Source organism: Streptomyces sp. CNZ287 (assembly GCF_007827615.1).
Genome location: NZ_VISV01000030.1, coordinates 1 through 56,115 on the forward strand (window position 1 = coordinate 1; position 56,115 = coordinate 56,115).

The window sequence follows — 56,115 nt, forward strand, 5'->3', positions numbered from 1 at the left end:
GCCGCTGTGCTTCTCCTGCGGCACGAAGATGCAGCGGGCGGGTAGCTGCTACATCTGCGAGGGCTGCGGCTCGACCAGAGGCTGCGGCTGACGGGGTGTCAGGTCGGCTGGTGAGGGTTCTGGCGTGGGGGTTGCGGCTACGCCTTCAGGCCCGCTGTCGCGGGCCGAGCTGGCTGTTGGGGTGCGGGTCGCTCGTTCGTGTGGGTTCCAGTGTAGTGGGTGCATCATGTTGATGCACCATGTACCGTTGGCGGAAACGTAAGACATCCCCAACCACCCGGGCGGGGCGAGGGAAGCGAGGATTCATTGAATTCCCTGGGCTTCGAAAGGCGCTTTGAGACGCGGAAGGAAATTCAACGTGAGGTTACCGGAATGGCGGCGGGGCAGATTCACGAACTCTGGGTGGCCGCTGGCGGCCTGGAGGACGGGGAGGACCGCCGCCAGCCGTTCAGCACAGAGGACCGGCTTGCGGCGGTTCGGCGGAACGAGCTGAAGCGCATCTGGAACCTGATGACCGAGGACGGGCGGCAGACCTACTCCCCTGAGAGCGACCCGGACGTACACCGCTGGCGCCAGGCGCAGCAGGAGCGTCAGACGCGCGAGAGCAGTGCGGCCGCGGGGCCGGACCCGGAGCTGGTCCGCTATCGGATCGTTGCTGAGCGGACCGACCCGGAGCACCCGGGTGCTGCGCTGCTGACGAACTACGCGTACGGGGGGTCGGTCGCGCAAAGGTCCGGGAGGCGCTGGAGAAGCCGGGCGGTCTGTACGGGGATCAGGGCCTGTACCGCGTGGTGGAGGTGGTGGAGGAGAGCTGGTCCAGCGGGCTCCGGCAGCAGGAGGAGGCACGCCGGCGGTACCTGGCCACCATCCTGGAGAACGCCACCGCCGCCGTACGCGGCCGCGAGCCGCAGGACCCGGACGCGGACCTGGTCAGCCGCCTGGACGACTTCTTCACCCGTGCCGTCGTCTTCCCGGATCCGCGCACCCCCGGCGTACGCCCCCGGCCCCACCAGGCCACGTTCGGCTGGACCAGCGAACAGCCCTACATCGAGCACTCCAGCGACCCCGGCCGCGCTCTGGCCCTGTTCCTCCTGGCCTACCTGGATCACTACGGCCTGAGCCTGGAGGCGGCCGTCCGCACCGGTGACCTGTCCGTTCCGCTGCCGGTGGCCGAAGGCCGGCCTTCGGCGCGCGAAGCGGAGGGGGACGAGGCGCCGCCGGAACTTGTCGAGCGCGTCCTGGACGTCTGCGGGCAGCACTACGCGGCCGTGACCGGCACCAGCTCCGACCAGTGGGACCAGGAGTCGTCCCGGGAGATCGTGGACATCGCCCTGCGGGCCGTGGGCCTGGCGGACCGCGAGACGTACCCGCAGGCACTCGACGAATATCTGGTCGCGAACCGGGCGCGGCTGGAGCAGTTGTGGCGTGTCTATGGGCCCGCCGGCGTCTTCCCGCAGGGTGTCTACCACCTGGTCGAGCTGCCCGGGTCGTTCATGCTGTGCGAGCGGCTCAAGACCGCCCCGATGTGGATCCAGGGGGTCTGGGGCAGGGAATGCGAATCAGACACCCCGCTCGACAGGCTCCGGGAAGCCTGGCTGCACGGCACCGACAAGGACGGCGGGCGATGAGCAGAATTCCCCTGAAGGAACACCAGGTCGTCCAGAAAGCAGCGTTCCGTAAATGGGTGGGATTCCCTGCAAGATCAGCGGTGCCTGCCCGGGGGGCGCGGGGCACGATCGTGTCCGCGACCGGGACCGGGAAGACGATCATGGCGGCTGCGAGCGCGCTGGAGTGCTTCCCGGGCGGCCGGATCCTTGTGACCGTGCCGACCCTGGACCTGCTCGTGCAGACCGCCGGGGCGTGGCGGCTGGTGGGTCACCGGGCACCGATGGTCGCCGTGTGCTCGCTGGACAACGACCCCGTACTGAACAGGCTGGGAGTGCGGACCACCACCAACCCGATCCAGCTCGCCCTGTGGGCCGGGAAGGGGCCGGTGGTGGTGCTGGCCACGTACGCCTCCCTCGTGCAGCGGCCCGACCCTGACCAGCCGGACGCGCCGGCCGGTGCGCAGCAGGACGCGGCGGAGGAGTTCCTGCGCCGGATGGAGGCGCTGTCTCCGGCGGAGACGGAGGAGTACGAGCGGCAGGCGGCCCAGTGGCTGCCGGAGGGCGTCACGCTCCAGGACGTCAAGGATCTGGCAGGTCCGCGCCGTAAGGTTCCCGGGCCGCTGGAGGCGGCGCTGGCGGGTGGAGAGCGGCTGTACGGGCAGCAGTTGTCCGGGTTCGACCTCGCGATCGTGGACGAAGCGCACTCAACCGCGGGTGATCTTGGCAGGCCGTGGGCGGCGATCCACGACAACGAGCGGATTCCCGCCGACTTCCGGCTCTACCTCACCGCGACTCCGCGCATGCTCGCCGCTCCCCGGCCCCGCAGGGGCGCCGGGGTTCAGGACGTGGAGATCGCGAGCATGGCCGACGACCCGGACGGCACGTACGGGGCGTGGCTGCCGGGGGCGGAGCTCGGGCTGTCGGAGGCGATCGAACGGGGGATCCTCGCGGGCTTCGAGATCGACGTTCTGGAGATCCGGGACCCCTCGCCGGTTCTCGTGCTGTCGGAGGAGGCGCAGCGGGGTCGGCGGATGGCGCTGCTGCAGGCCGCGCTGCTGGAGCACGCTGCCCGGTGGAACCTCCGTACGGTGATGACTTTCCACCAGCGGGTCGAGGAAGCCCGTGCGTTCGCCGAGAAGCTCCCGGTCACCGCCGGAGAGCTCTACGACGAGGAGCCCACCGGCGACGACCTGGCTGCCGCGGAGGAGTTGCCGGAGTCGTCGATCGACGCGCGGTTCTACGAGCTGGAAACGCGCCGGCACGTGCCGCCCGACCGGGTGTGGTCGCAGTGGCTGTGCGGGGACCACCTCGTCACCGAACGCCGCGAGACGCTGCGGCAGTTCGCGAACGGCATCGACGCCTCCGGCCGGCGTGTGCACCGGGCGTTCCTTGCGAGCTGCCGCGTCCTCGGCGAGGGCGTTGACATCACCGGGGAGCGGGGCGTGGAAGCGATCTGCTTTGCCGACACCCGCGGCTCGCAGGTCGAGATCATGCAGAACATCGGCCGGGCGCTTCGCCCGAATCGCGACGGCAGCACCAAGACCGCCAGGGTCATCGTGCCGGTGTTCCTGGAGCCCGGCGAGGACCCGACCGACATGACCGCCTCCGCCAGCTACCGGCCCCTCGCAGCCGTGCTCCAGGGCCTGCGCTCGCATGACGAGCGGCTCGTCGAGCAGCTCGCCTCGCGCGCCCTGACCCGCGGACCGCGCACCGTCCACCTCCGGCGCGACGAGCACGGCCGGATCATCAGCACCGGTCAGGCCGACAGCGACAGCAGCGAGGGGGACGGCGACGGCCAGGAACGCGCCGACGCCGCGGCCGAGTCGGCCCTGCTGCACTTCTCGTCGCCGAGGGACGCGGCCACCATCGCGGCGTTCCTCCGCGCCCGCATCTACCGGCCGGAGTCGCTGGTGTGGCTGGAGGGCTACCAAGCCCGGCTGCGCTGGCGGGCCGAGAACGGCATCACCGGCCCGCACACCACCCCCTACGACACCGAGATCAAGCTCGGTATCACGATGTTCCCGGTGGGGCGGTGGGAGCACCAGCAGCGGCGCGCCTACCGCACCGGCGACCTCGACGCCCACCGCATCGAACTCCTCGAAGAATCCGGGATGGTCTGGGAGCCCGGCGAAGAAGCCTGGGAGCGGAAGCTCGGCGTGCTGCGCTCCTTCCACCGCGCCCACGGCCACCTCGCCCCCCGGCAGGACGCCGTATGGGCCGACGTCGACGGCAAGCCCGTCAACGTCGGCCAGCTCGCCGCCAACCTCCGCCGGCCGAACGGGCTGGGCAAGAACCCCGACCGCGCCGCCGTACGCGCCGAGCAGCTCACCGCGATCGACGAGGACTGGAACTGCCCCTGGCCACTGGACTGGCAACGCCACCACCGCCACCTCACCGCCATCGCCGCCGACGAACACCACGGACTCGTACCCGACATCGCCCCCGGCGTGACGATCGACGACGACGACATCGGCACATGGCTCCAGCGGCAGACCCAGCCGGCCACCTGGGCGCAGCTCCTGCCCGAACAGCGACGCCGGCTGACCAGCCTGGGCATCACACCCGCTGAGTCCCCGTCTCCCGCCCCCGCGGCCGCTCGTACTGGCAAGGGGCCGACCAAGGCGCAGCAGGCGTTCCAGCGGGGCGTGACAGCCTTCGCCCAGTGGATCGAGCGTGAAGGCGTGGACCGGCCGATCCCCCGCAGCCACATCGAACGGATCACGGTCGACGGGGAGACGGTGGAGGTCCGGCTCGGCGTATGGAAATCAAATACCCGATCGAGGATTGGCAAGCTCACCGCCGAGCAGCGACAAGCCCTGCGGGAACTCGGCGCCCACTGGGCGTGAACAAGGCGCCCGGATCGGGGCCTTGGGACACTCGGCGCATGCTGCTGATCCGTGACCTCACCCGGGCCGACTGCCCGATGGTGGGGGAACTGCTGGACTCGAACGGCCTGGGAACCGGCGGGGCTTACGACGCCGAGGGCCTGGACGTCATCGTGGCCGAGTTCCACGGAGCCGTCGTCGGGGCCGCCGAGTTCCAGCTCGACTGCGACTTCGGCCGCGACGAAGGCCGGCCGGCCCACCCCGGCCCGCAGGCATGGATCCTGACGATGGCCGTCGCAGAACCCCACCGCGGCCAGGGGGTCGGCCGCGCCCTGGTGACCGAGGTCGCCCGCCGGGCCCGGGACGCCGGCCGCACGTTCCTGGCCCTCGTCCCCCAGGACGGCGACGACATGGCCGGCCGCGAGACGTTCTTCCACGCCGTGGGGCTCGCACCGATCGAACCCGACAGACCAGGCGCGGCCTGGGGCAGCCCGGTTACGCGGATCCTCGACAAGGGCGCTTAACCACGCCGGACCCCCACAGATTCATCCGCTCTCGGAAGTTTTTTCAGATGGTGCGTCACGTTCGCCAACATCCCCTGCACATAAGCCCGTACAACAAGCGCCCTGCTTCGCAAGGGCCCGCGCTCGGGCGTTGGCAGAAGCAGGATATGACGAGGGGTGTTTTGTCATGAATGTGGGATCGGAGCTCGTCGAGACCGTTGAGGCGGTGCTGGACGGGGACCGCGGAGCACGAATCGCGCGGGACGCCGCACGCATCGAGGAGCTGGCCCACACGGGGTTCACGGGGCCTCTCTACGAGGTATTCGAGATCGAGCTGTACCTGGAGGCCCAGCCGATCCTGCTCGGCATGCTCCGCAAGGGCACGCTTGCCCAGCTCGCCCTGAAGCAGTGCCGGAACGCGGGCCTGCCGTTCTTCGTCCACGACGACGACATGCGCCTGCTGCGCAGCAGCAGCAGCGAGCGGGACACCATCCTGGTCGACGTACTCGCGGACGCGATGCGGAAGATCGGCCGTGACCTGCGGGGCGGGGAGGGCTGGACACCGGACTACAAGGGGAAGCGCGGCGCCTGCTGCCTGATGACCTACTTCATCGGCCAGTGCGCATGGGGGTTCCGGCGCGCCTACGTGAAGTGGGCCAAGGAGCGGGTCAACTGGGCGCGGCTGCACACCATGTACGACTTCACGGAGGACGCCGCGAACGGGGCCGGGATCGCTGGGCTGCTCCAGGCCACCAGCTACGAGATCGAATCGGAAGTATTCCCCACCAACTTCGAGGACATCCTCAAGGAGCAGGCGCCGGAGACACAGGCAGTCGTACGACTGACAGTCATGGGCTTCCCGGACACCGAGATCGCGGCGCGGCTGAATCTCACCCACACGACCGTCCGCAAGCGCCGGTCGCGGTTCCGGACAGCCCTGTACCAGGCCGCCCGCGAACGCCGGATCTGGATCCCGGAGCAACTGCACACCGGGACCGCCCCCCACCGACAGAACCAGCGGGGTGCGGCGTGAGCACACAGGGCCTCGCGCTCCTGCTCCTGGCCCTGGCCGTCTGCACGGCCCTCTCCGCTACTGCAGGACTGATCGGCTACAACATCGCCCGTGAGGGGGGCTTGCCGGTCTTCAAGGCCATCGGCTGCGGCAGCTTCGTGTTCTTCTGCGTCATGACGCTGTGCCTCGCGCTGCTGGCCGTGCTGGTCACGGCCGTGACGTAAGTTGGCTGTGTACTGCCTCTCTCCTTGTCTGGGACAGGGAGAGAGGCACGTCTGGCTTTCAGTGGGCGCCTTGGGTTTCCAGCAGGGCCGGGGCGGCTGACGAACCGGCTGCGGCGCGCGCAGAGGGGGCACCCGCGTGGCGTGCCGGCCCCACCGGCCAAGTCGGCGCTACGCTGCCGGGTGCGGCCGGATGCGCACGCCGCGAACCTGGTGCTCGGCTCCCCACGCCGGCATGTCGCAGGTGAAGGACACCGGGGGCTCTGCCCGCGGGGTGGTCCCGCACTTCATGTCGTCGTATCCGTGCACGTCTCGGCTCTGCGGGGTGGTGGGGGCCCTGGAGCGGAGTGCGATGATGACGAAGTCCGGAGCAAGCGGGCCCAAGGCACGCGCCCGGAAGGCGCAGCAGGCCACCGGCGCCAAGTACACCAACGCCCGAGCTGGCCGCGCGCCGCGTCAACGCCGCGGCCGCGTCGTGCAGTTCCTCACCGGGGCCCACCACGACCTCGGGGGGCTCGGGGGGCTGTCGTTGCAGATCGCCGCGTCCTGGGCTCGAAACGGGCTTCGTGTCCTCATCCTCCACGAGTACGAGGGGCCGCCGGTGGACCTGCGCCTGTACTCGCGCCGGGTGCGGGAACGCCGTGCTGCCGAAGCCCGGGTGGAGGCGTGGCCGGGGCACCGCAGCACACTGCTGTGGCAGCCGGCCTCACCCCGGGAGCACGACGGCGAGCTCGTCGAACAGCACACGCCGTGGTACCTGCCCAGTGACAAGCCGGGCCGTCTACAGCGCGACGAATCCCCGCTCGGTGACGCGTTGACGTCCGCCCGGGCCCACTTCGACGCCGTGGTGCTGATGGGCGGCACCTCGTGGGCGAGGACAGAGCACGTCGACGACTTCGTCCTCCTCGCGTCTTTGAGGGACGGCATCCCCGTCAGCCAGCGCATCGCCCGCAAGGCCGGCCGGAAGGAAGAGGTGGTGGAGCACCCGCTGACGCCGCAGCAGAGCGCAGCCCTGCTCCGTGACCGTCACCTGCAGTCTTTCGACCACAGGTCGCCCGTTCCTTTCCTCGGCATGGCCGGCGTGCTCACGCCTCGCCGAAGGCGGACGATGCCGTCCGTAGAGTCTGGGTTTCGTGCCGGCCTCGAAGACGACATGCGGCGCGCCGGCCTTCCCTTGCTGGGCTTCATCACCACGATGGATCACTGGCAGGACGCCGACGAGCCTTCCGCGGTCCTGGCCTCCCCGCCCGACCACGGCGTCGATGACGTCGCCGCCGCGATCCGCGCCGCCTGGTAGAGGAGGGCGCAGCGCAGCCAGGAATAGGGCGTCGCCTCGATCAGCGAGGCGACGGCCTGACCTGGCTCCGGTGCGAGCTCTCTGCAGCGTCCGAGGCTTTCAGTACGCGCGAGGCGAGCTGCTGGGTCCCGGGGGCGCCGGGTTGGTGCCGTCTACAGATCGAACAGTGCGCGCAGTCCCACCTCGACGGCTTCCATGACCAGCTCGTCTACCAGGCCGAGGTCGTCTTCGAAGCGGTCGGCGGACAGGGTGCGCAGCTCGGTCAGGGCGATGGTGCCGGTGGAGGGGGTGGTGACCGGGACGTCGGCGACGGTGGACTCGCGGATCTCCTGCGGGTAGATCAGCACGCAGGTCGCCGCCTTGTACACGTCGTTGAACACGTCGGAGGAGACGACGAGCACGTGGGCGGGCCCGCCGGCGAAGTGGATCGCGTAGACGTGGCCGCGCTTCACCGGCCGGCCACCCGGCCCCACCGGGCCAGCGCCTCGTCCTCGCTCTCGCCGAGCACGGCCGTGGTGGTCATGATCCCGGCCTCCCGCCGCAGCCGCGCGGAGCGCTCCAGCTCGGTCTTGAGCATTTCCCGCCGCAGCAGTCTCGCGGTGTAGGCGGAGACGTTCGGGGCGTGGCCCTTGACCCAGTTCGCCACGTCATCCGGCAGCGACACCGTCATATTCACCGTCATGCCGTCATCATATCCACCGTCATGCCCGGGGGTGAAGGCCGCCAGCACCTGACAGCCGAACCCTGCCCGGCCGCGTCCGGGCCACACCCGGCGGATGACCAGGTCCGCACCCTCACCGCATACCGTTTCCGCCCGATCGCGTGGTTTTGTCTCCCGGCTCCCTCGCAAGCGCTGCAGTGGCCCTTTGAATATGGCCATGAACCAGCTCCGACGCGGTCTGATGGCCGCTGTGCTGACCCTGCCCCTGCTGACCGCCGCGGCTCCCTCCTCGCCGGCCGCGGCACCGGCGGCGATCGACTGCCCCGACGGCTACGTGTGCATCTACCCCGAGATCGACTTCGGCGGCCAGCCCTGGGTGAAACGGGCCGTCGACGGCAGCGTGAACGACCTGCCCTCCGCCATCCGCGACCGCGGCAGCTCCGTACGCAACAACTCCGACCGCACCGCACGCGTCTACGAAAAGCGCGACTACTCCGGCCGGTGGGTATGCGTCACCAAGAGCGGCGGCTCCATCCACGACCTGCGCAGCTACAACCTCAACGACCAGACCCGCTCCCTGCGCATCAACCGCAACGACTGCGGCTGAACCCCCGCCGACGACGCAGGGCTTCCCGCCCGGGGAACGCGGTCCGCACCGACACGGCGGCCCGCCCGCGAGGCATGTGAGCGGGCTGCCCCGCTGACGGGCCGAGAACGGCATCGTCAGCCCCCACACCGCCCCCTATGACCGGTCGAATGGGCATTGCCGCGCCCGCCCGCAGCGCGGCACCGTACCGCGGCAGCGGCATCCGAACCTCCTGGCGTGGTTGGTCCTGGACCACGACGCGCTCTTCGAGGACCTCGGGGAGCCCTCCATGGGGGTGCGGAACCTCAACGAGCTCGCGGCCCTGGCGCCGCCGGAGACCGAGTTCGCGACGGCCACGGCCGTACGCCGCGTCGCTGCAGGAGAAACGGGACTCACCCGCGCACTGGAGGACCTGGCGCTGCCGGACTGCGTCCACGCCATCGCGATCTGCACCGCGGTCATGCTGCTGGAAGCCCACGGCCCCACCGGCGCCCTGAAGCACCTCGACGAACAGGCAGCCGCGCACGAGCGCGAAGGCCGCCCCCGACCCCACACCACCACCTGACACGGTCACCGCCACGGCCGGGGAGCAGAAGACCGACCGGCAGGGCCGCCGGGGACGGGCCGGCTCTTCCACCGGGGCACGCTGCGGCCAATCCTCTGTGTGCGCCGGCGAACTTCCAGGGCCTTGGCCCCGGAGTCGGCGAGCTGCCGGATGTCGGCGATCTCGCCGGTATCGGCGTCGTACAACTGCCGACGAGCGGCGGACAGCGCGCGCTCGCCGCCTCCCGCCGACCGGGGCTACGACACCCAGCCGCGCCACCGCCCCGTACGCCCGGGGACCGTAGATGCTCCCTCTTCCTGGATGGCTGGCGGGTGAGCGCTAGCTCTTCCGTGCGACTGCGCAGAAGGCGTTGACCTCGTCCGGAAGCCTCCAGCGAGTCTCTTCGGGCCGCCAGCGGGATACAGACACCAGCCCGGGGTCCAGCACCTGAAGGCCGGTGAGGAACCGGGTCATCTGCTCGCGGTCACGCAACCGATACGGGTCCCCGCCCTCGGCCCTCGTCTTCTCGGCGGCGTCCGCAGCCTCGCGGTTGATCGCATTGGTGCCGTCCTCGAAGACGAGGTAGCTGCCCGGCGCCAGCGCCTCGACCAACCGGTCACGGATGGCGTACGCCTCCTGGTCGTCCCAGATGCTGCCCAGGATGCCCAGCATCATCAGCCCGACAGGGCGCGTGAAGTCCAGCGTGCGGGAGGCCGCGGCGAGGATCGCCTCCGGATCACGGGCGTCGCAGTCGACGTACGCGCACGCGCCTTCGGGTGTGGAGGCGAGCAGGGCGCGGGCGTGCGCGAGGACGAGGGGGTCGTTGTCGACGTAGACGATCCGGCACGCCGGCTCGATGCTCTGGGCGACCTCGTGGGTGTTGTTCGCGGTGGGCAGGCCGGTGCCTATGTCGAGGAACTGCCGTAACCCCGCCTCCCGCACCAGCAGCCGCACCGCCCGGCCGAGGAAGAACCGGGAGTGCCGGGCCGCGTCGACGATCGCCGGGTAGACCTCACGGACCTGATCACCAACAACGCGGTCCGCCTCGTAGTTGTCCTTGCCGCCCAGCCAGTAGTTCCACATCCGGGCCGAATGCGCCACCGTCGGATCGATCTTCATCACAGCATCACCACGGTCTTCCACAAGAGCCTCCTGGTACGCGGGAACGTGTCAGCCGACAACGTAGCCGCAGTCGACGAGCGCGTTTCCGCCAGGTTGAGCAGCCGCCCTCGGCGTGGCGGGCGATCAAGAGCACCGAGTCCGTCAGAGTAGGCGGATGCGCTGGGACATGATCGGGAGCGCCGCCGCGGTGGCCGTCCTCGCCACGGGCTGTATGTCGGTGTCGGGCTCCCCGAACTCGGGCGCGCAGCGCGAGCGGGCGGCCGGGACCGTGAGTACCTGTTCCTGATCCCCGCCTTGATGACCCGGCGCCTGGCCCGCGAAGGCGCCACCCCCAGATGGCGGCCGAGGAGATCGGCGTGATTCGACTGGTATCCCTGACGTCATCATGCCGTCAGGGATACCCTGACGGCATGACCAATCAGTTTGAACCGCCGGCCTCTGCCTTGTCGCCGGACCCTGCCTTGCTTCGCGTCTTCTTCGCGGCGAAGTCGAAGGATTCGACCCAGCAGGCCCCGCTGACGCCTCTGGACGAGGCGTACGTTGCCCACGCCGATGCTCTGCTCCGTCTTGCCCACCGGGCACTCGCTGATTTCCCTCTCAAGCCACGCATTGCCCACGAAAATGGCGGTAACCTCCGCGACGCGCTGGAGCTGCGTCGCATGGCCGACGACGTAGTGGCCAAGGCCGTCGTCGTCGAACGGGAACGGGGAGCCAGTTGGACCGAGATCGGCCAGGCTGCGGAGATCAGCAAGCAGAGCGCACACGAACGATGGAACCACGCTGTCTATGCGTGGACCGTCCTCGACCGGCAACACAGCAGCATGCACGGCTCCACCGTTGCAGCCCGTGGCATGGACGCTTGGTATGCGGATCTGAACGCGGTGTACGGCCGCGAGCAGCATGCAATCACCGCCGGGCTCGCCTCAAACGACCCCCGCAACATCGTGGAGCAGCAGGCCGCTGACACGAACCGAACCGCTGCCCGCAATCTGCACCAGCGTGAGGAGGAACTGCGTCGGAAGAACACCGACGCCTATGAAGAGGCATTCGTAGCCATCGGCACGGACAGCCACGCCATCGCCCGGCAGCACTGGGCCGACACTCATGTGGAGCGGGCAGATGTCTACGACCAACTTGCCGAAGCTGAACCCACCATGGCTGACGAACACCGTAGAGCCGCAGCCAAGCAACGCGCCATTGCCGACGAAATCCTCAGGCCCACGAAAAGACGTGACGCGGAGGAAGAGGGAGAGGAGCAGTAAGGAAGGCGGTCAGCCGTCGGTCGGCGCTTGTTTCCTCGGCCAGCTCAGGAATCGAATGCCGCCTGATGGTGCAGGTTTGCCGGGCTCGGCGGTCGGCTGGGGAGTGATGGGGCTGGCGGGCTCGTGCCGGTGGTGGAAGGATCGGTCCGAGCCGGTCCCTCGGGGGTCCCTGGGAGGGGTTGGTGACCGCCAACTCCTCTGCGGTCAGTCCCGGTTGGCCTCGCGGGAGTCCGGCTGTCCGCTGCGTCGTGAGGACCGGCGGGTGATGCGCCTGGTCATGAGGGTGATCGCGGCCCAGGTGATCAGGGATTCCGAGTGCTGGATGAGCCGTTCGTAGTCTCGCGCGTGTCGGCGGGCGTGCATGATCCAGGCCAGGGACCGCTCGACGACCCAGCGGCGGGGCAGGATGACGAATCCCGGGGTGTTCTTCGGCCGGCTGACGGTCTTCAGGGTGAGTCCGAGGTTCTTCTTCGCCCAGGTCACGAGCTGTCCTGCGTAGCCGGAGTCGGCCCAGGCGATGGTGATTTCGGGGTGCATCAGCCGGAGCCGGAAGAGGACTTCCTTGGCCGCGTCGCGGTCGGTCATGTCGGCCGGGGTGACCATGACGAACAGCGGCAGGCCCTTGGTGTCCACGACCAGGTGCCGCTTGCGGCCGTTGATTTTCTTCGCGCCGTCGTAGCCGCGGGAGTCGCGGCCGACGGTCTCGGCGGCCTTGACTGACTGGGAGTCGATCACGGTGGCGACCGCGCCGGGTGCCCGGCCCATCTCGCGCCGGATGCGTTTGCGGAGCTGGTCGCGGATCTGGCCGACAACGCCAGCGGCTGCCCAGCGGGCCATGAAGTTGTAGCAGGTCTCAACCCCAGGACACGGGGGGCACGGTTAGCCACCGCTTCACCAGGACCGCCGGCACCGCGACCGGCTCGTACGGTGCGAGGGCTGCGGCGATGGCCTCCGCCAGGCCGTCGACGTCGTGCACGACATGCGACGGCGGGGTGATCCAGATACGTGGTTCGGCGTCCGGCCCGTCCTGATTGGCGATCAACTGTGCGTACAGATGCGTCTGGCCGCTCGGGTCGCTCTCGTAGCCCCAGGTGCTGTACTTTTCCCAGCCCGGCGCCCAGTACGGATGCGGACCTCCCCGGGACAGGTCGGGCTCCGCCGGGCGCGGCTTCGGCGCCCGGGTGTACGACGGCCCATACACGATCTCCCAGATACCATCGGCGTGTTCGAGCACGTCCATCCGGACATGCTGCTTCAACTGGCGCAACTGCTCACGGAACCCCTCCGCATGGAGCCCGGCCTCCTGGGCGAGCGCCGGGATGTCCGCGTCCCGCAACTCCAGGCCCATGATGATGGGGGCCTCTTCCGGCGCGTAGGGAGGCGGGGACGCATCGGTGCGCGCTGCCAGCAGCAGGAAGACTCGCCGCGCCGTCTCATCGGCGATGTCCAGACTGCGTACGTATGCCAGAGCATGCTTGTTCACCGCGAGCCCTCCCAGATGCGATCGCGTGACCCGACCGTACGACGAACAGGCGCCCCTGGGTGAGGCACTGGGACGTCCATTCCCAGTGCCTCGCGCGTAGGTACGCGCTCAATTGCGTCTGGCCTCCCCCTCGGGGAATGCCGCGTCCGACCGGACGGCGTACAGCCGGGCGCCGGGCTGAAGCCCCGGCCGCCCGGGAGCGCCCGGCGCCGACCGGGCAGCGGGGTGCCCCCGCGGCGTCTTGCCGTACGGCACAGCCGACCTCAAGCCCCCGGGCACCGCCCTGTGGCTCCTCGTGTTCCCAGGGAGATTCGGAAATCACCGGATGTTCCTCGTCAGCTTCGGGTTGGGCGTACGGCGCGTACAGGTGACTCCGCCCGCGAACCGGGGGTGCCCGCGGGCCGGGGAGGCTATGCAGAGCGGGTGAAGACGATGCTGATGCGCGCCGCGCTCGCCCTGGCCGCCCTGCCCACTCTGCTCGCGGTGTCGGCCTTGCCCGCCTACGCCGCTCCCGGCGACGAGGTCACCGCGCCCCTGGCCGAGCTGATCTCGGATCTTCCCGTCCAGCCGGAGGGTTCCAGGGACGGCTACTCGCGCGACCGGTTCAGGCACTGGGTCGACGAAGATCGCGATGGATGCGATACCCGCCGGGAGGTTCTCCTCCAGGAGGCGATCAGGCCGCCGGAGGTCACCGGGCGGTGCGCCCTCGTGGCCGGTACCGGCCAGTGGTACTCCTGGTACGACGAGGAGACCTGGGGCGACCCGGCGGACCTCGACATCGACCACATCGTGCCCCTCGCGGAGGCGTGGGACAGCGGGGCGGCGGCATGGACGGCCGCCGAGCGGCGGGGCTACGCCAACGATCTCGGCGACGAGCGCAGCCTGGCTGCGGTCACCGACAACGTCAACCAGGCCAAGGGCGACAAGGACGTGGCTGAGTGGACCCCGCCGGCGGCGTCGGCCGTCTGCCGCCACACCACCGATTCGGTCGTAGTCCGGACGCGGTGGGGCCTGAGCACGGACAAGGCGGAACTGGACGCCATCAACCGGATCATGACGGGCTGCCCCGACGAGACCATCACCGTGACCCTCGCCCGCTGAAACCCGCGTGGAGAACCAGACCAGGCCGCCCTCGGGCCCGCGGGCCTCGCCCCCGGCGGGCGGCGCCCGCCGGGTTGGCCTGCCGGGGGCGGCCGGCCGCGATGAGTTGCTGGCCCGGCGTATCGGCATAGCGCAGTGCCATAGTGGGGCTCGTGAGCTACAGCATCTTCGTCCAGCGGTTCGTCCACGGAGAAGAGGAAGCAGTGGACACCACCGTGTTCCGGAACATGATCGCCCCGTACGTCGTCGGGGATGCTGCGTACGGCTGCTACAACGTCCGCGCCGGCGACGGCAGCAGCGCGGAGATTCACGTATCCGACGAGCCGGGCATGACCGGGTTCATCGTCACCCGCTTCACCAGTGGTGCCGTGATGGATCTCGTCACCGAGATTGCCCGTGCCCTGGGAGCCTGCATCCTGCTCCAGGAGGGCGTGGCGGTCGTGGCCGACCCGATGGGCCGTGAGCAACTGCCTCCGGAGTTCCGGGAGTCGGCCGTGATCGGCCTCACGAGCGCGGGCATCGACCTCGCGCTGACCCGGGCGTGAGCGTCAGCAGCTCGACCCGCCCGTAGAAGTCGTCCCGGGTATCGACAGCGCAGAACGTCACCGCCGTCCCGGCCGGTGAGCCGGCCCGTACGGGCCCCGCAGCCCGCGAGGGCCCGTACGGGGGGCGTCGCCGTGAAGCTACCGGGGGTCCGGGATGGTCACCCGGGCCTCCGCCAGGACGATGCCGGTCACCGGGTCGCGGTGCACGGGGACGTACAGGCCCCACACGGCCTGACCGCCGGCCGTGACCAGCCTCCGACCCACCCGGCGTCAGCGGTCTCCATCACGCGACCGGCGAGCGGAGCACCCACAAAACGGACTATCACTGCATTACCTCCAATTGGCGGGACGCTCCCGCCTCGCCCCTTCCCCGAGGCTCGGCACCGCCCGAACAGCAACAGGACGCCGACGTATCCCTGCTGGACCAAGGCCGCGGCGCTCTCTTCCGACGTCAGTCGCTGGGCGGTCGCCCGATCCCGACGACGGTGCCCGGAATGTCAGTGCTGCCAGGCATCCTGAGGTCCAGAACCGAAACGACTCCGAGACGGGATGACCGATGACGCAGACCACGCACGAAGCGCCGAGCGCCGAGGAGTTGCCGGAGGCGCTGGGCGCGCGGCGGATCGCCGGTCTGCTCGCCGAGCGTCTCGGGGAGCCGGTTGCCGCCGACGACGTGGAGGAGTTGGTGGCGCAGGAGGTGCTGGTCTCCTCAGGTTCGTACAAGGGCTGGCCGCTGTACGCGACGGCCGACGCGCTCGCCCTCGATGAGGGGTTAGTGCGCCGGCTGGTCGCCGAGCGGGTGGCGTGGGAGGCGGCGAGCCTGCCCCTGGATGAGGCTGCGGAGCGGATCGGCTGGCACCGGCGCGACCTCCAGCGCATGGGCGGTGAAGGGCGCATCACGACCGGCCGCGGCGGCCGCTACCTCATCGAGGACGTCGACCGGCTGGCCGCCGAAGCTGACGGCGAGCAGTACATCACCGCGGCCGCGGCCGCCGACGTGCTGGAGATCCGCCACCCCACCGACTGGCAGTACATCGAGGCAGCCGGCTGGATCGAGCCCGCCGCCACCCACGAGATGCCCGTGGGCGCCTCCGGCCGACGCTCGGTCACCGTGGCGCTGTTCCGGCTCGCCGACGTCCGCGCAGTGCGGGAGATGCCCGGCGTCGACTGGGAAGCGGTCCGCGGTCTGGGCAAGGGCGCCGGCTCGCCGCTGCGCGAGTACGCCGCGCTCGCCCCCACCCGCGCCAAGAGCGTCAAGGGCTTCGCGCAGGCCCTGGCCGACCGGCACCGCGTCACGGTGTGGGCCTGGCACAGCCCGTACTCCGGCGGCTGGGAAATGGACTGGGAACGCCACGACGACGCCACCCCCACCATGGCCCAGGTGCAGGAGGAACTCGCGGCCGACCCCGAGACGGCCCCGTACGCCGGCGAGATCACCCTGTGCCCGTGGTGGGGCGGCATCACCCGCGAAGCACGCGCCCTGCTGCAGCCCGGCGCCGCGGTCATCCTGGACACCGAGACCACCGACCGGGACGGGCAGACCGTCGAGATCGCCGTCATCGACGCCGCCACCGGCAAGACGCTGCTGGACACGCTGGTCAAACCCGAAGCCGCGATCACCCCGGGGGCGTACTGGATGCACGGCATCACCGACGCCCACGTGGCCGGGGCCCGCCCGTGGGAGAAGATCCTGCCGAAGGTCAGGCAGGTCACCAAGGGCCGGACCATCTGCGCGTACAACGCCGACTTCGACCAGAGCGTGGTCCTCGCCGACACCCACCGCACCGGGAAGAAACCGCTCCACCTGGCCTCCGACACCAACTGGTACTGCCTGATGCAGGCATACGCCGACTGGCTCGGCTCGAACCGCTGGCTCCCCCTCGGCGGCAGCCACCGCGCCGCCGGCGACTGCCACGCCGCCCGCCAGATCCTCCAGGAGATCGCCAACGGCCGCGGCACCGCCTTCACCCCGCGCAAGCCCGAACCCAGCACCACCGCTCCCTGAACACCCGCGCACCCCAGAAGCAACCAGATTCGGCCGGGCCGCGTCGTCGTCGGCATGACCGCCACCCACCCGCCTGCCTCACCCGACAACCCGCACTGCGGTCGCGGTGCCGACCCCAGCAGTGAGGACCCGGTGGGGTGCCGGGGGCGTCGCGTACGGCGCCCGGCGCCCGACGCGGGCGGGGACGAGCCCGAGTCGTACGACGCGTGCCTGGCCCACCTCACTGACACCGACCGCGACGCCTACCTGATCACCCTCCGTCCCGGAAGCGAACTCCACCACCCCGGCACAACCTTCGACACCGCCCTCCTGGGCCGCCTGCTGAATGCCGTACGCGACCCCGCCACCGGCCAACCGCGGCTTGGCGCGGTTGACTTCCGCGGGGCGACCTTTGAGGCCGAGGTCGACTTCCACAACGCGACCTTCGAGCGCAACGCCTGGTTCGACGGAGCGACCTTCCAGGACGTCGCCGAGTTCGGGGATGCGACTTTCCAGCACCTCGCTCGGTTCCACGATGTGAGTTTCCAGAACTACGCCGAGTTCCACGGCGCAACCTTCGAGCACAACGCCTGGTTCACCAGAGCGACCTTCCAGGACGTCGCCGGGTTCGAGGATGCGACTTTCCAGCACCTCGCTCGGTTCCACTATGTGAATTTCCAGAACTACGCCGAGTTCCACGGCGCAACCTTCGAGCGCAACGTCTGGTTCACCAGAGTGACCTTCCAGGACGGCGCCGGGTTCCACCGTGCGACTTTCCAGGGAAACGCCGGGTTCAACGATGCAACTTTCCAGGGCAACGCCCGGTTCAAGAATGCGACTTTCCAGGGCAACGCCCGGTTCGTTGGCACTGCCTTCCGTGTACCGCGGATCGGCCCGTTCGCCTGCTGGAAGACGGTGGACTTGTCGGCCGCAGTCTTCGAAGCCGCCGTCATCATCGAGATTGCGGCGCGCGACCTGGACTGCCAGCAGACACGCTGGGCTTCGACCGCCGGCTTGCGGCTTCGGCACGCGACGGTGGATCTCAGCGACGCGGTCCTGGAGTACCCGGTGAGCGTGAGCGCTCATGCCGCCCCGTTCCACCGGGAGCAGGACGAAGGAGTAGCCGATGAGTCCGGAATCGAGCCCGCCGCGGTGCGCATGCTGTCCCTGCGGGGAGTGGACGCGGCGCACCTCGCCCTCACCGATGTCGACCTGAGCGGCTGCCGCTTCGCCGGCACCGTCCACCTCGACCAGCTCCGCCTGTACGGGCACTGCCCGCTGCCCCGGGCGCCGGGCGGCTGGCACCGCCGCGGGCTGCTGCCGGTGCGCATCACGGCGCGGCAGACCCTGGCCGAAGAGCAGCACTGGCGCGCCGCGCGCCCGCGTGCCGCGGCGGGATGGATGCCGCCGCCTGGCGGCAGTGCTCCGTTGGAGCCGACCGCGTTGGTGTCGCTCTACCGGGAGTTGCGCAAGACGTTCGAGGACGGCAAGGACGAGCCGGGCGCGGCGGATTTCTACTACGGCGAGATGGAGATGCGCCGCCACGACCCGCGCACTCCGGCCGCCGAGCGGTTCCTGCTGCGACTGTACTGGGCGCTGTCCGGCTACGGACTGCGCGCCTCCAGGGCGCTGGGCTGGCTGCTGGCGGCGATGTTCACGACCGTCGTGCTGATGATGCTGTGGGGGCTGCCGAAGGAGGCGCCCGAGCCGGTCAGCACCGGCACCGTCGACGGCCGCTCCGTCACGCTGACCACCGATACCCCCGCACCGCAGAGCCCGGACTCCCCATACGGGGAGAGGCTGTCGGCCGAGCGGTTCGATCCCGCGCTTCGCGTCGTGATCAACTCGGTGGTGTTCCGCAGCAGCGGACAGGACCTGACCACCTTCGGCACCTACACCGAGATGGCCTCCCGCTTCACCGAACCCGTCCTCCTCGGCCTGGCCGCACTCGCGATCCGCAACCGCGTCAAACGCTGATGCTGTGGTCCTGATCAGCCGGTGTGGTGGGTGACCCTGCCGTAGGAGTAGACCATGGCGGCAGGCGGCATCTCGGCGTCGCGGAGGGCGACTCCAGGTGCGGGGTTCGTGTCGGCCGGCCACACGCCAACGGTCATCGAGCCGAGATGGTTGCGCAGGAGTCGGGTCTCCTGCGCAACGTCCATGGCGAAGACCTCGGTGGAGCCGGTGGCCGGTAGGGCTTGAGTACCGGCGCGCAATCCCCTGCGCTCGGGGCCGTTCTCGTCATCGACGAGCACGAGGTAGGCATAGCTGGTGGTCATGGTTCTCCGATCGGGTCGAGCTGCCCAGAATCTTGATCAATATCAAGTTAGTGGCGACCAACTTGGCCCGAGGGTGCCTGTTGCCAGGCTACCGAGCACCCTCGCTCGGGCGCGGTCGTGTCAGCTCACGTACGGGTCGGTGTGGGTCAGGCCGTGGTCGATGCGCATGCGCAGTGCCGGATGGATCGGGTAGCCGTCGAGCTCGGCCGGGTTCACCCAGCGGACTTCCTGGGCTTCGGCGGGCTCCGGGCGGACGCTGCCGCCGACGACCCGGGCGCGCAGGCAGATGTTGATGGGCTGGCGTACCTCGTCGACCTTGTCGCCGTGGAGGTAGACGATCACGTGGTCCGGGGTGGAGAACACACCGACCAGGCCCGTGACTTCCACCTGGAGGCCGGTCTCCTCGCGGCACTCCCGCACGCCGGCCTGGCCGACGGTCTCGCCCTTCTTCACCCCGCCCGTGGGGATGGTCCACAGGTCGTTGTCGACCCGCTTGAGGAGCAGCAGACGGCCGTCGTCGTCCTGGACGAAGACGCTCGCGGAGGTCTTCCGGCTGGTGGGCTTCGGGGCGCTGGGGTCCTGCCAGTGGTCGATGCGCCGGGTGCGGTGGGACATGGTGTTCAGGCCTCCACGGTGGTCGGCGCGGGGCGGGCTGAGGCCCACACGCGCTCGTAGGACTCGACGTAGGTGTGGAAGTACCGTCCGTCGATGCGGCGCAGGTGCATGACCGGGGTGCGCGCGGCGAGGACGCCGTAGGCGTGCACGTTGACGATCATGTCGTCGTCGAAACGGTAGATCGAGTTGTACAGCGGGGTGTCGTGGAGCCGGACTTCCACCGAGTCCGGCATGTGCTGCTCGTAGTAGGCGCGCACCGCGGCCACCCGCCCGGCGACGCCGCCCCCGATCCGGTACTCCCTGTCGCGCGCTGCGAGTTGGGCGCCGTCGGGGTCGCCGAGGAGAAGCCGTACGCGCACCCCGGTGCGTGCCTTCGCGGCCAGCGTGCCCAGCCACTCGGGGTGCTCCTCGGTGAGGAAGAGGCCGGCGAACGCGAGGAGGTCGACGTCGCGCTCGGCGGCGCGCAGCAGTTCCATCCACAGGTGCGGGGGAACCTCGCTTCGCCGCGGGTAGGTGGCGACGATCTCGGCGCCCGCCAAGGAAGCCGTGTTCGTGGCCTCCGGCCACAGGTACGACTCCTCCTCGCGGACGATCGCGGCCACCCGGTACCGGGTGCGCGGGTAGGGCGCGGTGCCGGCGATCCAGCGTTCGACGGTCTTGGTGGAGACCTCGGCGGCGGCGGCGAGCCCGGCGATGTCGAGGTTGGCGCGGTGCATGGCGCGGCGGAGGCGTTCGTTCGTGCCCATGCCGCTCAGGATGGCAGCAACCCCCGTATGTCGGCGTGTAGATGTCCGCAGATGTCTTGCCGTGTCGGTGCGCTGTCCGCCGCAGAGCGCAATGATCAAGTAGGAAGGCCCGCGCGATCCCGTCACCGGCGCGCGGGTGCGGCTCACGCACGTGGAGCGTCATGTCCGAGCCCCGTACCCCCGCATCGCCGCAGGCGCGTGAGCGTCCCGTGATGACGCTGCGCGTGTCCCGCGACAGCGGGCGTACCTGGGAACGGCAGCAGCGCTTCTACCGTCGCGACTGCGAGCCGGTCACCCCGTTCGGCATCAGCAGAATGCCGCCGTGCCGGTGCCCCCGCTGCAGGGGGACGCCGCGGCCGGAAGAACCGTTCCGCCCCTGGCGGGGCGGCTTCTCCCCCGGCTTCGGTTCCTGACGTTCCTGACGTCCGGGCGCCGTCCGCATCAACCGCCCCGCCTGCCGCGCACGCGCCGCGCGGGCGGGCAACCAGACCGCCCACCCGCGACCCCGGAGGGCGGGCCCGCCCCGGCCGCGCCGCCCCCGTGAGCGCGGCCGGGGCACCGTCCGTCTCCGGCCCCGGGCGTCCGGAGCAGCAACCGAGGAAGGAAGCCACCAGGGTGAGCACGAGCAGCAACGGGACGAGGAAGGTGAAGCCGACGCCCGGGACGCGGCCCGGCTGGGACGAGTTAGGCCACCGCCTGCTCCAGACCCGGGCCATGAGCAGGGACTGGGCCGGTGCGTTCGCGGCGGTCGACCGGGCGCGCTACCTCCCGCCGGTCCTGTGGCCGGCGGATGGCGCCGACGGCGCCGCGGGGGTCCACCGCCACACCGCACCGGGCCACTGGTGGGCCTGCGCCGATTCCGACACGGCGCTCGTGACGCAGTGGGACGACGGCGAACACGACGGCGGCGAACCGGGCATCGAGGCGACAAGTGCGGCGCCGAAGCCCTCAACGGCGATGTCGATGCTCCGCGATCTCGACGTGCGGCCCGGGATGCGGGTGCTGCAGATCGGCACCGGCTCGGGCTGGACCGCCGGGCTCCTGGCCCGCCGCCTCGGCGGGGACCGCGTGGCGACCATGGACGTGGACAGGCACCTGGCCCGGGCCGCCCGGCGCCGGCTGGCCGATGCCGGGCTGTGGCCCACGGTCCTGGAGCGCGACGGACTCGACGGCGACCCCGTCGAGGCCCCGTACGACCGCCTGCTCGCCACCTGCTCACTGCGCACCATCCCGACCGCGTGGATCGAGCAGATCCGGCCCGGCGGCATCATCCTCGCCCCGTACAGCACCGGGTGGGGCGGCCGGGACGCCCTGGTGAAGCTGGTCGTCGCCGACGACGGCGGCAGCGCGTCCGGCCGGTTCCTGCGGCTCGTCGACGGCTCGGACGGATTCCAGATCGCCCGCGGCCAGCGTGAGGAGCGCCCCCGGCACGAGGAGTACGTGCCGGACACCTGGCCCGCCACCGTGCGCCGGCCGGCCACGCACCTGCGGCCCGAGGACCTGACCGGCCGCGGCCCGGCCGACGCCGGCGCCTTCGCTCTCGGCCTCGTGGTGCCCGGGGCCACACACACCGTCCACCACCACGGCGGCCGGGTCACCGCCTGGCTCTACAGCCTGACCGCCCCCTCCTGGGCCACCGTGTCCTGGCCTCCCGGCGGCGGCCCGGGCCGCTTCTACGCGCACGGCCCCCGCGAACTGTGGACGGAGATCGAAAGCGCGTTCCGCTGGTGGAACGCGCAGGGCACGCCGACCGTGGACCGCTTCGGCCTGACCCTCCACGCGGCCGACGGCGAACACCGGGTCTGGATGGACTCCCCGGACCACGCCCTGCCCGTGGCAAGTTGGGAGGGAATGCGTGAGCGGTCCCGCGGCCGCTTCCCTGGACCGTGGCGGCCTTCGGGCCCGGCAGCCTGAACTGCCCGCTCATGGCCAACAACCCAGACGTCTCGGACTTACTCGCGCGCGGCGGCGGCACGTAGCGGCGCCAGCGGCACGACGACGATCGTCGTCCTGTCCAGCGTCGCCCTGGTCATCGTGCTCATCCTCCTGATGGCCCGCGCCGACTCCAGGAGGCGAAAGCAGAAACACGACTGACCCGCTGCAACGAAGCCGAGAGCGGTGAACAGGAGCGGCGTGCGCACGACGCTGGCGGACCGGTCCCGGGGCGTGTCGCGTGTGGTCTGCCCGGCCCGGCCCCGACTCGCCACAGCCCTCACATCGAATGGGCTCGCCCCCGGCGGTCGCGTGACCCGGCTTGCCGCGACCGGCTCCGGAGGGGCCAGGCAGGTGAAGGCAGGCTCGGGGGCGTATCCGGGCGGTGGGGCGGCTGGTTGAGGGAGTCTACGGACCATCCGGCCCGTACCGGGAGCTCAATGCGCTGCGAGGCACACGATGGGCCGTCATCAACCGAACAAGCCGCGCCGCCCGCGCGGCCGTGACGACGAGCCGCCCACGGAGTGGTACGGCACCGGGTTCCACTCCACCGAGGGCATGTACCACCTGGATGTACGCCCGTCCGGCAACAGCATTCTGATCACGTCCTCGCCCGCCGAGGTCGACGGTGCCCCGGCAACATGGGCGCTGCGCCTGCGCAACGACGACGACGGGCAGGGCCTGGACGCCCTGGGAGCGGCCCTCGAAGCCGGGCAGCCACACGGGATCCCCGTGGAAGCAGGGCAGGGCTCCGAGAAGGCGCTCGTGTTCATCCCGGACCACCCCGGGGCCGGCACCGGCACCCTCGCCCGGGTCCGCAGCACAACCGGCTCCGAGGGCGACTTCACCTTCGAGCGCTGCGCGGAGCGGCCCATGGACCTGTGGGCCGAGGCCGGGCAGAACCTCCGCCGGATCGTGCCGTTCCTCGGCCCCGGCTCCCCGCCGGCGGACGAGGAGTACCGGATGTGCCCCGGCTGCCACCGGCCCGTCTACGAGAGCTCCGACTCGCACACCGTGCTCGGCGCCGACCGGCTGCCGGTGCTCGGGCTGTGCCGGCTGTGCGCCGACGGCAGCACCCTCCGCTCGCTGCGTCAGTCCGGCGCACCCGTCCCGCCGCAGCAGCTCGCGATCCTGGAAACCGTCGCCGCCGCACTGGCGTAGCCGCAAACACACGGCACGGCGTTCGTTCGGGCCAGGGCACCAGTCCACCCTGGCCGGCCGTCGCGAGTTCAGGTGAGGTCGACGTCGAGGTGGTCGATGTCGGTGACCGTCACCTCCAGGCCCGCCGCGCGGCGGCCGCGGTCCTGGAAGTACGCGTGGCCCAGGCCGGCGCCGAGGAGGTCGCGCAGTTCGTCCTCGTCGGCGCCCGCGGCGTGCCGGTCCAGGAGCCGGCCGGTGATGTCCGGGGGGAGTTGCTCGGTGATGCGGCGCATGCGGGGGTCGTCGGTCGAGCCGGGCGCGGCGGTGAACCCGAAGCGCGCCCGCGTCTCGACGATGGCGCCGCGCTGCGCGGCCTGCCGAATCGCACGGGCCCGTACGCGGGGCTGCCAGCTCTTGCGGACCTCGCGCTCCAGCGCGGCGGCCAGCCGCGGGGTGGGCCGTTTGACCTGCCCGGCGAGATAGCGCTCGACCTGGCGCTGGGAGCAGCCGAGCCGGGCGGCGGCGCGGCGGGTGGAGCCCTGCTCCGCCTTGACGAGGAACCGCATCCGGGCCTGCGGGCTCGCCGGGATGGGGCGGGTCGCGGTGGCCTGAAGCGCCGCTTCCAGGGACTCGCCGATCGTCGCCACCGCTTACTCCTGCCCGTCGCGGGTGGGGTCGTCCTTGATGTGCCGGGCCGGGTTGTAGCCCTGCTCGATAACCTCCGCGGCCCACCACAGGTCCCGTACGCCCTCGACCTTGGTCATGCCCGGGGACACCCCGAGACGGAAGACGCCCGGCAGCGGCTTGCCTTCCAGGGTGCGGGGCAGCAGGTCCAGCGGCGACGGGGTGGAGGCGGGGTAGACCACGCAGTCGGAGAGCACCCCGACCGGGTAGCGGCCGTGGGCGGCCATCTTGACCATCTTGCGGTGCATGTTCACGCGGGCGGCGGCGATGACCGCCGCCCGGATGTCCGGCCGCCACGTCGGCCGTTCCAGAGCCGGCCACCGCTGATCGGTGCGGAACCTGGCCTTGCCCTGGGCCCGTTCGCGGAGCTTGCCGATGCCGCCCTTGACCGTCGCCTTGATCGCGGACAGCACCGCGGCTGCCACTGGGTCAACGTCCTTGTGACCGGCCATCGCCTGGAGGTAGTCGGCTTCGGTGAGGTCCTTGGTCACGCCGAGGTCGGCCATCGTGGCCAGGTACGCGTCGCGCAGCCGCTCGTACCACGGGTCCAGGTACGCGCCGGCCTCCGGGCGCAGCCATGCCTCCAGCGGCGCGACGTCGTGGCCGAGTTCGACGGCGTAGGCGACGGTCGGGGTGGCGTACCAGGCGGGGCCGGCCGGGCGGTCGCCGGTGGGGGTGAACGGCGACGGCAGGCGGGGATCGAGTTCGATGTGGGAGAGGTCGACGTACCAGGCCCCGGGGATCTTCTTGTCGAAGCGGGGGCCGTCGGTGTGGACTGGGGCGGACAGCCCGACGGTCAGCCGGTTCGCCGCCGCGGCGAAGGCGGCGTTGACGTCCAGGCCGATGACGTACGGCAGTTCGCACTCGGCGTCGGTGAATCCGCCGGGGCGTACCCAGTCGTACGCCTCCTCGTCCAGTTCCTGCCCCGCGGGGCGGTCCTGGGCGATGGGGTGTTCCTCCGGGGCCTCTGGCGGGGCGGGGTCCACCGCGCTGGTCAGCGATCCGGCCACCGGCCCGGAGACCCAGGCGGCGCCGTCGCGGACGGGGCGGGTCGGTGGCCGCAGCGCGGTCATCAGCTCCAGACCGTTGACCGCGGTGGAGCCACGAGGGGTGAGCACCCGGGCCGCGTACGTGCCGAGCATCCGCGCCAGCTCGGCGGGCGACAACTCCTCGGCGCGGGGCCAGGCGCGGTCCTCCAGCGCGTCCCAGCCGAGGACGGCGAGCTGGACGCAGCGGCGGCGGCCGTGCTCGGCGGGGCGGTAGATCCGCGGCCACGGGCCGAACCCGCGGCGGGTCAGCTTCCAGCCCGCGGCCAGGATCTCGCGCACCACCGGGTGATCCTCCGCCAGGCGCAGGCCGCCGTCGACGCGCCGGTCCGCCAGTTCCGCGGGCAGCCCGAGCCGTTCCGCGGCCGCGGGGGTGAGGGCTACGAGTGGGTCGGCGTCCTGCCCGTAGCGGTGCAGGCGCTCAGCACCGAGCCCTGCTTGCAGCACCCAGTCGACGAGCTCCGCGACGGTGCCGGCGGGGCAGGGCATCGTGCGGCCGTCGGCGAGGTGGGCGACGCCGGCGCCGTCGAGCACCGCCAGCGGGCCCGCCGGGTAGCGCCCCTCCCCCGCCGGCGCAGCGGTGGGCGCGGGCGGGGAGGTGGGCTTCCGTGCGGCTGGCCGCCGCAGCGGCGGGGCCGGGCTCGTCGAGGTTGGTCGGGCGGTCCGCTTCGGAGGCGGGGCCGGGTTGGAACGGGCGACGGGGACGGCGGGTTGAGGGTGCTGGTGTGCGGGCGGCGCGGCCGCGGCGTCTGCGGGCGCGGGCTCCGCTTCCGTCGTTTCGTGTCGGACAGGGGCGGCGGCGGGCGCAGCCGGTACCGCGGGGGCCGTCTCGTGCTCGTCTTGCCCTGCGGGTGCGGGGTAGAGCTCCGCGAGCTTGCTCAGCAGCCGTGCGTACGCCTCCCGTTCCGGGCCCCGCGGCTCCGGCTCGCCCTTCTCCCAGCCCGACATCGTCGCCCGCCGCACCCCCAGCGCAGTGGCGACCTCCTCCAGCGTCAGGCCGTGCGCGACCCGCAGCCGCTTGCGCTCCTCCGGCGGCAGCAGCGGTGAGCGCGACTCGACCAGCGCGTCGACCGCGTCGAACCTCTCGGCATCGGACACAGGGCACCTCCAGCCCCACACCCTACTCACACAACCGTACAGATCGCGTACATTCCCCGTACACACCGCGTACGGGTGTGGGCTGGGTCGGGAACACCGTGGCCGGGGCACGGATCAGGACGGGGGCGGGCGGTACAGCTCGGCGACGATCGCGAACGAGGTCCTCACCATCGGCTCCGCCATCGCGAGCGGCATCGCCGCGTGCGTCGTCTGGCCGTGTGCCAGGCGGTTGCGGATCCGCCGGCCGTGGTCGAGATACTCCGCCTGCCGGGCTGTCAGGACCCCCGAGGACGCACCCTGCTTGATCAGCGTGTGGAGCGGCTTGCTGCCCGCATCCGCAATACGGTCCCGCAGGACGATCTCCACCGCGACCAGGGAGTGCAGCACTGCCACGGTGGAGAACTCGTAGCAGTAGTAGGAGTGGCGCAGCAGTTCGCGAGCGGTCCGCAGGACCGTGGCCGCGGCCTCGGGTATGCCGTCGGGTACGACCAGGTGCTCAACGATGTCGTGCATGTCGGCGTACTGGCCGACGAAGTAGTGGGAGCGCCCGTCCGGGACCGGGAACGGCAGCCGCTGCGTGTTCATGCGCGCAGTGTGGCACCGCGAGCGCGTCCCCGGCGGACTCGCCACCGTACCTGCGGAACGTGGCAGAAGGGTGGCTTTCTGTTGTCTGTGGTGGTGGATATGGTCGCCGGGCCAACGTTGTTACGGAGTAGTAGGGGAATGGTGTGCTGTGCGTGGGGGATCGATACGGGCGTTAGCGGGGATCGCCGCCGCCATGGCGCTGCTGACGGCGTGCTCCAGTGGAGATTTCTGGGAGCAGGCTGCGGACGGCCGCTTCTCGGACAAGCCCCCGGAGCAGGAGGGCGGGTTGGATTCGTCGCTTCGGATGTCGGCGGTGTCCGCGGCCGTGCGGGAGGGGCAGATCCGCCTGGAGTGGGGGCCGGTGCGGGGGATCGATCGCTTCCGGGTCGATGACGGTACCGCGCAGATGGATGTGCCGGCCTCGATCTGCGCGCAGAGGTGCACGCTGGTGCTGCCGCCGCGGGCCGGCGGCAGCCGTCAGGAAGTCGCGGTCTCGGCGGTAACGGCCGACGGCGACTTCTCCAGGGCCTCCACCGCCTCCGTTCAAGCGCCGGCGCCGGTGGCCGAGGAGCCTGCTCGGCCGCTGAAGGAAGTGGTGGTCATCCGGCAGGACCCCGTGCCAGACGACCCGGAGAACAACCCGCCCACGGTGGAGCGCATCCCGGTCGCCTCCGCCGCCGCGGCCCGCCGCAAGATCGAGGAGACCTGGGGCGACCGGGAGGTCATCTCCGCCTCCGTGAACCATCCGGTCACCGACGCCCAGGACGACGACGGGCAGTCGTCGTCGGAGAGGGTCCCCAAGTCCGCGGTATGGCAGAAGGAGGCCATGGAACTCGACCGGCTGCCCGGCGAACCGCGCGGTGAGGGCGTCACCGTCGCGATGGTGGAATCCGGCAGCCCCGACACCACGCACCCGTCTCTTGAGGGCGCGGTCGGGGAGGGCACCGTCATCGGCGGCGACGGCGAGGCCGAGCCGGGCGCGCACGCCACCGCCACCTCCTCGCTGCTCGTCGGGCAGCCCGCCGGGGGCGTTCCCGGGGTGGCACCGGGTGCGAAGATCCTGCCGGTCTCCCTCGGGGCTGCGACGCCGAGCGATGCGGATCTGGCCGAGGGCATCATCTGGGCCGTCGACCACGGAGCGGACGTCATCAACATCTCCGCCGGCACGGGCTGCACGGACCGGAAGCTGGCCGGGTGCCCCGACAGCCTGGAAGCGGCATCCGCCTACGCCGAGGAGAACGGTGTGGTGGTGGTCGGCGCGGCGGGCAACAACGGCCCCGGCCCCGGCTGCACTGAGGAACCGGCCGAGATCAATGAACCCTGGTCCCCGGCCGTGGTCGACTCCGTCATCTCCGTCGGTGCCTACGGCCCGGACGGCAAACGGGATGACTGCTCGTCCGTCCGCGGCGACGTCGACGTCCTCGCCCCCGGAGTACGGCTGATGCACGCCTGGCCAGGCGGCGGCTACGCCATCAACGACGGCACCTCCCTCGCCGCCCCTCTGGTCAGCGGGCTGATCGCCGCCCTGCTCGCAGACCGCCCGGATCTTGCGCCAGCCGACATCCGCGAGCTGCTTCCCCAGTGGCAACTGGCCGACGGACGGCTGAGCACCTACGCGATGCTGGTCAGCCTCGGCTACGTCGACATCGACGACTACGAACCGCCGGCAGTCACGGGCATGAAAGCGATCTACCCGTTCGAGGCGTTCCTCGGCGTGGGGCCGAAGCACCCGATGCGCGCCGAGTTGGAGGCCGTCAAGGAGCTGCAGTTCGGCGCCGATGCGAAGAGGCGGATCTACGTGAGCGTGTCCACACCGTGGTGGGACGGCGGGTTCGCCATGTACAAGGGCGAGCCGTGGGGGTATGGCGCGATCGCTGGCCAGGTCTACGTGCACAAGGACGGGTCGGTCACCGCGGCCGGCCGGCTGAACTTCTCCCGCCTGGCCAGAGGCATGAACCGCGGCCAGGACATGACCGGCTGGCACCGCATGTTCTGCCACAGCGATCTGCCCGCGCCGGCGTCCCAGGTCTTCCGCTGGGAGACCCCGGTCAAGGTCGGGGTGGAGGACTTCACCGGCGGCGACGAGAACGCCCCCGCGCGAGCACGGCTCACGTTCTCCCTCGGCGACGGCGCCACCACCGGCAAGCACGGACAACTACCGCCGATGACGCTGAAGAACGACGATCTGGCGGACTGCCCGGCCCAGATGGAAGCCACCGAGGGCCTGGACCCGGCGCAGACCGGAACCGCCGAGCAGCAGCAGGCCGCCTTCGACGAGTACGCCCGGCGCATCGAGGGCATCGAGGGCATGCTGGTCGAGGCCACGCCCCTGACCACCGCCGAGCCCGTGCCGCTGACCGGGGACGGTGACGGGGCCGAGAGCCGCGCCGCGCAGGATCCGAACATGCACCTGCGCATCGAGGTGAACTAGCTGCAGCGGCCGGGGCTGTAGCGGGCGGCAAAGCTGGGGCCCGGCACTTCGGTGGCCACCCGCATGCACACCGGGTGCTGCCCGAACAGGTTGGTGACCTCGAAGACCCCCGCGCCGGACTCAGGGCCGGACATCACCGTGCTGCCGAGTTCCGTCGTACGCAGCTTCAGCCAGCCGCTGTTGTCGTCCAGCGCCTGCTCGGCGGCCTCCTCACGCGAGAGCCCCTTGCCGTTCAGCTCGCCGTAGTTGAGGTCCTCGGTCGCGCGCCGTACCGACTCCAGCACCTCGGACTCGTCGTAGGCGGTCAGCGCCAGGTACCCGAGTACCCCGCTGGCCGCCACCAGCACGGCCCCGGCCGCCGCCAGCACCCGCCGCCCGCGACCACCTCGACGGACCTGCGCTCCGCCGTCCCGCGGCGGGACCGAGGCTGCGCCGGCCGGCGGCATCACCTCGGTGCCGTCGACCGGCTGCGGCCCTTCGGCCGGCTCGACGATGTCCGCGGGCAGCTCCGCCGACTCGACAGCTTCGGAAGCCGGGAGGTCCGCGGCACCGGTTCGAGGTGCCGGCGGCTTCAGGCTCGTGCGGGCCGCGGCGATGGCGGCCGCGGCCTGTTCACCGTGCGCGGGCCGGTCGGCCGGCTCTCGGGCCATCAGGGTGAACACCAGGTCGTCGATCGCCTCCGGGACCGTGCGCACCACGCGGCTGGGCCGCAGCGGCAGGCTCTCGCGATGCTGTTCCAGGACTTCGGCGACCGTGCCGGTGTACGGCGGGCGACCGGTCAGCAGCTCGTACAGCAGACACCCCACCGCGTAGATATCGGCGCGCGCGGCGGCCGGTGCTCCGGAACCACGCTCCGGCGCCAGATACGGCACGCCCCCTGCCAGTCGTTCGTCAGCCTCGGCGAGCGGGAGGCCAGTGTGGGCGAGCTCCGCGAGACCGGTGTCCAGCACGGTGACCGTGCCGTGCTCGCCGCCGCCGTCGTCGTCGACGAGCACGCCGGCGGGCTGGAGTGCGCCGTGTGCCATCCCGGCGGTGTGCACGACGGCGAGCGCCGCACATATCTGCTCCGTTAAGGCCAGCGCCCGGCGCCAATCGAGGGCGCCCTGCTCGCGCAGCACCTGCCCGAGCGGGCGGCCGCGCAGCGGTGTCAGCGCCAGGTAGCCGACACCGATCCGCCCGGCGAGCTCGGTGGTGCCGTGGCCTACGACGGCCGCCAGGTGCGGGCTGTTCAGCCGGATCAGTTGGCGGGCTGCGGCCTCGATGTCGGCCCGCTCTTCCGCCCGGGCTGCTCCTTGCGTCGGCTCTGGCGCGGTGAGCAACTGCACGGCGACCTCGCCGCCGAGAGTGCTGTCCCGGGCCCTCCACAACTCCCCCACCGCGCCGGCATCGAGCGGCTCGGCCAGCTCGTACCGGCCGTCGACGACGATCCCCCGTAGCCCCGTCTCCGACACGCCGTGCCCCCTTCTTCCCCCGCACCGTATGCCGGACCTGGTCACGGCCCGGCGGCCTCCCCGGCGCCCCGAGTCGGGCCACAGCGTAGTACCCGCCGAGCCACCGCCCCCAGGGCACAAACTCGCCCGCGGCCGTACGAATACGAAGGGGGAGCGGCTCGTCGGGGCAGCCCGCCGGTCGAGGCGGGACGCTACGGCACGTGGGGACACACCTCGTGCTGCTGGTAGCCGCCCGGCACGCCCTCGCCGGCCGCAGTCCAGAAGGCGCGCGAGTCGCGGCTGTGACCGCCGAGGGTGTGCCAGGAATGCCCGGGGAACTCCTGTCTGAGCGCGGCCAGTCCGGCTGAGGCCAGACCGCAGCGTTGAAGCGGTTCGGGGGTGTAGGGGTTCTCGACCCAGGCGAGCCGGCAGCGCCGGCATACGCGGTAGTCGACGGCGAACGCGTGGTCGTCCTCGCCTTGCAGGTTGGCGGCGCGGGTGCGCCATCCGTCGCGTTCTGCGGAGATGGTGTCCTGCCAGGGGGCGTTCACCTCGGGGATGTGCGGCCAGCCCTTGCGCCGTCCGTACCGGCCCCGGCTGAGCCGCCGCAGTACTTCGCGACGCCGCCAGCCTCCGTCCACGCGCCGCACCTGCTGCGCCTGGCCAGCCAACCGCCGGGCTGCCGCACGCCGGTTGTCCCGGCTCGCCGTGGTGCTGATGGCCTTGCCTCCCTGTCCCTCTCGCAGTACGGCGTACGGCCTGCCCCACGCCGGTCAGGCCGTGAGGACGACTCGTACCCGCTCGCAGAAGTCGCGGGCTTCGGGCAGGGAATGATCATTGAGTCGGTCCGCCAGTTCCAGCAGGGGTTCGGTGGTGCGGTGGGAGCTGATGGTTTCGGTCAGGTCCAGCGCTGTGCCAGCGGTTGCGCAGGCCTCTTCGAGGTGGCCCTGCGTGAGCTGGGCATCGGCCTGCCGGGAGAGGTAGAGGGCCTGGGTCCGTACGGTCGTGGCTGGGAACAGGGCCTGCGCCTCGACGAAGAGCGTCTCGGCCTTGCCGGGCTGGCCCATGTCGCGGTGGCTGGATGCCCTGGCGGCGAGGATCTCGGAGCGGTCGAACCAGTAGATCCAGCCGGGGTCTCCTCCCTTCGACTCGGGTGAGCTGGACAGGAGGTGTTCGGCCATGTCGAAGTCCGCCCAGCAGCGAGCGTCCTGCAGATGTGCACGGGACCGTCCGCGGCGGGTGTGCAGCAGCGCCTCGACACGTGGGGTGGTCTTGCCGCGGACGGCGGCCAGGGCGGCCGATGCCATGGCCTCGGCGTCGTTCAGCCGCCCGGAGTTGTAGGCGCTGACCGTCCAGAAGCTCAGCGCGTTGGCGCCGAGCGCCTTGTCACCGGCCATGTCGGCGAAGTGCATCGCGCCTTCGAAGGTTCGGTCGGCGCAGACGCCCGTGACGTCGAACCTGGCCGCGGCACGCTGGCGGGCCAGGTCGGAGGCGGCGGCCCACAGGCGGGTCCTGTGGGCGCTGGTGGCGTTCCCGTGTTCGAGCAGCCCGCGGGCCAGGGCGAGCGCGCTGGCGGAGTCCTGCAAGATGGTGCCGCCTCCGTCGGCGTCGTCCCTTCGCCGGAGTTTGTCCACGATCTTCTCGATGCGGGCCACTGCTTCCTCGCCGATGCGGCTGCCCGTGGTGACCTGTCCGGCGGCGGCTGGGTCGGCGCAGATCCAGGCGAGGAGCGTGGCAGTGAGTGTGCCGCCGGTAAGGCGGACGAGTTCGCGGCGGGTGGCCTCCACGGGGACTCCTTCGACGAGTTCGGTCAGAGCCTGGCCAAAACCAGCAGCGTCTCCACGATCGCGGGGTTGCTCGCTGGAGTGGGTCCTCTGCCAACCACTGAGGCCATGGTCGCTCATCGACGGTCTCGGAGGAATACCGAGCAGCGCTGCCAGAAGTCGCCGGGTCGGCTGATCGGGGGCGCGTGCATCTTCCCAGCACGTGACGCCGTCGCCCCGGGTCTGGAGAAGACGGCTCGCAACGGGTCCGCGCTTCTCCGGCCGGTCTGCTGCTTCCGCCGGCTCGGGGCGGTGAGCAAGGCGACCTCACCGCCGAGGTGTTGTCACGGGCCCGCCACAGCTCCCCACGACGCCGGCATCGAGCGGCTCGGCCAGCACGTACCGGCCATCGACGACAACCCCCTGCAACCCTGACTCCGCCACGCCATACCCTTCGCCGCCGGCTGGTTGAGCCCGGGGGTTCGCAGCGATCACCGGTTCTACGATGAGCCGGTGACCGAGACCCTACCCCCCGTGGGCATTGACCTCCTCGATGTCGAGCAACTTGTACTCGCCGAAGCCGAGGAGCCGCCGCTGCTTCCCCAGGACGCCGAGGCCCGAGACCGGGTATGGGAGAAAGCGGTCCGGGCCAACCCCAACCTCTTCGACGGACCGGTGGTCGCATGTAGAGGGCTGGAGTGGCTGGGCCCACGGGTGCTGCGTCTGTCCTGGGTAGGGGTGACGTACCGGCACTACGCGCTACGTCGTGTCCCCGGCGCCACCGCGCTGCCGTCGCTGTTCGTGAACGTCGTCCAGCCGACCGACGACGGCCGGGTGCTGGTGGCGCGGATGGCGCCTTCTACTGCTGCCCCGTGCCGTTGGCAACTGCCGGGAGGCTCTGTGGAGCCTCCCGGGGAAGGGGCGGTGCTCGACGAGTCGGCGCTGGCCGGCCAGGCAGCACGGGAACTCGTCGAGGAGGTGGGGATCGGCGTGCTCGCCGAGGAGTTGCGGCTGTGGACCGTGACCCGCGGCGAGAACGGCAGCATCGGCCTGACCTACCTGGCCCCCGCGCGTCCCGAGGCGGCGTTGCGAGCTGGTCTGGCCGCCGCTGCGGCAGCCGAGCGCGCCCAGGGGCGTGAGCCGGAGCTTGACGACATCGCGCTGGTGTCCTCGCCGGAGGAGGTGGCGGGTCTGGCTGGTCCGCACGCGGACTACCTGGAGCCGGTTGTCCGCCGCTTCTGCGAGCGGCGCTGAGCGGAGGTCAGGTGCCGGTGAGGAAGTTCCGGGCGCGCTCGTCGAGTTCAGTGACGCATCGCAGGCCGCGGCCTCGGAAGCGGGTGAGGTCGCCGCGCATGCGGGTGACGGCTTTGCGGGTGCGGTTGGAGCGGACGCCGTCCATGTGGTCGAGGGCGCGGTGCCAGGTGGTGCATGCCTGTTCGATGCTGCCGCGGTTGAGGTGCATCTCGGCGCCGGCGACCAGGTCCAGGGCGACGATGCGCGCGTAGGTGGCTGCCGGGCGTGCAATGGCTGCCAGTGCGTAGTTCTCGGCGGCGGCTCGGTGGTCGCCTAGGGTTTCGTGGACCTTGGCGGTGCGGGAGTACACCGACGCTGCGGGCGGGCCCCAGGCGAGTGCCCAGAACGGTGTCTCGTCGCCGACGGCACCGGCGAGCAGAGTGCGGGCGTGTTCGGCTTCGGCCAGAGCAGCGCGGCGTTGGCCGCTCTTGGCGAGGGTGTGGGCGTGGACGACGCGGAAGAGGGCTTCGGTCTGGGCGTCCACGTGTCCCTTGGCGCGGTTGAGGCCGGTTTCGGCGAGGGCCTGGCAGTGTTCGGGGCGGTGGAGTTTGAGGCCCTGCATGGCCATGGTGCGCATCACGAATCCGTCGTGCCCGCGTAGGCCGGATTCGGTGGCCAGGGCGTAGGACTTGAGGTAGTAGCGCTGGGCGAGGCCCTGCTGACCGGCGTCGTAGCTTTTCCAGCCGAGGAGGTGGACGCCGCGGCTGGCGGCGGAGAGCATCTGCCGGCGGGCTTCGTCGGTGCGGAACCGGGCCCGGCACAGAGGGGCGACGTCGTCGCGGAGGTAGGTGACCAGGGCGCTGCGGGCGTGCTGGCCGCCGTGGCGTTCGTCGAGTTCGGAGAAGGCCGCGATCATGTCGCGGACGGCGGCGACTTCGGCCATGCCGACGGTGTGGCCGATGCGGGCTGCCGTGGTGCGGGCGGCGATGTCCTGGATGTGGGTCAGGGGTAGGGCTGCGGCTGCCACGGAGTAGGCGGAGGCCGTCAGGAGGCGGCGGCGGTCCACTTCGTACCTCCACAGGTGCAGCAGGTCGTCCACCGGGTCGCTTTCGAGGGACAGTCCGATGGTGTCATCCTCCCCGCCGGCTGGGGCGGGCAGGCCGAGGTCGGCGGGGGTCAGGAGGCGGCCCAGGCGGCGGGAGAGGGCGACGGCGAGGTAGTGGGGTGTGTCCCCGCGGGGGATGGTTCCGGAGATCCAGTGCTCGACGTTGGACCTGTTCGTGCGTAATCGTGCGCCGTATTCGGCGGCGACGGTGCAGACGGCCTTGGCCAGGGCCTCGTAGGTGAGGCCGGATTCTGCGACGAGGGCGCTGAGCTGGACGTTCGGTGGGCGCGTGGTCATGAGCATCTGCTCCGATATACGCGATATACCGCTTGGGCTGTCCGTCACCGTACCGCTGTGCAGGCCCGGCGGGTTGACTCTTCATCAGGTCCGAGGCCGCGGCCGGAGCGCTGCGGGGATCGGCTTTTCGTGAGCGTGTCTGCGTACCGCCGCATGTGATGTCCCGTGCCCGCGAGGAAGGGGTGGTCATGGACGAGCCGGGTGATCGCTGGGTCGCCGCTACGGCCGCGAAGCTGCTGGCGGCGGAGTACGAGTGCGTGCCGGTCGAGGTGCTGAGCGCCGAGGCGGGGTTGTCGTTGGAGACCGCGTACCGGGTGCAGGCGGCGGTGGTGGCGCGGCGGATCGCGGGCGGCGCCCGTGTCGTCGGGCACAAGGCCGGGGTGACCTCTGCGGCGATGCAGGAACAGATGGGCGTCGCCGAGCCGGACTCGGGTGTCCTGCTGGACGACCGGGTGCTGCCCACCGGCAGCGTCCTGGCGAGGTCAGTGCTGATGCAGCCGCGGGTGGAGGCCGAGATCGCGTTCCGGCTCGGCTGCGACCTGGCAGGCCCGAGTGTGAGCGTGGACGAAGCGCGGGCGGCGGTGAAGGACGTGTTCCTCGCCCTGGAGGTGATCGACACCCGGTTCACCGGGTGGCGGATGACGGTCGCGGACAGCATCGCCGACAACGCCTCCTGCGCATGGGCCGTCACCGGACCCATGGTGCCGCTCAGCGCGCACATGGACCTGGCCGCGGAGGTGCTGGTCCTCAGCATCGACGGAACCGACACCGCCACCGGGGAAGGACGTGCTGTCCTCGGCGACCCGCTGCGTGCCCTGGCCTGGCTCGCCGGACGGCTCCACCGCCACGGCGACCGCCTGCTCGGCGGGCAACTGGTCCTGGCCGGAGCCGTGCACGCCAGCCTCCCCCTCCCCGGCCGCAGCACGGTGCGCGCCCGCTCGACGCACCTGCCTCCGGTCGAACTGCACGTGCGCTGATCCTCAGGCGACGGCACCCCCGCCGGCCCTGCACCCTCTCCTGTACCACCCTCCCCTCGTACGAAGGAGCGGCCGATGGCTGCTGATGAACGCAATCGGCGCGTCGCGGTACTCGGCGCGGGTCTGATCGGCGTCGACTTGGCCGACAAGATCCGCCGTTCGGAAACCCTGGAACTGGCCCTGGTGGCAGGCCGTGACCGGGAGAGCCTGGGCCTTCGCCGGGCGGCCGAGATGGGCCACCCCGCCACGGCCGGCGGAATTGGCGCCGTCGTGGACGCCGGGCCTTTCGACGCGGTCTTCGACGCCACCAACGCCGACAGCCACGCCGGGCACTGGGCGGCGCTACGCCCGACCGGCACCACCTTGATCGACCTGACTCCCGCGGGGCTCGGCACGAGCATCATCCCGGGTATCGACTACCCCCGGCCGGTGTCCGAGCGGCACTGGAACCTCGTGAGCTGCGGCGGGCAGGCGGCCATCCCGCTCCTGCACGCGATCTCCCGGCGCTGCACCCCCAGCTACATCGAGGTGGTCTGCACCGGAGCGAGCGCAAGCGCCGGCCGGGCCACCCGCCTCAACCTCGATCAGTACCTCGCCACCACCTCGGCCACGATCCGGCACTTCACCGGCGCACCGGAGGCGAAGGTGATGGTCAACATCAGCCCCGCCCGGCCGGCCCCGCCGTTCCGCGTGGCCATGACCGTCCTCGCCGACGACGTACACCCCGCGCCGGTCCGTACGAGCATCGCGGTCGCCGCCCGCGCGGTGCGCGCCTACGCGCCCGGGTTCACGGTGACGTCGCTCGTCGTGGACCCGGGCCGGATCTCGGTGGCGGTGGAGGTGACCGCCTTAGGCGGCCGTCTGCCCCGCCACGCCGGAAGCGTCGACATCATCAACGCCGCCGCCGTCCTGCTCGCCGAGCAGCAGGCCGCGGCTTCCCGATGAAGGGAACCCCGACCATGGACACCACCCCGCACGAGCAGCCCGGGATCATGCTGCACGATCCGACGCTGCGCGACGGACATCACGCGGTCGGCCACCAGCTCGACGCCGACCAGCTCCGCGCCTACGCCACCGCCGCGAACGCCGCCGGGGTGCCGGTGGTGGAGGTCGGCCACGGCAACGGCCTGGGGGCCTCCAGCCTGCAGATCGGCCGCGCCCTCCTCGACGACGCCACGATGCTCACCACCGTCCGCGACGTGCTCACCTCGTCACGGATGGGCGTCTTCATGGCCCCCGGCTGGGGCACCTCCGACGACCTGACGGCCGCCGTCCACCACGGCGCCGACGTCGTACGGATCGCCGCGCACTGCACCGAGGCCGACGTCACCGAACGCCACCTCGGCGTCGCCCGCGACCTCGGCGCCGAAGCGCAGGGCGTCCTGCTCATGAGCCACATGGCCGACCCCGGCGAGCTGGCCGAGCACTGCGCCCTGATGGGCCGGTTCGGCGCACAGGCGGTGGGCATCATGGACTCCGCCGGCCACTACCTCCCCGCCGACGTCGCCGAGCGTGTGAGCGCCATCGCCGAGGCCGTCGACGTGCCGGTGATCTTCCACGGGCACAACAACCTGGGCCTGGCCGTGGCGAACAGCCTCGCCGCCGTGGACGCCGGCGCGACGGTCATCGACGCGACCGCCCGCGGGTTCGGCGCCGGGGCCGGCAACACCCAGCTCGAAGCCCTCGTGGCCGCCCTCGAACGCCGCGGCGTCCACACCGGCATCACCTTGCGGAAGGTCCTGGCCGCCGCCGACGTGGCCGCCGAGCGCCTGATGAAGGCCCCGCCGTCCATCGACTCGATCGCTGTGGCCAGCGGCCTCGCCGGCGTGTTCTCCGGCTTCAAGCGGCCCGTCATGCAGACCGCGCGCGCCGAAGGCGTCGATCCCGTCGACCTGTTCCTCGCCCTCGGCAACCGGCAGGTCGTCGCCGGGCAGGAGGACCTGATCGGTGACGTCGCCCGGCGGCTGAAAGCAGGCACGCGATGAGCGCCGCGCTGGAGGCCGCCGTGGTGTGCGGGGTCGGCGCGGCGCTGCCCCCGCACACCGTCTCGAACGCCGATCTGACGACGCGTCTGGACACTACGGACGAGTGGATCCGCTCACGGACGGGCATCGCCCGGCGGCACATCGCTGGGGCGGACCTGTCCACGACCGACCTCGCCGTACGGGCCGCCACCCAGGCCCTCGCCAACGGCAACACGACCGCGGTGCAGGCGCTGGTGGTGGCCACAACCACCCCGGACCGCTGCTGCCCGGCCACCGCCCCCACCGTCGCCACCCGCCTCGGGCTGACCGGCATCCCCGCCTACGACCTCGCGGCCGGCTGCACCGGATTCCTCTACGCCCTCGCGACCGCCGCTGGACTCATCGCCAACCGCACCGCAGACAGCGCCCTGGTCATCGGCGCCGACCGCCTCGCCACCCTCCCCGACCGCACGGACCGTACGACCGTCCCGCTGTTCGGCGACGGCGCCGGAGCCGCCGTGCTGCGCCGCGGCAGCGCGGACGAGGCCGGGGCACTCGGGCCGATCACGCTGGGCAGCGACGGCACCGGCGCCGAACTAATCCGGGCCGCTGGCCCCGGCGCCCTGCACATGGACGGAGCCGACGTCTTCCGGCACGCCGTCGACCGCATGTCCACCGCAGCCCGCCAGGCCGCCGACGCCGCCGGTTGGAACCTCGCGGACGTCGATCGCCTGGTCCCGCACCAGGCCAACAGCCGCGTCACCGCCGCGGTCGCCCGCAAGCTCGGCGTTCCCGACGACCGCCAGCTCAGCAGCATCACCGACACCGGCAACACCGGCGCCGCGTCCATCCCCCTGCTCCTGGCCCGCTCCATCACCGACGGCCGCCTCAAGGCCGGCCACCGCACCCTGCTCACCGCGGCCGGCGCCGGACTCACCTGGGGCGCCACCACCCTCACCTGGCCCGACCTCCCACCCTGCCTTCCCCAAGGAGCCACGGCATGACCGGTGACCTCCGCCGCATCCTGACCGACGACCTCAAGCTGCCCGCCGACCGTCTCACCGACGACGCCAGCCTCGACCAGGCCGGATTCGACTCCCTCGCCGTCGTCGAGCTGTCCGTCCTGCTCACCGACCGCTACGGCATCGACATCAGCGACAGCGACATCCGCGATGCCGCCACCCTCGGCCAGCTCGACGCCCTCATCACCACCAAGCGCAACGGAAGGTGACGACCCATGACCAGCACCAGCCCCCGGCCCGGACGGGCCTGGATCATCACCCCCGGCCTGCACCCCGACCGCTTCGCCAGCGCGCAGAACTCCGGCGCCGGCGTCGCCGTCGTCGACATCGAGGACTCCGTCGCCCTCCCCGACAAGCACACCGCCCGCACCGCCTGCGAAGCGTTCTTCGCCCTCCCCGACCCGCCGTGCACCCTCGGCATCCGGATGAACGGCCTCACCACGATCGACGGCATCAAAGACCTCGCCGCCCTGGCCGACTACACCACCCGGCCCGACCTCATCGTGGTCCCCAAGGTGGAATCCCCCCGCGACATCGAACTCGTCGCCGCCGCCCTGGACGCCGACGGCTACACCCCCGACATCTGGGCCCTGATCGAAAGCCCCCGCGCCTTCGACACCCTCCCCGCGATCACGCGCGCACCCCGGCTCGGCGGCGTCATCTTCGGCTCCGCCGACTACGCCGCCACCGTCGGCTGCGGCATGGACTGGGACACGCTGCACTACGCCCGCTCCGCCCTCATCAACGCCGCCACCGCCGCGAACATCCCCGCCATCGACGCCCCCACCTGGACGCTCAACGACCCCGGCATCCTGCGCCAGGACGCCGAGCGCGCCAAGAACCTCGGCTTCCACGGCAAGGGCTGCGTCCACCCGCGCCACGTCCAGGTGATCAACGAGGTCTTCACACCCACCGCCCAGGAGATCGCCCAGGCACGCGCCGTCGTCGCCGCCGCCGACGCCAGCGGCGGAACGGTCACCACCGTCGACGGGCAGATGCGCGGCACCCCCTTCTTCAACGCGGCCCGCGCGCTTGTCGCCGAAGCGGACCGCACGCCATGAGCCCCGACCCGCCCCGCGGCTACCGCCAGATCGGCGAAGATCGGTACCGCGAGAACGTCGGCCTCGCCTATCCCGAACTCGCCCCCGGCCTGATCATCGAGCACCGGCCCGGCCGCACCGTCACCGAACTCGACAACCTCCTCGGCGCAGCCCTCAGCGGCAACGTCGCCCCCATCCACACCGACGCCCACCACAGCAGCCAGACCCCCTGGGGCCGCATCCTGGTCTGCTCCGGCGTCACCCTCAACCTCGTCGCCGGCATGACCGTGCGCAGCATCAGCGGCCTGACCACCGCCAACCTCGCCGTCGACAAGGTGCGCTTCACCGCACCCGTCCACCTCGGAGACACCCTCTACGCCGAAACGAGAATCCTCACCCGGCGAACCTCCGAAAGCCGCCCCGGCACCGGCGTCATCACCTGCCACACCACCGCCCACAACCAGGCGGGCACCAGCGTCCTGGCCTTCACCCGCACCTTCCTCGTCCCGCTGGACGCCGACACCGCCCGCAACGCCACCAACTACTGAACGAGGGGAGAGTCATGAGCCCGCAGTTGACCTTCGCACCAGCCGACGACGCTCTGTGGGAGCAGTACCACCAGCTCGCCGCGCGCGCCTACGGCCACTCGATCAGCGACATCACCCACCTGCGCGAGCACGCCGACCTCCGCGTCGCCCTCCGCCGCGGACGGGTCGTCGCCGGCGGCCTCGGCCTCCTCGCCGAGCAGTACTTCGGCGGCGCCCCCGTCCCCAGCGCCTGCCTCGGCGACGGCTGCGTAGCCCCCGAGGAACGCGGCGAGCACCTGGCCACCGACATGACCACCGAACGCCTGCGCCCCCTGATCGACCGCGGCGCGGTGATCTCCACCATCAGCACCTCTTCCACCGGCTACGCCCGCCGCCTCGGATGGGAAGCCCCCACCGACGTCTTCGCCTGGGCCGTGGCCACCGACGACCTCAAACGCTCCTTCGCCGATGAGGACTTCGAGGTCGAGCACGGGCTGACCGACGAAGCCGAAGACCTTCAACGCGACCTCGCCCGCCAGTGGAACGGCCCCGTCCACCGCACCCCCTGGTGGACCCAGTGGAAGCAGGCCAAGAGCAACCTCACCACCTACCGCTTCAGCCAACCCGGCCACTCCATCACCGGCCTGCTGAGCCTCGCCACCACACGGCACGAGCACCACGGCATGAGCCTGACCGTCCACGACTTCTGGGCCGCCGACCAGCCCACCGCCAGCGCCATGCTCGCCTTCCTCGGCCGCCACAACACCCGCGCCCGCACCATCACCTTCCGCCGCGGCGCACTCCCGCCCTACCCCACCCTCCTCCACGGACTGCGCCACCACCGCACCACCGCCGAAGCCTGGCACCCCTGGATGCTCCGCATCCTCAACCTCCCCCAGGCCATCCACCTTCGCGGCTGGCCGCACGACCTCACCACCGCCGTACCCATCGAGACCGAGAACCCCACGACCGGCGACCAGGACCGGTGGATGCTCCAGATCGAAGACGGAGCAGCCGAACTCACCCCCACCCACATCCGAGGGCAGGTGACCCTCACACAGCGCCAACTCGCCGTCTGGTACGCCGGCGGCTACCGCTCCACCACCACAGCCCGCATGGCCGGCACCCACACCAGATCACAAACGGCGCTCGCAACCCTCGTCCACAGCACGGCACAGTTCGAGCCCTGGCTTCCCGACCACTTCTAGCCGCATCGGGGAGGTCGCTCTGGTGCCCTGCCCGATGCACGGCGCACTGCGCGCCACCTGGTCCCCCATCAGGACTGCGCCCGGGATTCCGGCCGCGGAATGTGCCGAAGGCCGTCCAACGCCTGGCTGCCGAATCTGCCCGTCGGGGCCCAGACCCCCTTCGCAGCCGCCCGATGCACGCGCTGAGCCGGATTGATTCTTCCGTCCCACGGTGTATCGCCCGCACTTGGTACATCCTCAGTCCTTCTGCCTGGTCACGGGTTTTCTCAGAATGGCCCAGGTCTGATCACCCATCGGCGTGTGCCGCGGCGTACGCGGTCGCATTGAGTCGTTCCGGAGACAACTCCGGCCGCTGCCCGCGCGGACCGTACCGGCGCTGGCACGATGCTCCTCGCGCCAGCGGGATGCATCAACTCCCCCTGGCATATGACCAGTTGATGGAGTGGATCGGTGTCCGGAGGCGTTCCGCCGCCGGACACCTCGGAAATAGGGGTGTTGCAGGTGCCTGGGGGACATACATGCGGAACAACTGGGCTCGGGGAGGCCCCCTGCCGTCGGCTCGGCGCCGGCGAGACGTGCGTGATCGTGGTGATCGTGCTACTGGCGGGGTTCCTGGCGGTGATCGGCCTGGAACTGGCGGAGATCGCGGCCCTGCTCGGCGCGGCCGGGATGACGGCGGCCGCGGTCGTGGTGGTGTGCACCGGCCGCGGACCGGGGCTGCAGGTGCTGCCCGTGGCCCCGGCGTGAGGCGGGGTCACGACGATGGGGCGACCCGAGCAGCCGCTCCCGCCGGAGGCCGCGTCGACTGCGGTGGGCAGGCTCGCGGTCTACCTGCGTGAGGGCCGCGAGAGCGCCTGTTACGTGCGCGGTGAGCAACTCCTACGAGGCGTGCCGTACGCCGTGCTGGCGCGGCGGGCGGAGTACTCGGTCTCGACACTGCAGCGTGCGGCATCCGGAACGAGGGTGCCGACGCGCCCGGTGGTGCTGGCGTATGCGGCCGGCTGCGGGCTGGATGTGGATGTTGCCGACCGGCTGTGGCTCGACGCCCGGCGCGAGGAGCGCCGCAGCCCAGTCGCGGCTGCCGCGGTGTCCCCGGAGATGATCCAGGATCAGTCCGAGCTGGGGGTGGCGCTGGTGGATCTGCACGAGCGCAGCGGGGCCCCGTCGCACCGGGAGATGGAACGGCGCGCCCGCCGGGCCCGTTCGGCGCCGCTCTCGCGTAGCGGTATCCAGCGGATCCTGGCGCGCCGCCGGATGCCGACGACCAGTGGAGAGGTGCTGGCGTTCTTGGTGGCGTGCCAGGTGCCGGAGGACGAGAGACCGGTGTGGGTGCGTGCTTGGCAGCGTGCCCACGGGCAGCGGAGCAGGGAACTCACCGCGGCGCGGCGGCTCCTGCTGCGGCTGGAAGGCGAAGCAGCCGGCTCGCGCTCCGGCCGTATCACCCCGGCGCGGGCGATAGGCCTCGTCCAGGACCTCGGGCACATACCCATCGAGCGGTACCGCACCTTCACCGCTCCCTGGACGGTGCGCTGCCTGACCTGTTCCACCGTGCTGCGCGTACGGCTATCCGACCTGGTGCAGGGCCACGGCGGCTGCCCCTGCACCGACGAACCGTGAATGCTCCGAGCCTACGGGCCACGCCCGCCGATGTCGGCTCTGGCGACTGGCGGCTCGGCGACAATTCCGATCTCGCCTACCGCTTCGGGGAGATCCCGTCTGCCGCCGGGATCCGGGCGGTCCCGCCATAGGCGATCCATCCGAAAGGCGGGACAGCGCCGGCGGCCTGGCGGGAGTGCCAGGTGGTGACGTCCCTCAGGGGCCGGGTGAGGGTCAGTCCGGTGAGGAGCCCGGCGACCTCCTGGGGGGATCGCACGCGGCCCCACCCGCCGGGGAAGAGGTCGTTCATGAGCTGCGTCGCTTTGCGGCGGAACCCCTGATCCTGGCTGGTGAGGTGCGAGACGACGACGTGACTGCCTGGGGCGAGGTGGGCGCGGACGTCGCCGACGAGCCGAGCGGCGGCGTCGTCGTCGAGTTCTTCCAGGATCCCACTGAGCAGAGCCGCGCTCGGCCGCCCGGGATCGAGGAACGGGGCCTGCTCGCCTTCCTGGGTCTGCTGGACACGGGCGAAGACCTCTCCGGCGCCGTGGCGCAGGTCGGCGCGGATCACCCTGGTCTGTGCGTTCTCTTCCAGCAGCATGCGGCCGCGGTCGAGCACGATCCGATCGTTGTCGACGTACACGACCCGCGCGTCCCGGCGGGCCCGTTGCGCTACACCGTGCACCGTGCGCCTGGTCGGCAATCCGCACCCGAGTTCGATGAACTGGCCGACCCTGGAATAGCGTGCCAGGCGGCGGACGGTCTCCAGGAGGAACGTCCGGCTGCCCCTGATGACCTCGGCGGTGTCGGTGTCGGTGTCGGATTCGAGGTCGAGGATCCTCGCGACGGCGATCCGGTCGGACTCGTAGTTGTCCGTCCCGCCAAGGAGCACGTCGTGGACACGGGCGCTGTGGGCGCGGCTGACGTCGACCATCAGGCGCCCCGGGCGCCGGGGATCCGGGCGGCGATGGGGTTCGGGAGCAGGTCGCAGGCGCGGGCATGGTCCAGCATGCGCCAGGAGGCGACCGCCGCACGGTTCGGGGTGACGGCCGCGAGGTGATGGACCGTCAACGTCTCGCCCAGGAGAGCGGCCGTGAGCCCGCCGCGGCGGCCGGGGCGGGAGGGGATCCAGTGTTCCGTCAGCAGGAGAGCGGGTTCAACCTCGATGCCAAGCCGGGCGGCCACGAGGCGGCGGGTAGCCACGAAGGGCGATTCGTCCTCGGCCACGGCGCCGCCGGGTAAGCGCCACCGACCGATACCGGGCGGCCAGCGTACGAGCAGCACCCGGCCCGCGGGGTCCTGGAGCACTATCGCCACGGTGCGCGCGGGGCCGGGGGCCGCCTTCTCCCTTCGCGGCTTGCGGCTCTGGCCGGGCGTGGGGAGTTCTTCGGTCACGGTCGCTCCCGGGGGTCGTAGCGGTCGTAGGCCGCGGGGCCCCGGGAGCAGCCTGAGGGGCTGCTCGCCGGGGTCCCGCGGGTGGTGCGGGCCCGTACCGTCAGGGCCGCGGGCCGTCCGCCCCCGCCGACTGGGGCGGAGCAGGGAGGTCTGCGGCGCGCTTGGGTCTGCCTCGCGCACCCCGGCTCGGCGTCGGCTGGCTCGGGCGGGCGTGCCGGGGCGCCCGCCGTGAGGTCAGGTCGTCGGCGCGTCCGGCTCGGAGTCGGGGTTGAGGCGTCGCTTGTGTTCGGCGGCGCGTTCCGCGTGCGGGAGGGCGCCGAGTTTGCGGTAGACCTCCTCGGCCCGGTCGTAGTGGTCCCGGGCCGAAGCGGAATCCCCGTCATCCGCGGCGATATTGCCGAGGAGCTCGTGCAGGGTGCCTACGTCGAAGACGTCACCGGCATCCCGAAGCGCGTCCACGGCGGTTTCGAGTTGGGCGCGCGCGGCCGGGCGGTCACCGGCGCGCAGATACGCCTGCCCGAGGCGGCGGCGCGCCGGGATCTCGGAATTGAGGTCCGCCGTCCCCTCGATCAGGTCCATGGCCCGCGTGAGATGACGGATGGCGTCGTCATGGTGCCCGAGGAGGCTTTCCACCTCGCCGATGGCGGAGTGCTCCCGCGCGGTCCCGCGGGTGTCCCCCACGTCCCGCCGGATGGCCAGCGCGGTACGGAACAGCTCGCCCGCCCGGTCCGGTTCCTCTTGTTGCAGGCGGACGAGGCCCACGTTGTGCATGACCAGCGCCTCACCCCTGCGGTCGCCGATCTCGCGGCGCAGCTCCAGCGCCTGGCCGAAGGCGACGAGCGCGTCTTCGTACCGCCCGGTGTCCCGCAGGGCCACCCCGAGGCCGGTCCGCAGCCTCGCCTCGCCGAGGCGGTGACCGCACGCACGGGCGGCCTCGGCGCCGATCTCGTAGCTGGTGACCCAGTCCTGGTAGTAGCGCGTGTGGATGAACAACCCCCACATGGCATCCGCGATCTGCCAGGCGGCTGACGGGTGTCCGCCTCCCGAGGCGAGCCGCTGGACACCCATCAAGTTGGCGAGTTCCGTCTCGAACCACCCCAGCGCGGTGGCGAAGTCCGCGAACGTACGGCTCTCCTGTGGCCGGAGCAGGTATTCCGGCGCCGGGCGCCGGCGTTGCGGGTAGATGACGTGATCGGCGCTGTTCGCGGTGGCGAGGTAGTGGTCGATGATCCGCTGTACGGTCAGATCGCTTACGTCGACGTCGTCGTCGGCGTCGTCGGCGTCGCCGCGCTGCCTGGCGTGCTCGTGGATGAGGTCGTGGAAGCGGTACCGGCCGGGGTCGTCCGTGCCGAGGAGGTTGGCGTGCACCAGAGCCGCCAGGCTGTCGGCCGGCGCGGGGATCTCGGGGGATACCGCCGCCACGGCCTCGGCGACGCCGACGTCGAACTCGCTGCCGGGGTGCAGGCCCATCCTGCGATACAGCCGCGCGGCGCCGTCGGGGAGAGTCGCGTACACCTCGTCGAACCTGGTCTCCATGGAGACCTCCTCATCTGTGTGGGTGAGATACGGGTGGGCCGAGCGGCCCGGCTGGAGCGCCGTCGCGACGCTCCAGCCGGGCCGCTCGGCGAGCAGCGCCGCGCTGACGAGCACCGGCAGCGGGAAGCGGCCGCAGGACAGGACCAGTTCGCGGGCGGCGGCGGCATCGGCGGCGACGCGATCGTGCCCGGCGACGTTGCCGAGCAGTTCCATGGCCGAGTCGGTGTCCAGCGGTTCGAGCTGCACGAACTCCGCGCCGTCGAGCAGCAGGGGCCGCAGATGCCAGCGGCTGGTCACCACGCAGAGGCTGCCCGTCGGCATCAGGGGCCGGACCTGGGCGGCGGACAGGGCGTTGTCGCACAGCACGGCGATACGCCGGCCGGTGGTGACCGTGCGGAAGTGGGCCATCTGCCCGGCGAGGTCGACGGGGGCGTGCTCCGGGGCGACGCCGAGCGCCTGGAGGAAGCGGGGCAGCACGCGGGCGGGGCTGGTCGGCTCGCCTGTCCGGTGGCCTTCCAGGTCGGCGTAGAGCTGTCCGTCCGGGAAGTCGTTGCGGTGGCGGTGCAGCCACGACAGTGCGAGGGACGTCTTGCCGACCCCCGGCGGGCCGCTGATGGCGACGAGCGCGGCAGCGTTCTCGACGAGGTGCGCCCGTGCCAGCGCACGGTCGAGGACCTCCAGCGCGGCGTCGCGGTTGGTGAAGTACCGGGGCCGCGGCGGAAGCTGCCGGGGCACCGGCGGCCGCGGCCGGGGCGCGGCGCCGAGGTACACGTCGCCGCGGATGGTGGCCGCCTGAAGGCTGGGCCCGTGGACGGTCCCGGACAGCTCGTTGCGCGTATCGCTCCGCGGTGACGGATGGCCTTCGGACGGTGCCATGCGGGTACCTCGCAGTTCTCGTGATCAAATCTGGCTCCGGCCCGCGCCCGGAGGGCGATCAAGACCCCTCGGGTTGCGGGCTGTCCGCTCCGCCTCCGTCGGCTGGGGCCGAAGAGGGAGGTCTGGCGCCGCGCTCGGGGTCCTACTCGGCGCCGACCGGCTGAGGGGCCGCAGGGCCGGCGCCGGTCTGCGCGTCCGTGGGCTCGGGGTTGGACGGCCCAGCACGAGGGGCCGGCGCCCCTGGCTAGCGGAACCGCGGGTTAGGGCGAGTTGAGAAGGGCTCGTTCACTGGGGTATCGGCAGTGAGCAGGGGGTAGATGCGCGTGATCCACTGGATCGGGGTGTTCAGTTCGTCGTGGGTCGGGGTGAGATCGAGGCGCTGCCACAGCCGGTTGAAGAGAGCGGTTCCCAACTGGGCCATCGCGTAGGTGACGAAGTCCTCTGCGCATTGGTCGACCGCTTCTGAGGCCGGCCGGGTCCACGTCTCGTGCCTGCGATATGCCCAGGAGGTCCTGGGGGTGGTTGGCTCGGCCAGCGGGGCGCGCAGGAGGGTGGTCTGCACCCGTCGTCCCGCCCACATGGCGTGCCCGGCGGTCAGGTCATCCAGGGCAAGGTCGTCAACGCCTCGCGCGTGCGGAAACGGCGTGTCGATCAAAACGAGTGCTGTCCCTTGGGAAGCGCGGTGCTGGGCCGGCCGGCACAGCGCCTGGGCAAGGGTCAGGTGCAGCCACCCGTCGTCGTCCTCATCGCGCCCGCCACGGCGCAGGGCCTTCGGGGTCATCAGGATTTCGGCGCCGCCGTCGGCGGTGAGGATCGTCTCCGCTGCTACTCCCTGCCGGCGTGCGGGGCCGCCCTTTTGCTGCTGCGTCTGCTTGCGTGCCGCGTGGACGTGGGGTGCGCGCGGCAGGAGTTCCCGTACTTCGGTGGTGAGCAGCCGTTCGTGGTGCGCTTGGCGGGCGGCGCGGAGTGCGCCGGGGGTGACCAGGCGGATGACTACCCGCGGGGGGAGCAGCAGGCCGGTGATGTCCTCGACGTGCGGGGCGCACGCACGGGCTATGCGCTCGATGCGGTGGGCGAGGGCAAGGTGGCGGCGGCCGGCTTCGTTCTCTACGTGCATATAGCTGGGGGGTGGCATGCGGGAAGGACTCTCTCCACGGGGTAGGGCGTGTTGGTGATTGCTGCAAGGGGCTGATATCCACGCGTGAGCAGCAGGTTCGTCACTTCGGTGATTCCGCCGCCCGGCTCACACCCGAATGACACTGTGCTTGCGCACGGTCACGGAGTTGGTCGGGCCTGCCGATTCCGGCGTGCGGCTGGGCGAGCCCATCTTCGAAGGGGTCCGGCTTCCCCCGAAGCGGGTCACGAGCGCCTTGAAAGCTTCAATCTGGAACTGCACGGTGCCGGTAAGGACTTCGCGCGTGGTGTCGTTACCGTCGCTGTCGTAGATCTGCACCATCTCGCGTACGTACACTCCACCGCGCCGGGCATAGAACTGGTACCAGCGCGCCCCGTTCGGCGCATGGAGGCAGATTACGTACTTGAGTCCGTGCAGCCCGATGGTGGTCTCACCGCCGTGCTTCTTCCCGACCTTGCGGAAGCCATCGAGTTCCCCCTGAACTGCCAAGGGAATCTTGTGTTCTGGGGGCAGGGGCTCGATTTCCAGGAGTTCGGGCTTTTTCCCGTGCTCGATCCTGTTGAAGATGCGGGCGTAGTCGTACCACCCGTTGGCCGGTTCACGGCGCTCACCGTCCTGGTAAAGGGGTGAGACGCACAGCCTCCACTTTCCCTGGTAATTGCGCCGGTAGTTCAGCTCCAGACGCAGGCGCTTGCCCTCGTGGAGGACGCGCAGGGTCTGTTTGGTGGGTCGTTCGATGCGCGGCTCGACGTCGGTGTGCTCAGTCAGCCACTCCATGTCCTCGCGGATAAGTATCGGAACGAAAAAGGGGGATTCCGTCATCGGGAAGTAGGTCATGTACGTCTCCTGGTCGGGTGGAGAGGCGGGATGGCCCGCTTCTCTTGCGGTGCACAGCGGGGGGTGGGGGTGGATCACCGTGCCCGTGTCCTGATCTCGGTGATCCACCCCCAAGGCCCGGTCTCCGTCGCGGGCGGAGCCGTTGCCGTTCGGAAACCGGGCCTGGCCCCGGGCCGCCTGTCCCCCACGGAGAGCGGCACCGGGTGTCGAGGCCGCGGCTACCCCTGCCGCGGGGCGAGGGTCGCTGCGGCGATGAGCAGCACGGCCGCGGCCAGGAGCGCGACGGCGAGTTGCCGTCGTTCTTCGCGGGGGTGTTCTCGTCCGTGGTCGGTGCTGGTCATGGGCTGGTGCGTTCTCCTTTCAGTTCCAGGTGCGGCCGGGGGCGCCGTGGACGTCGAGGGTTGCGTGGTGCCGGGTGAGGCGGACGTGGGGTGCGTAGCGGAGTCGGCTGTGGTCGACGGGTCGGCCGAAGAGAGCGCCCATGAGCTGTCCGAGGTAGTCGGCGCCGGCCGCCGTGCTGCACGCGAAGCCGGCGGAGACGTGGGCGTTGATGCCGGTGATGACCACGGCGGGGCTCGGCGCGGTGCGGATGACGCCGCGTACGCAGGCCGGGCCGCGGATGCCGACGGCGTCGAGGGCCTGGGTGACCACGGCGGCAGCACGTGGGTCGTGGAAGGTGGAGGTGACCATGGACACCCCGCCTTGGATCAGGTGGCGCTGGCGCAGGATCACCGATGCCTGGCGGCGGTTGTCGACCAGGCAGTCCGCGGTGAACTCCGTGCCGCGGACCCGTTCTTGGATCACCGCGGGCTCCAGCAGGGCGCACAGCATGCGCGCCTGCTGCCGGGAGGAGCAGGGGATCGGTGCGAAGGCCCTGTCCGGATGGCAGTTGATGACCTCGATCTCGGTGCCGTGAGGAATGTCCGTGCTGCGTTCTGGCCGCCACCGCCGCGGGGTGGGTACGCCGCAGTCGGCCAGGCGGGTGTAGAGGAGGCGGTGGTCCAGGCAGGCTTCGGCGGTGCGGGCGCTCGGCAGCCAGGTGCGTACGCCCATGCTCTGCAGCCGGCCGGCTAGGCGGCCGAGCAGCGGCAGTTCCTGCGCGGCGGTGGAGATCAGCGCGTGCGGCTGCTCGCTGCCACACAGACTCAGCAGCTCCTCGGCGAAGCGCTTGTCGTCCGAGGCACAGGGAAGCTGCCGGGGGGTGACGCCGGGGATGTGCAGACCGGGTGCGTGGGGGTCGGCGTCCGCGGCGATGACGTTGGCTTCGGGTACCAGTGCCCTGGCCAGGGCGAGCCCGGGAGGTGCGGCGACACCGGTCACCAGAATCCGGGAAGTCATGGCAGCTCCGATATAGGGGGCGTCGTGGGATGCCGGAAGGGTGGTGTGAAGAGGAAGGGCCCGCCGCCCGCCGTCCGAAGGCCGCGTTTACTCGTCCCCGGCGAGCGGCGGGAGCCTGCCGCCCGCCGAGGGGCGGCGGGGACGGGGCTGTGCGTGGAGGCTCAGGTTCGGGCGCCGGTGTTGGTCGGCGGAACGCTGCGCTGCTCCGACCAGCACCAGATCAGCGGCCATGTGCAGGCGATCTTGATGACGGTGAGAGGCACTGGTGCCATGAGGACGACTGACACGTCGGCGGCTGCGTGGGCGAGGAGCAGCGGGAGCAGCCGTTGGTAGCGCAGGTAGAGCCAGGTGCGCAGGAGGGCGTAGGGCACGAACGCGGCGGCGGCCAGGCCGTAATGGAGGTGGAAGGCCACTTCGATGACGCTGACGACGGTGTAGATCACCCAGGTGGGCCGGCGGGCTGTGTGCAGCAGTGCGGCCACGGCGCCGACGAGCAGGACGTCTTCGAGGATCACGGCGCCGAAGACCGCCGGGAAGATATCCCAGGAGCCGTAGGCGGCCCCCGCGTCGAGTGAGCCGCGGGGTACCGGCAGCCAGGTGAACGGCGCCAGGGACACGCTCAGCAGGCCGATGAGGTCCATGGTCAGCCAGCACACCATCGCGACCGTCAGCAGCAGCGCCCACTGCCCGCCGCGTGGTGGCCCGGCCGCGAGACGTTGCGGCACCAGACCCAGGCGCGCCACCGTGATGCCGTGCCGCCGGCACACCTCCACAACCAGCCAGCCCAACGCCGTGTGGAAGACGACGCCGCCGACGGTCCCCGGCACTTGGGCGGCCGGCTGCCAGGGCTCGGGAATCCTCGCCACCACGGCCAGTACCCCGACCACCACGGCCGCCAGGCATACCCACCGCCGCGCGCCCCGTTTGATCAGCAACCCGGTCAGCCACACCAGCACGATCACGGCGGCGAGTGTGGAGGAGACCAGCGTGACCGTCTCTTCGTGCGGGGCCTGATCCACGCCGCACAGGTCGGCGAAGGCATACACCCCGTACACCACGACACCCGCCACGACGATCAGCAGCAGTCCGCAAGCGTCGGCAACCGCCCGCCGAACGTTCACCGGGCCGGGGGCGAACACCGCCGTGCGCTGCGAGGGGCCGACCTGGTCCGGCTTCGCGTCGTCCGCCCCGAACGCACCGGCTCCTACACACGGCGACGGGCGCTCGGCGTGCGGAGGCTCGTTGGGTGGGGCGGGTGGTATGGGCCGGTGGGTGGCCGGTTCGTCGGGGACGGTGGCGTCGGTGGCGGTGTAATCGGCAGGTGGTGGGGGTTTCATGTCCTGGTTTCTCGGCGTGATGAGCAAACGGGTGGTACAGGTCAGGTGGGGCAGGGGTACGGCCCCGTGGGACTGTGCACGACAGGGCGGGCCGCCGCCCGCTGTGCCGGGGCGGTCGGGGCCGTAGGCGTGGTGGTGAGGGCCGACCGTCACAACCTCACGCGGGGCCCGTCACCACGCGGATCGGACGCGTTCCCTTCGTCTGGCACGGCACGGGTGAAGAGAGCGACGGTCTCGGTGCCGCGGGCCGGGTCTTCCAGAACGACGACGTGGATGGCGATGACGATCGCGGTGAGCCACACGAGCGGCCACAGGCCCAGTCCCCGCAGATCCTGGGATTCGTCCCGCTCATGGTCCTTGTCTGGGACTCGCTTGTGGCGGCTCACCGTTCGCCTCCCGGGTGCGTGTCGGCCAGCAGCGGGCGCACGCGCTTGAGCCATTGGCGAGGGTTCGACATCTCCTCGACGGTGGGGAAGCACTCGATGTCCGACCAGACGCGGTTGAAGAGTTCGATTCCCAGGCCCAGGTCTGCGTCGGTGCCCTCGATGACCTGGTCGAAGAACGTCAACGGGTCCTCGTACCTGGACTTCCGCATCGGGCTGAGCAGCTTTGCCCAGAAGCGGAACTGCAACGAGGGGTCCTGGCGGGTCTTGCCGTCCTCGTGGGGTATGTGGCCGAGGATCTTGGTGGCGATCCGTGTGCCGCCCCAGGTGGCGTGGCCCCCAACGAACGGTACGGCCGCGCGGCCCGCCCAACCGCGCTCGTGCTGGAACGGGGAATCGACGGTCGCCAGAAGCGGCGAGCGAAGCTGCTGCGCGTGACCGACCAACCCGAACGCGAAGCACAGCGTCAGCTCGTCTTCGTCGTGGTAGAGACCGGCGTGGCGCAGGGATTCCGGCGCGTACCAGATCTCGGCACGGCCATCCGGGAGCCGCACCGTCCGGGGGCCAAGCTGCATCCACACCAGGCGCAGTACGAAAGGCTGGAACGCCGCCTGCCAGTTCACCCTCTTCATCGCGCCGGCGTCCGGCGCAAGGTCGCGAACTTCCGCGTCAATCAGCTCGCGCGTCTCGTCCACGACGCGCTTGCGCCAGGCGGGCGGGGTGAGCAATCGGATCGTCAGGGCGGAGGGCAGTTCCATCCCCACGGCCCCAGTCACCTCAGGCGCGCACCGATCGGCGATGGTCCGCAGCCGGTCGGCCAGCTCGGCGTGCTGTAACCCGGCCTGGTTGTCGATGTGGATGTCGGTGGTCATCGAAGAAGTGCTCCTTGCAAATACAGGGGTTCTTGCGAGTACGGGGTTCTGCGGGCGCAGGGATGCGCCGATGTGCCCGTGCGGCTGCACGGGAGTTACTCGTTCTCTCCTCGGCGGCCGTGTCCCGAGGTGGGGTCCTGACCGCACCTCGGGGCACGGCGCGCACTGCGCCCCCCGGGGGCATCCCTTTCGCCGGTGCGCGCGGTGGCAGGTACGTCCCCGGTCGCGTGATGTCGTCGGACCGGTGAACGGGGCGCTGCCGTCGGGTGCTCCGTCCGGGGTCCTTGTCGTCAGCGGGGTTGAGGAGGCGCGGGGGTGGGGTCAGTTCCGGGGTGACCCGCTTGAGCCAGGTGTCGGGGTAGCGGATCTCGTCGGCGTCGGGGAAGAGGTCCCGCCGCGCCCACAGCCCGTTGAAGACTCCCTTGTCCAGGCCGGGCAGTTCGCCCAGGCCGTCGAGCACGTGAGCCGTGAACCAGGAGCCGGCGTTGTACGTGTTCGCCGCTGTTTTGGACATGGGAAGCCGGGAGATCGTGCCGCTGATCAGCTTGTATCGCAGTGAACGCCGGTACCGGCGGCCCTTGATCCACAGCACGGGGTTACCCCCCAGCACCTTGGTCGCGATGCGCGCGCCGAAGTGGGTGGCGTGCCCCTCGCGCACCGTATTGATCTCCCGGTCCGCGAGTCCCAGATCCTTGCCGAGCGGGCCGGTGTCCATCACCGGCAGCCGGCCCTCACTGGCGTGGAACTGCGCCGGGTGGATCAACTCGTGCGAGATCATCGCCATCAGGGCGTCGTCGTCGTGGTACTTCCCGTGGTGCCGCCACGTGTCGGGCGTGATCATGATCTCCGGGTCGCCGGCCGCGGTGGTGTAGGTGATCCCTCCCGCGACCCAGGACGCGATCCGCGAGCTGACCGACGCCATCGCGCGGTTGGCTTTGATCACCTTGTCCACGTCGTGGTCGCCGGTTGCCTCGGCGAGCGCTGCGGCCACCAGCCGATCCTCGTGGTCCATGATCGTCTGGCGGAGGGCGGTGCGGTCCAGCAGCCGGATCACCAGCCGCTCGGGCAGCGTCAGCCCCGTCACCGGCTCGACCCACGGGACGCACTCCTCCGCGAGGTACTTGATCCGCCGGCCGAATCCATGGTGATCGCGGCCGGCGAGCTGGTGGACATCAACCTCGGTTGGAGGCACGAAGAAACTCCTGATCAGTGAATGGAGAAGGCGGAGGTACGGCAGGGAGGGGCGGGTGTTAGCGGATGCGGCCAGCTCATCGGGCGCTGTGGTCCCGGTCCCAGGCGGACTGGACGCGATCACGCCAGCGGTCCGGCGCGGTCAGCTCCGCCGGCGACGGCATCAGGGTGAGGGCGCTGAAGAGCACGTTGAACTGTTCGACGTGGAGGGCCGGCCGTTTCCCGGCGCCGGTCAGCACGTGGGCGACGAACCTCGTCCCGGCGTCGGCCTCGCGGCGCTCCTGGCGGCATTCGGCGCTGCGGGCTCGGCGGGCGTGGCGGCGGCTCGGCGGCTTGGTGAGCCCGCCCCTGGGGTGTTCGCCGTACCGTTCGGCGAGCACCTTCTCGGCGCACCACGTCGCGTGGCCCTGCACCACCGGCCGCAGCGCACGCTCAGCCAGGCCACGACGGCTCGCCACCGAGGTGTTGACGGCACCCAGAAGCGTGTCGGAGCTGGCGTGGTGCTGCGCGACCTGGCACAGCTCCCGCGCGATCACCTCGACCAGGCGCGGCTGGTGGTGGTACACGCCGGCGTTCTCCAACCCCACCGGACACAGCAGGACTTGAGCCGGGCCGTGCGCGGTGTGGAGGGTGGACGCGATGTCCAGCCACCTGGTCGCGTCGGTCTTGAGCCTGCGGTTGAGCCACTTCTGCGCAGCACGGTCCGGCCCGTAGGCCGCCGCGTCCTCGCGGACGATCCGCTCGGCGTACTCGCGCATGCGCCGGATCCAGCCCCGACGGGTCACCAGATGGACCTCGACACCCCGAGGCAGCCGTAACGCCGTGACCTCTTCGACAACCGGCGCGACTTGCGAGGCGATCCGGGCGACCTGCCGTGCGAGGTCGTCATGCGCTGACCCGGCGTAGTGGCAGGGCAGGATCGGGTTGGCAGGGGACATGAGAAATGGAACTCCAAAAGACGTAACTGGTACAGCGGTTGGGGGGTCCACCGCGCGGCGGTGGTGACCTGCTGCCCGCCGGGGAAGGACCACGGACCCCGGGGGTGGGTCCTCTCCGGGTAGGTGAGGGTCCGGCATCCGACGGGCAGCAGGGGCCTTCAGTGCCCAGCAGGGCAGGGTCTGCCACACCGGCTGCTCACAACGCCCCCAGGGCCGGTCGGCGCGGGGTGATCACGCGGCCGTCGGGGAGCAACTCGCCGGTGTCATCGAAGAGGTAGACCCCGTTGCACAGGCGGCTGAAGCCCAGCGACCAGTCACGCCTTACGCGCTTAGCCGCATCGCGGCCAGGCGACTCCGCACCAGGACAGCGCGGTTGATGGCTACACACGGTCGCCGTCCTCCCTGCCGCCCTCGTCCATGCCGTGCTCACGTGGTGCCCCCGGGGTGTCGCCACCGGGCACTTCTCCGATCGCGGTGAGGGGGGTCGTCCACTCCTTGCCCCCGGCCTCCGGCTGGAGCCACGCGACCGGCCGCGCGGCCGGCACCCTGAAAACCGGCTCCAGACGGATGTCGTCCACGTCGGGCGCCACAGCCCGCAGAACGCCTACTCGGCCACCGTGTTCGGCGTCGACCACCAGGTGACCGAGCCACGGGTGTGACTGGTGCCCCATGCGCACGTCAGCCGGTGTCTCAGCGGCGTACGCGGCGACCGTAGATCCCTGGTCGGGGTTGCCTCTGGCGCTGAACATCGCCAACCTCTCCTGGCATGGGGGATTGCACTCGAAAGCCGACCGGCCATGGCTTGA

Annotated in this window: 55 protein-coding genes and 2 pseudogenes; 27 read left to right on the forward strand and 30 right to left on the reverse strand. The window is 71.2% G+C overall.

Features of this window, described 5'->3' with window-relative positions; all coding sequences use genetic code 11:
- The first annotated feature begins 788 nt into the window (after positions 1–788).
- From FB457_RS33455 to FB457_RS33485, 6 genes are all read left to right on the forward strand, one after another.
- Positions 789–1,628, forward strand: a complete 840-nt coding sequence (locus FB457_RS33455; protein ID WP_486589230.1) for a hypothetical protein — start codon at positions 789–791, stop codon at positions 1,626–1,628.
- On the forward strand, positions 1,625–4,453 hold the full coding sequence (locus FB457_RS33465; RefSeq protein ID WP_486589231.1) for a DEAD/DEAH box helicase: 2,829 nt from the start codon (positions 1,625–1,627) through the stop codon (positions 4,451–4,453). Before FB457_RS33455 ends, FB457_RS33465 begins: the two co-directional genes overlap by 4 nt.
- 38 nt (positions 4,454–4,491) lie before the next feature.
- Positions 4,492–4,956 (forward strand): GNAT family N-acetyltransferase, encoded by a 465-nt coding sequence (locus FB457_RS33470; protein ID WP_186462081.1) that lies wholly within the window; start codon positions 4,492–4,494, stop codon positions 4,954–4,956.
- A gap of 166 nt (positions 4,957–5,122) precedes the next feature.
- Complete coding sequence (locus FB457_RS33475) at positions 5,123–5,968, forward strand: helix-turn-helix domain-containing protein (protein WP_145784334.1); 846 nt, start codon at positions 5,123–5,125, stop codon at positions 5,966–5,968.
- Positions 5,965–6,171, forward strand: coding sequence for a hypothetical protein (locus tag FB457_RS33480; protein WP_145784336.1), 207 nt, complete (start codon positions 5,965–5,967; stop codon positions 6,169–6,171). The genes FB457_RS33475 and FB457_RS33480 overlap by 4 nt, the downstream gene beginning before the upstream one ends.
- A 349-nt stretch (positions 6,172–6,520) precedes the next feature.
- Complete coding sequence (locus tag FB457_RS33485; RefSeq protein WP_145784338.1) at positions 6,521–7,465, forward strand: hypothetical protein; 945 nt, start codon at positions 6,521–6,523, stop codon at positions 7,463–7,465.
- 152 nt (positions 7,466–7,617) lie between these two features.
- On the opposite strand, the gene FB457_RS35545 is transcribed toward FB457_RS33485, so the two are convergent.
- Positions 7,618–7,917, reverse strand: a complete 300-nt coding sequence (locus FB457_RS35545) for a type II toxin-antitoxin system PemK/MazF family toxin (protein ID WP_186462082.1) — start codon at positions 7,915–7,917, stop codon at positions 7,618–7,620.
- Positions 7,914–8,147: a hypothetical protein gene (locus tag FB457_RS35550; RefSeq protein WP_186462083.1), complete on the reverse strand. Its 234-nt coding sequence runs from the start codon at positions 8,145–8,147 to the stop codon at positions 7,914–7,916. Before FB457_RS35550 ends, FB457_RS35545 begins: the two co-directional genes overlap by 4 nt.
- Positions 8,148–8,343: 196 nt before the next feature.
- On the opposite strand from FB457_RS35550, the gene FB457_RS33495 reads away from it, so the two are divergent.
- Both FB457_RS33495 and FB457_RS33500 read left to right on the forward strand, forming a co-directional pair.
- Positions 8,344–8,733: a peptidase inhibitor family I36 protein gene (locus FB457_RS33495; RefSeq protein ID WP_486589232.1), complete on the forward strand. Its 390-nt coding sequence runs from the start codon at positions 8,344–8,346 to the stop codon at positions 8,731–8,733.
- Positions 8,734–8,953: 220 nt separating this feature from the next.
- Entirely contained in the window at positions 8,954–9,277 is a 324-nt protein-coding gene (locus FB457_RS33500; RefSeq protein WP_145784342.1) for a hypothetical protein, read from the forward strand.
- Between the two features lie 318 nt (positions 9,278–9,595).
- Here FB457_RS33500 and FB457_RS33505 read toward each other — a convergent pair whose 3' ends face one another.
- Positions 9,596–10,375, reverse strand: coding sequence for an SAM-dependent methyltransferase (locus tag FB457_RS33505; RefSeq protein ID WP_145784344.1), 780 nt, complete (start codon positions 10,373–10,375; stop codon positions 9,596–9,598).
- Between the two features lie 413 nt (positions 10,376–10,788).
- Here FB457_RS33505 and FB457_RS33510 point away from each other — a divergent pair, with 413 nt between their 5' ends.
- Positions 10,789–11,640 (forward strand): hypothetical protein, encoded by an 852-nt coding sequence (locus FB457_RS33510; RefSeq protein WP_145784346.1) that lies wholly within the window; start codon positions 10,789–10,791, stop codon positions 11,638–11,640.
- A 254-nt stretch (positions 11,641–11,894) separates the two neighbouring features.
- Here FB457_RS33510 and FB457_RS33515 read toward each other — a convergent pair.
- A pseudogene (locus FB457_RS33515) lies at positions 11,895–12,486 on the reverse strand (IS5 family transposase); the annotation flags it as partial.
- A 7-nt stretch (positions 12,487–12,493) separates the two neighbouring features.
- On the reverse strand, positions 12,494–13,123 hold the full coding sequence (locus tag FB457_RS33520) for a hypothetical protein (RefSeq protein WP_145784348.1): 630 nt from the start codon (positions 13,121–13,123) through the stop codon (positions 12,494–12,496).
- Positions 13,124–13,555: 432 nt separating this feature from the next.
- Between FB457_RS33520 and FB457_RS33525 the strand changes: the two genes are divergently transcribed.
- Positions 13,556–14,224, forward strand: coding sequence for an HNH endonuclease family protein (locus FB457_RS33525; protein WP_186462091.1), 669 nt, complete (start codon positions 13,556–13,558; stop codon positions 14,222–14,224).
- A 152-nt stretch (positions 14,225–14,376) separates the two neighbouring features.
- A complete protein-coding gene (locus FB457_RS33530; protein WP_145784349.1) occupies positions 14,377–14,769 on the forward strand; it encodes a hypothetical protein in 393 nt (130 codons plus the stop codon).
- 138 nt (positions 14,770–14,907) lie between these two features.
- Here the strand turns inward: FB457_RS33530 and FB457_RS33535 are convergent, their stop codons facing one another.
- The gene (locus FB457_RS33535) at positions 14,908–15,033 is read right to left on the reverse strand and encodes a hypothetical protein (RefSeq protein WP_486589233.1); all 126 of its coding nucleotides are present in this window, start codon (positions 15,031–15,033) and stop codon (positions 14,908–14,910) included.
- Positions 15,034–15,325: 292 nt separating this feature from the next.
- Between FB457_RS33535 and FB457_RS33540 the strand changes: the two genes are divergently transcribed.
- On the forward strand, positions 15,326–16,774 hold the full coding sequence (locus FB457_RS33540) for a 3'-5' exonuclease (protein WP_145784351.1): 1,449 nt from the start codon (positions 15,326–15,328) through the stop codon (positions 16,772–16,774).
- Between the two features lie 54 nt (positions 16,775–16,828).
- Positions 16,829–18,730, forward strand: coding sequence for a pentapeptide repeat-containing protein (locus tag FB457_RS33545; protein WP_145784353.1), 1,902 nt, complete (start codon positions 16,829–16,831; stop codon positions 18,728–18,730).
- A gap of 14 nt (positions 18,731–18,744) precedes the next feature.
- Here the strand turns inward: FB457_RS33545 and FB457_RS33550 are convergent, their stop codons facing one another.
- The 3 genes from FB457_RS33550 to FB457_RS33560 all read right to left on the reverse strand — a co-directional run bounded on the left by FB457_RS33550 (position 18,745) and on the right by FB457_RS33560 (position 20,393).
- Complete coding sequence (locus FB457_RS33550) at positions 18,745–19,032, reverse strand: hypothetical protein (protein ID WP_145784355.1); 288 nt, start codon at positions 19,030–19,032, stop codon at positions 18,745–18,747.
- 120 nt (positions 19,033–19,152) lie between these two features.
- On the reverse strand, positions 19,153–19,647 hold the full coding sequence (locus FB457_RS33555) for an NUDIX hydrolase (RefSeq protein ID WP_145784357.1): 495 nt from the start codon (positions 19,645–19,647) through the stop codon (positions 19,153–19,155).
- A 5-nt stretch (positions 19,648–19,652) separates the two neighbouring features.
- Positions 19,653–20,393 carry an XRE family transcriptional regulator gene (locus FB457_RS33560; protein ID WP_145784359.1) on the reverse strand — a complete coding sequence of 247 codons (741 nt, stop codon included), beginning with the start codon at positions 20,391–20,393 and terminating at the stop codon, positions 19,653–19,655.
- 615 nt (positions 20,394–21,008) lie between these two features.
- On the opposite strand from FB457_RS33560, the gene FB457_RS33570 reads away from it, so the two are divergent.
- The gene (locus FB457_RS33570) at positions 21,009–22,307 is read left to right on the forward strand and encodes a methyltransferase domain-containing protein (RefSeq protein ID WP_145784361.1); all 1,299 of its coding nucleotides are present in this window, start codon (positions 21,009–21,011) and stop codon (positions 22,305–22,307) included.
- Between the two features lie 477 nt (positions 22,308–22,784).
- Positions 22,785–23,486 (forward strand): hypothetical protein, encoded by a 702-nt coding sequence (locus FB457_RS33575; RefSeq protein ID WP_145784363.1) that lies wholly within the window; start codon positions 22,785–22,787, stop codon positions 23,484–23,486.
- Positions 23,487–23,554: 68 nt separating this feature from the next.
- Here the strand turns inward: FB457_RS33575 and tpg are convergent, their stop codons facing one another.
- The 3 genes from tpg to FB457_RS33590 form a co-directional block, all read right to left on the reverse strand.
- Positions 23,555–24,112, reverse strand: a complete 558-nt coding sequence (gene tpg / locus FB457_RS33580) for a telomere-protecting terminal protein Tpg (RefSeq protein WP_145784366.1) — start codon at positions 24,110–24,112, stop codon at positions 23,555–23,557.
- A gap of 3 nt (positions 24,113–24,115) precedes the next feature.
- On the reverse strand, positions 24,116–26,293 hold the full coding sequence (gene tap, locus FB457_RS33585) for a telomere-associated protein Tap (protein WP_145784368.1): 2,178 nt from the start codon (positions 26,291–26,293) through the stop codon (positions 24,116–24,118).
- 114 nt (positions 26,294–26,407) lie between these two features.
- Complete coding sequence (locus FB457_RS33590; RefSeq protein ID WP_145784370.1) at positions 26,408–26,878, reverse strand: hypothetical protein; 471 nt, start codon at positions 26,876–26,878, stop codon at positions 26,408–26,410.
- Positions 26,879–27,071: 193 nt separating this feature from the next.
- On the opposite strand from FB457_RS33590, the gene FB457_RS33595 reads away from it, so the two are divergent.
- Positions 27,072–29,309: a S8 family serine peptidase gene (locus tag FB457_RS33595; RefSeq protein ID WP_186462084.1), complete on the forward strand. Its 2,238-nt coding sequence runs from the start codon at positions 27,072–27,074 to the stop codon at positions 29,307–29,309.
- Here the strand turns inward: FB457_RS33595 and FB457_RS33600 are convergent.
- The 3 genes and pseudogenes from FB457_RS33600 to FB457_RS33605 form a co-directional block, all read right to left on the reverse strand.
- On the reverse strand, positions 29,306–30,760 hold the full coding sequence (locus FB457_RS33600) for a serine/threonine-protein kinase (RefSeq protein ID WP_186462085.1): 1,455 nt from the start codon (positions 30,758–30,760) through the stop codon (positions 29,306–29,308). The two genes, FB457_RS33595 and FB457_RS33600, sit on opposite strands and share 4 nt — an antisense overlap.
- Positions 30,761–30,951: 191 nt before the next feature.
- Positions 30,952–31,380, reverse strand: coding sequence for a hypothetical protein (locus tag FB457_RS35555; protein WP_186462092.1), 429 nt, complete (start codon positions 31,378–31,380; stop codon positions 30,952–30,954).
- Positions 31,381–31,512: 132 nt separating this feature from the next.
- A pseudogene (locus tag FB457_RS33605) lies at positions 31,513–32,742 on the reverse strand (NsdA family TPR-like regulatory protein); the annotation flags it as partial.
- Positions 32,743–33,015: 273 nt separating this feature from the next.
- Between FB457_RS33605 and FB457_RS33610 the strand changes: the two are divergent.
- The gene (locus FB457_RS33610; RefSeq protein ID WP_145784377.1) at positions 33,016–33,756 is read left to right on the forward strand and encodes an NUDIX domain-containing protein; all 741 of its coding nucleotides are present in this window, start codon (positions 33,016–33,018) and stop codon (positions 33,754–33,756) included.
- 7 nt (positions 33,757–33,763) lie between these two features.
- On the opposite strand, the gene FB457_RS33615 is transcribed toward FB457_RS33610, so the two are convergent.
- Positions 33,764–35,137, reverse strand: a complete 1,374-nt coding sequence (locus FB457_RS33615; RefSeq protein ID WP_186462086.1) for an NsdA family TPR-like regulatory protein — start codon at positions 35,135–35,137, stop codon at positions 33,764–33,766.
- A 158-nt stretch (positions 35,138–35,295) separates the two neighbouring features.
- Here FB457_RS33615 and FB457_RS33620 point away from each other — a divergent pair, with 158 nt between their 5' ends.
- The 10 genes from FB457_RS33620 (at position 35,296) to FB457_RS33660 (ending at position 43,492) form a co-directional block, all read left to right on the forward strand.
- The gene (locus FB457_RS33620; RefSeq protein WP_486589234.1) at positions 35,296–36,114 is read left to right on the forward strand and encodes a 2-keto-4-pentenoate hydratase; all 819 of its coding nucleotides are present in this window, start codon (positions 35,296–35,298) and stop codon (positions 36,112–36,114) included.
- A 75-nt stretch (positions 36,115–36,189) separates the two neighbouring features.
- On the forward strand, positions 36,190–37,059 hold the full coding sequence (locus FB457_RS33625) for an acetaldehyde dehydrogenase (acetylating) (RefSeq protein WP_145784380.1): 870 nt from the start codon (positions 36,190–36,192) through the stop codon (positions 37,057–37,059).
- 14 nt (positions 37,060–37,073) lie between these two features.
- Entirely contained in the window at positions 37,074–38,099 is a 1,026-nt protein-coding gene (dmpG, locus tag FB457_RS33630; RefSeq protein ID WP_486589235.1) for a 4-hydroxy-2-oxovalerate aldolase, read from the forward strand.
- On the forward strand, positions 38,096–39,082 hold the full coding sequence (locus tag FB457_RS33635; RefSeq protein ID WP_145784381.1) for a beta-ketoacyl-ACP synthase III: 987 nt from the start codon (positions 38,096–38,098) through the stop codon (positions 39,080–39,082). Before dmpG ends, FB457_RS33635 begins: the two co-directional genes overlap by 4 nt.
- Positions 39,079–39,309: an acyl carrier protein gene (locus FB457_RS33640; RefSeq protein WP_145784383.1), complete on the forward strand. Its 231-nt coding sequence runs from the start codon at positions 39,079–39,081 to the stop codon at positions 39,307–39,309. The genes FB457_RS33635 and FB457_RS33640 overlap by 4 nt, the downstream gene beginning before the upstream one ends.
- 6 nt (positions 39,310–39,315) lie before the next feature.
- Positions 39,316–40,161 carry an HpcH/HpaI aldolase/citrate lyase family protein gene (locus tag FB457_RS33645; protein WP_145784385.1) on the forward strand — a complete coding sequence of 282 codons (846 nt, stop codon included), beginning with the start codon at positions 39,316–39,318 and terminating at the stop codon, positions 40,159–40,161.
- Positions 40,158–40,688: a MaoC family dehydratase gene (locus tag FB457_RS33650; RefSeq protein ID WP_145784386.1), complete on the forward strand. Its 531-nt coding sequence runs from the start codon at positions 40,158–40,160 to the stop codon at positions 40,686–40,688. The genes FB457_RS33645 and FB457_RS33650 overlap by 4 nt, the downstream gene beginning before the upstream one ends.
- A gap of 14 nt (positions 40,689–40,702) precedes the next feature.
- Complete coding sequence (locus FB457_RS33655; RefSeq protein WP_145784388.1) at positions 40,703–41,875, forward strand: GNAT family N-acetyltransferase; 1,173 nt, start codon at positions 40,703–40,705, stop codon at positions 41,873–41,875.
- 585 nt (positions 41,876–42,460) lie between these two features.
- On the forward strand, positions 42,461–42,622 hold the full coding sequence (locus FB457_RS35560) for a hypothetical protein (protein ID WP_186462093.1): 162 nt from the start codon (positions 42,461–42,463) through the stop codon (positions 42,620–42,622).
- Positions 42,623–42,637: 15 nt separating this feature from the next.
- The gene (locus FB457_RS33660; RefSeq protein ID WP_145784389.1) at positions 42,638–43,492 is read left to right on the forward strand and encodes a helix-turn-helix domain-containing protein; all 855 of its coding nucleotides are present in this window, start codon (positions 42,638–42,640) and stop codon (positions 43,490–43,492) included.
- 76 nt (positions 43,493–43,568) lie between these two features.
- Here the strand turns inward: FB457_RS33660 and FB457_RS33665 are convergent, their stop codons facing one another.
- The 14 genes from FB457_RS33665 to FB457_RS33725 form a co-directional block, all read right to left on the reverse strand.
- A complete protein-coding gene (locus tag FB457_RS33665) occupies positions 43,569–44,405 on the reverse strand; it encodes an SAM-dependent methyltransferase (protein WP_145784391.1) in 837 nt (278 codons plus the stop codon).
- Complete coding sequence (locus tag FB457_RS33670; RefSeq protein ID WP_186462087.1) at positions 44,405–44,866, reverse strand: NUDIX hydrolase; 462 nt, start codon at positions 44,864–44,866, stop codon at positions 44,405–44,407. Before FB457_RS33670 ends, FB457_RS33665 begins: the two co-directional genes overlap by 1 nt.
- 234 nt (positions 44,867–45,100) lie before the next feature.
- Positions 45,101–47,278: a tetratricopeptide repeat protein gene (locus FB457_RS33675; RefSeq protein ID WP_145784396.1), complete on the reverse strand. Its 2,178-nt coding sequence runs from the start codon at positions 47,276–47,278 to the stop codon at positions 45,101–45,103.
- A 244-nt stretch (positions 47,279–47,522) separates the two neighbouring features.
- The gene (locus FB457_RS33680; RefSeq protein ID WP_145784397.1) at positions 47,523–48,395 is read right to left on the reverse strand and encodes a hypothetical protein; all 873 of its coding nucleotides are present in this window, start codon (positions 48,393–48,395) and stop codon (positions 47,523–47,525) included.
- 126 nt (positions 48,396–48,521) lie between these two features.
- Entirely contained in the window at positions 48,522–49,250 is a 729-nt protein-coding gene (locus tag FB457_RS33685) for a hypothetical protein (protein WP_145784399.1), read from the reverse strand.
- A 218-nt stretch (positions 49,251–49,468) separates the two neighbouring features.
- Positions 49,469–49,591: a hypothetical protein gene (locus tag FB457_RS36615; RefSeq protein WP_486589236.1), complete on the reverse strand. Its 123-nt coding sequence runs from the start codon at positions 49,589–49,591 to the stop codon at positions 49,469–49,471.
- A gap of 19 nt (positions 49,592–49,610) precedes the next feature.
- Positions 49,611–50,588, reverse strand: a complete 978-nt coding sequence (locus FB457_RS33690; protein WP_145784400.1) for an ATP-grasp domain-containing protein — start codon at positions 50,586–50,588, stop codon at positions 49,611–49,613.
- 161 nt (positions 50,589–50,749) lie between these two features.
- Entirely contained in the window at positions 50,750–51,925 is a 1,176-nt protein-coding gene (locus FB457_RS33695) for a CPBP family glutamic-type intramembrane protease (RefSeq protein WP_145784402.1), read from the reverse strand.
- Positions 51,926–52,074: 149 nt separating this feature from the next.
- Positions 52,075–52,311: a hypothetical protein gene (locus FB457_RS33700; RefSeq protein WP_145784404.1), complete on the reverse strand. Its 237-nt coding sequence runs from the start codon at positions 52,309–52,311 to the stop codon at positions 52,075–52,077.
- Positions 52,308–53,180 (reverse strand): zinc-dependent metalloprotease, encoded by an 873-nt coding sequence (locus FB457_RS33705; RefSeq protein WP_145784405.1) that lies wholly within the window; start codon positions 53,178–53,180, stop codon positions 52,308–52,310. Before FB457_RS33705 ends, FB457_RS33700 begins: the two co-directional genes overlap by 4 nt.
- The gene (locus FB457_RS33710) at positions 53,086–54,495 is read right to left on the reverse strand and encodes a hypothetical protein (RefSeq protein WP_145784408.1); all 1,410 of its coding nucleotides are present in this window, start codon (positions 54,493–54,495) and stop codon (positions 53,086–53,088) included. Before FB457_RS33710 ends, FB457_RS33705 begins: the two co-directional genes overlap by 95 nt.
- Positions 54,449–55,309 (reverse strand): hypothetical protein, encoded by an 861-nt coding sequence (locus tag FB457_RS33715; protein ID WP_145784409.1) that lies wholly within the window; start codon positions 55,307–55,309, stop codon positions 54,449–54,451. The genes FB457_RS33710 and FB457_RS33715 overlap by 47 nt, the downstream gene beginning before the upstream one ends.
- 196 nt (positions 55,310–55,505) lie before the next feature.
- Entirely contained in the window at positions 55,506–55,697 is a 192-nt protein-coding gene (locus FB457_RS35760) for a DUF5999 family protein (protein ID WP_145784411.1), read from the reverse strand.
- Complete coding sequence (locus tag FB457_RS33725) at positions 55,690–56,058, reverse strand: hypothetical protein (protein ID WP_145784413.1); 369 nt, start codon at positions 56,056–56,058, stop codon at positions 55,690–55,692. Before FB457_RS33725 ends, FB457_RS35760 begins: the two co-directional genes overlap by 8 nt.
- Positions 56,059–56,115 lie beyond the last annotated feature (57 nt).

Coding starts and splice junctions, on each gene's coding strand:
- FB457_RS33725 (WP_145784413.1), bottom strand. CDS start 56,058: ATGTTCAGCGCCAGAGGCAACCCCGACCAGGGATCTACGGTCGCCGCG.
- FB457_RS33685 (WP_145784399.1), bottom strand. CDS start 49,250: ATGACCTACTTCCCGATGACGGAATCCCCCTTTTTCGTTCCGATACTT.
- FB457_RS33555 (WP_145784357.1), bottom strand. CDS start 19,647: ATGTCCCACCGCACCCGGCGCATCGACCACTGGCAGGACCCCAGCGCC.
- FB457_RS33510 (WP_145784346.1), top strand. CDS start 10,789: ATGACCAATCAGTTTGAACCGCCGGCCTCTGCCTTGTCGCCGGACCCT.
- FB457_RS33655 (WP_145784388.1), top strand. CDS start 40,703: ATGAGCCCGCAGTTGACCTTCGCACCAGCCGACGACGCTCTGTGGGAG.
- FB457_RS33595 (WP_186462084.1), top strand. CDS start 27,072: ATGGCGCTGCTGACGGCGTGCTCCAGTGGAGATTTCTGGGAGCAGGCT.
- FB457_RS33665 (WP_145784391.1), bottom strand. CDS start 44,405: ATGGTCGACGTCAGCCGCGCCCACAGCGCCCGTGTCCACGACGTGCTC.
- dmpG (WP_486589235.1), top strand. CDS start 37,074: ATGGACACCACCCCGCACGAGCAGCCCGGGATCATGCTGCACGATCCG.
- FB457_RS33615 (WP_186462086.1), bottom strand. CDS start 35,137: ATGACCACGCGCCCACCGAACGTCCAGCTCAGCGCCCTCGTCGCAGAA.
- FB457_RS33625 (WP_145784380.1), top strand. CDS start 36,190: ATGGCTGCTGATGAACGCAATCGGCGCGTCGCGGTACTCGGCGCGGGT.
- FB457_RS33620 (WP_486589234.1), top strand. CDS start 35,296: ATGTCCCGTGCCCGCGAGGAAGGGGTGGTCATGGACGAGCCGGGTGAT.
- FB457_RS33690 (WP_145784400.1), bottom strand. CDS start 50,588: ATGACTTCCCGGATTCTGGTGACCGGTGTCGCCGCACCTCCCGGGCTC.
- FB457_RS33705 (WP_145784405.1), bottom strand. CDS start 53,180: ATGACCACCGACATCCACATCGACAACCAGGCCGGGTTACAGCACGCC.
- FB457_RS33575 (WP_145784363.1), top strand. CDS start 22,785: ATGGGCCGTCATCAACCGAACAAGCCGCGCCGCCCGCGCGGCCGTGAC.
- FB457_RS33675 (WP_145784396.1), bottom strand. CDS start 47,278: ATGGCACCGTCCGAAGGCCATCCGTCACCGCGGAGCGATACGCGCAAC.
- FB457_RS33650 (WP_145784386.1), top strand. CDS start 40,158: ATGAGCCCCGACCCGCCCCGCGGCTACCGCCAGATCGGCGAAGATCGG.
- FB457_RS33485 (WP_145784338.1), top strand. CDS start 6,521: ATGATGACGAAGTCCGGAGCAAGCGGGCCCAAGGCACGCGCCCGGAAG.
- FB457_RS33590 (WP_145784370.1), bottom strand. CDS start 26,878: ATGAACACGCAGCGGCTGCCGTTCCCGGTCCCGGACGGGCGCTCCCAC.
- FB457_RS33695 (WP_145784402.1), bottom strand. CDS start 51,925: ATGAAACCCCCACCACCTGCCGATTACACCGCCACCGACGCCACCGTC.
- FB457_RS33660 (WP_145784389.1), top strand. CDS start 42,638: ATGGGGCGACCCGAGCAGCCGCTCCCGCCGGAGGCCGCGTCGACTGCG.
- FB457_RS33525 (WP_186462091.1), top strand. CDS start 13,556: ATGCTGATGCGCGCCGCGCTCGCCCTGGCCGCCCTGCCCACTCTGCTC.
- FB457_RS33465 (WP_486589231.1), top strand. CDS start 1,625: ATGAGCAGAATTCCCCTGAAGGAACACCAGGTCGTCCAGAAAGCAGCG.
- FB457_RS33470 (WP_186462081.1), top strand. CDS start 4,492: ATGCTGCTGATCCGTGACCTCACCCGGGCCGACTGCCCGATGGTGGGG.
- FB457_RS33640 (WP_145784383.1), top strand. CDS start 39,079: ATGACCGGTGACCTCCGCCGCATCCTGACCGACGACCTCAAGCTGCCC.
- FB457_RS33545 (WP_145784353.1), top strand. CDS start 16,829: ATGACCGCCACCCACCCGCCTGCCTCACCCGACAACCCGCACTGCGGT.
- FB457_RS33475 (WP_145784334.1), top strand. CDS start 5,123: ATGAATGTGGGATCGGAGCTCGTCGAGACCGTTGAGGCGGTGCTGGAC.
- FB457_RS33635 (WP_145784381.1), top strand. CDS start 38,096: ATGAGCGCCGCGCTGGAGGCCGCCGTGGTGTGCGGGGTCGGCGCGGCG.
- FB457_RS33540 (WP_145784351.1), top strand. CDS start 15,326: ATGACGCAGACCACGCACGAAGCGCCGAGCGCCGAGGAGTTGCCGGAG.
- FB457_RS33505 (WP_145784344.1), bottom strand. CDS start 10,375: ATGAAGATCGATCCGACGGTGGCGCATTCGGCCCGGATGTGGAACTAC.
- FB457_RS35550 (WP_186462083.1), bottom strand. CDS start 8,147: ATGACGGTGAATATGACGGTGTCGCTGCCGGATGACGTGGCGAACTGG.
- FB457_RS33495 (WP_486589232.1), top strand. CDS start 8,344: ATGAACCAGCTCCGACGCGGTCTGATGGCCGCTGTGCTGACCCTGCCC.
- FB457_RS36615 (WP_486589236.1), bottom strand. CDS start 49,591: ATGACCAGCACCGACCACGGACGAGAACACCCCCGCGAAGAACGACGG.
- FB457_RS33645 (WP_145784385.1), top strand. CDS start 39,316: ATGACCAGCACCAGCCCCCGGCCCGGACGGGCCTGGATCATCACCCCC.
- FB457_RS33715 (WP_145784409.1), bottom strand. CDS start 55,309: ATGTCCCCTGCCAACCCGATCCTGCCCTGCCACTACGCCGGGTCAGCG.
- FB457_RS33550 (WP_145784355.1), bottom strand. CDS start 19,032: ATGACCACCAGCTATGCCTACCTCGTGCTCGTCGATGACGAGAACGGC.
- FB457_RS33680 (WP_145784397.1), bottom strand. CDS start 48,395: ATGCACGTAGAGAACGAAGCCGGCCGCCGCCACCTTGCCCTCGCCCAC.
- FB457_RS33560 (WP_145784359.1), bottom strand. CDS start 20,393: ATGGGCACGAACGAACGCCTCCGCCGCGCCATGCACCGCGCCAACCTC.